At 66.6% G+C, this 55,762-nt stretch carries 58 protein-coding genes (2 of these 58 only partly in view); 19 read left to right on the top strand and 39 right to left on the bottom strand.

Translation table 11 applies throughout. From position 1 onward, the window contains the following. From QO033_RS16650 to QO033_RS16620, 7 genes are all read right to left on the bottom strand, one after another. Window positions 1-2,344: the 5' portion of an acetyl-CoA carboxylase family protein gene (locus QO033_RS16650; protein WP_284482107.1), read on the bottom strand. Its footprint begins 989 nt before the window's first position; the window shows 2,344 of its 3,333 coding nt (coding positions 1-2,344); the start codon lies at window positions 2,342-2,344; its stop codon lies off the left edge, out of view. A 24-nt stretch (window positions 2,345-2,368) separates the two neighbouring features. Beyond that, window positions 2,369-4,096: an AMP-binding protein gene (locus QO033_RS16645; RefSeq protein WP_284482106.1), complete on the bottom strand. Its 1,728-nt coding sequence runs from the start codon at window positions 4,094-4,096 to the stop codon at window positions 2,369-2,371. Beyond that, window positions 4,093-5,118: an ABC transporter ATP-binding protein gene (locus tag QO033_RS16640; protein WP_284482105.1), complete on the bottom strand. Its 1,026-nt coding sequence runs from the start codon at window positions 5,116-5,118 to the stop codon at window positions 4,093-4,095. The genes QO033_RS16645 and QO033_RS16640 overlap by 4 nt, the downstream gene beginning before the upstream one ends. Continuing rightward, complete coding sequence (locus tag QO033_RS16635; protein WP_284482104.1) at window positions 5,108-6,127, bottom strand: ABC transporter ATP-binding protein; 1,020 nt, start codon at window positions 6,125-6,127, stop codon at window positions 5,108-5,110. Before QO033_RS16635 ends, QO033_RS16640 begins: the two co-directional genes overlap by 11 nt. After that, the gene (locus tag QO033_RS16630; protein WP_284482103.1) at window positions 6,124-7,011 is read right to left on the bottom strand and encodes an ABC transporter permease; all 888 of its coding nucleotides are present in this window, start codon (window positions 7,009-7,011) and stop codon (window positions 6,124-6,126) included. The genes QO033_RS16635 and QO033_RS16630 overlap by 4 nt, the downstream gene beginning before the upstream one ends. Then, window positions 7,001-7,921: an ABC transporter permease gene (locus tag QO033_RS16625; RefSeq protein WP_284482102.1), complete on the bottom strand. Its 921-nt coding sequence runs from the start codon at window positions 7,919-7,921 to the stop codon at window positions 7,001-7,003. Before QO033_RS16625 ends, QO033_RS16630 begins: the two co-directional genes overlap by 11 nt. Before the next feature lie 109 nt (window positions 7,922-8,030). Next, a complete protein-coding gene (locus QO033_RS16620) occupies window positions 8,031-9,617 on the bottom strand; it encodes an ABC transporter substrate-binding protein (protein ID WP_284482101.1) in 1,587 nt (528 codons plus the stop codon). A gap of 172 nt (window positions 9,618-9,789) precedes the next feature. On the opposite strand from QO033_RS16620, the gene QO033_RS16615 reads away from it, so the two are divergent. Together QO033_RS16615 and QO033_RS16610 are read left to right on the top strand one after the other, a co-directional pair. Further along, entirely contained in the window at window positions 9,790-10,602 is an 813-nt protein-coding gene (locus tag QO033_RS16615) for a GntR family transcriptional regulator (RefSeq protein WP_284482100.1), read from the top strand. A gap of 47 nt (window positions 10,603-10,649) precedes the next feature. Next, entirely contained in the window at window positions 10,650-10,991 is a 342-nt protein-coding gene (locus QO033_RS16610; protein WP_284482099.1) for a TfoX/Sxy family protein, read from the top strand. A 90-nt stretch (window positions 10,992-11,081) separates the two neighbouring features. Here the strand turns inward: QO033_RS16610 and ndk are convergent, their stop codons facing one another. Further along, complete coding sequence (gene ndk, locus QO033_RS16605; protein ID WP_028092089.1) at window positions 11,082-11,504, bottom strand: nucleoside-diphosphate kinase; 423 nt, start codon at window positions 11,502-11,504, stop codon at window positions 11,082-11,084. 107 nt (window positions 11,505-11,611) lie between these two features. Continuing rightward, window positions 11,612-12,817: a multidrug effflux MFS transporter gene (locus QO033_RS16600; protein WP_284482098.1), complete on the bottom strand. Its 1,206-nt coding sequence runs from the start codon at window positions 12,815-12,817 to the stop codon at window positions 11,612-11,614. 118 nt (window positions 12,818-12,935) lie between these two features. Between QO033_RS16600 and QO033_RS16595 the strand changes: the two genes are divergently transcribed. Beyond that, entirely contained in the window at window positions 12,936-14,792 is a 1,857-nt protein-coding gene (locus tag QO033_RS16595; RefSeq protein WP_284482097.1) for an ABC-F family ATP-binding cassette domain-containing protein, read from the top strand. 51 nt (window positions 14,793-14,843) lie between these two features. Here the strand turns inward: QO033_RS16595 and QO033_RS16590 are convergent, their stop codons facing one another. Beyond that, on the bottom strand, window positions 14,844-15,329 hold the full coding sequence (locus QO033_RS16590; RefSeq protein WP_284482096.1) for a bacterioferritin: 486 nt from the start codon (window positions 15,327-15,329) through the stop codon (window positions 14,844-14,846). Between the two features lie 342 nt (window positions 15,330-15,671). On the opposite strand from QO033_RS16590, the gene QO033_RS16585 reads away from it, so the two are divergent. From QO033_RS16585 to QO033_RS16560, 6 genes are all read left to right on the top strand, one after another. Beyond that, complete coding sequence (locus QO033_RS16585; RefSeq protein WP_284482095.1) at window positions 15,672-15,971, top strand: FtsB family cell division protein; 300 nt, start codon at window positions 15,672-15,674, stop codon at window positions 15,969-15,971. A 174-nt stretch (window positions 15,972-16,145) separates the two neighbouring features. Continuing rightward, window positions 16,146-17,135 carry a pyruvate dehydrogenase (acetyl-transferring) E1 component subunit alpha gene (gene pdhA, locus QO033_RS16580; RefSeq protein WP_284482094.1) on the top strand — a complete coding sequence of 330 codons (990 nt, stop codon included), beginning with the start codon at window positions 16,146-16,148 and terminating at the stop codon, window positions 17,133-17,135. A 15-nt stretch (window positions 17,136-17,150) separates the two neighbouring features. Beyond that, window positions 17,151-18,521, top strand: a complete 1,371-nt coding sequence (locus QO033_RS16575) for a pyruvate dehydrogenase complex E1 component subunit beta (protein WP_284482093.1) — start codon at window positions 17,151-17,153, stop codon at window positions 18,519-18,521. An 11-nt stretch (window positions 18,522-18,532) separates the two neighbouring features. Beyond that, window positions 18,533-19,843, top strand: coding sequence for a pyruvate dehydrogenase complex dihydrolipoamide acetyltransferase (locus QO033_RS16570; protein WP_284482092.1), 1,311 nt, complete (start codon window positions 18,533-18,535; stop codon window positions 19,841-19,843). 307 nt (window positions 19,844-20,150) lie between these two features. Continuing rightward, window positions 20,151-21,350 (top strand): MFS transporter, encoded by a 1,200-nt coding sequence (locus QO033_RS16565; protein ID WP_284482091.1) that lies wholly within the window; start codon window positions 20,151-20,153, stop codon window positions 21,348-21,350. Window positions 21,351-21,443: 93 nt separating this feature from the next. Next, window positions 21,444-21,779, top strand: coding sequence for a carboxymuconolactone decarboxylase family protein (locus QO033_RS16560; RefSeq protein ID WP_284482090.1), 336 nt, complete (start codon window positions 21,444-21,446; stop codon window positions 21,777-21,779). A gap of 91 nt (window positions 21,780-21,870) precedes the next feature. Here QO033_RS16560 and cysE read toward each other — a convergent pair whose 3' ends face one another. From cysE to fabD, 24 genes are all read right to left on the bottom strand, one after another. Beyond that, window positions 21,871-22,689: a serine O-acetyltransferase gene (gene cysE, locus QO033_RS16555; protein WP_284482089.1), complete on the bottom strand. Its 819-nt coding sequence runs from the start codon at window positions 22,687-22,689 to the stop codon at window positions 21,871-21,873. Between the two features lie 315 nt (window positions 22,690-23,004). Beyond that, complete coding sequence (locus QO033_RS16550; protein WP_284482088.1) at window positions 23,005-26,925, bottom strand: baseplate multidomain protein megatron; 3,921 nt, start codon at window positions 26,923-26,925, stop codon at window positions 23,005-23,007. Continuing rightward, window positions 26,925-27,371 (bottom strand): NlpC/P60 family protein, encoded by a 447-nt coding sequence (locus QO033_RS16545; RefSeq protein ID WP_284482132.1) that lies wholly within the window; start codon window positions 27,369-27,371, stop codon window positions 26,925-26,927. Before QO033_RS16545 ends, QO033_RS16550 begins: the two co-directional genes overlap by 1 nt. 2 nt (window positions 27,372-27,373) lie before the next feature. Next, window positions 27,374-28,252, bottom strand: coding sequence for a DUF2163 domain-containing protein (locus QO033_RS16540; RefSeq protein ID WP_407682125.1), 879 nt, complete (start codon window positions 28,250-28,252; stop codon window positions 27,374-27,376). 2 nt (window positions 28,253-28,254) lie between these two features. Then, window positions 28,255-28,887: a DUF2460 domain-containing protein gene (locus tag QO033_RS16535; protein WP_284482086.1), complete on the bottom strand. Its 633-nt coding sequence runs from the start codon at window positions 28,885-28,887 to the stop codon at window positions 28,255-28,257. 9 nt (window positions 28,888-28,896) lie between these two features. Further along, window positions 28,897-29,556, bottom strand: a complete 660-nt coding sequence (locus QO033_RS16530; RefSeq protein WP_284482085.1) for a phage tail tape measure protein — start codon at window positions 29,554-29,556, stop codon at window positions 28,897-28,899. Further along, entirely contained in the window at window positions 29,549-29,761 is a 213-nt protein-coding gene (locus QO033_RS16525; protein WP_284482084.1) for a rcc01693 family protein, read from the bottom strand. The genes QO033_RS16530 and QO033_RS16525 overlap by 8 nt, the downstream gene beginning before the upstream one ends. Further along, window positions 29,758-30,081, bottom strand: a complete 324-nt coding sequence (locus tag QO033_RS16520; RefSeq protein WP_284482083.1) for a gene transfer agent family protein — start codon at window positions 30,079-30,081, stop codon at window positions 29,758-29,760. Before QO033_RS16520 ends, QO033_RS16525 begins: the two co-directional genes overlap by 4 nt. Before the next feature lie 14 nt (window positions 30,082-30,095). Then, window positions 30,096-30,509: a phage major tail protein, TP901-1 family gene (locus QO033_RS16515; RefSeq protein ID WP_284482082.1), complete on the bottom strand. Its 414-nt coding sequence runs from the start codon at window positions 30,507-30,509 to the stop codon at window positions 30,096-30,098. Between the two features lie 24 nt (window positions 30,510-30,533). Beyond that, entirely contained in the window at window positions 30,534-30,947 is a 414-nt protein-coding gene (locus tag QO033_RS16510; RefSeq protein ID WP_284482081.1) for a DUF3168 domain-containing protein, read from the bottom strand. Continuing rightward, window positions 30,944-31,282 (bottom strand): phage head closure protein, encoded by a 339-nt coding sequence (locus tag QO033_RS16505; protein ID WP_284482080.1) that lies wholly within the window; start codon window positions 31,280-31,282, stop codon window positions 30,944-30,946. The genes QO033_RS16510 and QO033_RS16505 overlap by 4 nt, the downstream gene beginning before the upstream one ends. Beyond that, a complete protein-coding gene (locus QO033_RS16500; RefSeq protein WP_284482131.1) occupies window positions 31,279-31,872 on the bottom strand; it encodes a head-tail connector protein in 594 nt (197 codons plus the stop codon). The genes QO033_RS16505 and QO033_RS16500 overlap by 4 nt, the downstream gene beginning before the upstream one ends. Before the next feature lie 161 nt (window positions 31,873-32,033). Then, window positions 32,034-33,146 carry a phage major capsid protein gene (locus tag QO033_RS16495; RefSeq protein WP_284482130.1) on the bottom strand — a complete coding sequence of 371 codons (1,113 nt, stop codon included), beginning with the start codon at window positions 33,144-33,146 and terminating at the stop codon, window positions 32,034-32,036. 65 nt (window positions 33,147-33,211) lie between these two features. Next, window positions 33,212-33,814 (bottom strand): HK97 family phage prohead protease, encoded by a 603-nt coding sequence (locus QO033_RS16490; RefSeq protein ID WP_284482129.1) that lies wholly within the window; start codon window positions 33,812-33,814, stop codon window positions 33,212-33,214. Between the two features lie 36 nt (window positions 33,815-33,850). Next, window positions 33,851-34,078 carry a GTA head formation protein, RCAP_rcc01685 family gene (locus QO033_RS16485; RefSeq protein WP_284482079.1) on the bottom strand — a complete coding sequence of 76 codons (228 nt, stop codon included), beginning with the start codon at window positions 34,076-34,078 and terminating at the stop codon, window positions 33,851-33,853. Then, window positions 34,071-35,273, bottom strand: a complete 1,203-nt coding sequence (locus QO033_RS16480) for a phage portal protein (RefSeq protein WP_284482078.1) — start codon at window positions 35,271-35,273, stop codon at window positions 34,071-34,073. Before QO033_RS16480 ends, QO033_RS16485 begins: the two co-directional genes overlap by 8 nt. A gap of 117 nt (window positions 35,274-35,390) precedes the next feature. Further along, on the bottom strand, window positions 35,391-36,761 hold the full coding sequence (locus QO033_RS16475; protein ID WP_284482077.1) for a DNA-packaging protein: 1,371 nt from the start codon (window positions 36,759-36,761) through the stop codon (window positions 35,391-35,393). Beyond that, complete coding sequence (locus tag QO033_RS16470; RefSeq protein ID WP_284482076.1) at window positions 36,685-37,014, bottom strand: hypothetical protein; 330 nt, start codon at window positions 37,012-37,014, stop codon at window positions 36,685-36,687. The genes QO033_RS16475 and QO033_RS16470 overlap by 77 nt, the downstream gene beginning before the upstream one ends. 218 nt (window positions 37,015-37,232) lie before the next feature. Then, window positions 37,233-38,393 (bottom strand): endolytic transglycosylase MltG, encoded by a 1,161-nt coding sequence (gene mltG, locus QO033_RS16465; protein WP_284482075.1) that lies wholly within the window; start codon window positions 38,391-38,393, stop codon window positions 37,233-37,235. Then, entirely contained in the window at window positions 38,394-39,659 is a 1,266-nt protein-coding gene (fabF, locus tag QO033_RS16460) for a beta-ketoacyl-ACP synthase II (RefSeq protein WP_284482074.1), read from the bottom strand. 79 nt (window positions 39,660-39,738) lie between these two features. Then, window positions 39,739-40,680, bottom strand: coding sequence for an arginase family protein (locus QO033_RS16455; RefSeq protein WP_284482073.1), 942 nt, complete (start codon window positions 40,678-40,680; stop codon window positions 39,739-39,741). A 166-nt stretch (window positions 40,681-40,846) separates the two neighbouring features. Beyond that, a complete protein-coding gene (locus QO033_RS16450; protein ID WP_028091986.1) occupies window positions 40,847-41,080 on the bottom strand; it encodes an acyl carrier protein in 234 nt (77 codons plus the stop codon). 217 nt (window positions 41,081-41,297) lie between these two features. Beyond that, window positions 41,298-42,035, bottom strand: coding sequence for a 3-oxoacyl-[acyl-carrier-protein] reductase (gene fabG / locus QO033_RS16445; protein ID WP_284482072.1), 738 nt, complete (start codon window positions 42,033-42,035; stop codon window positions 41,298-41,300). 93 nt (window positions 42,036-42,128) lie between these two features. After that, entirely contained in the window at window positions 42,129-43,067 is a 939-nt protein-coding gene (fabD, locus tag QO033_RS16440; protein ID WP_284482071.1) for an ACP S-malonyltransferase, read from the bottom strand. A 141-nt stretch (window positions 43,068-43,208) separates the two neighbouring features. Here fabD and QO033_RS16435 point away from each other — a divergent pair, with 141 nt between their 5' ends. After that, on the top strand, window positions 43,209-44,435 hold the full coding sequence (locus QO033_RS16435; RefSeq protein WP_284482070.1) for a cytochrome b/b6 domain-containing protein: 1,227 nt from the start codon (window positions 43,209-43,211) through the stop codon (window positions 44,433-44,435). 430 nt (window positions 44,436-44,865) lie between these two features. Here QO033_RS16435 and QO033_RS16430 read toward each other — a convergent pair whose 3' ends face one another. Then, the gene (locus QO033_RS16430; protein ID WP_284482069.1) at window positions 44,866-45,444 is read right to left on the bottom strand and encodes a YceI family protein; all 579 of its coding nucleotides are present in this window, start codon (window positions 45,442-45,444) and stop codon (window positions 44,866-44,868) included. A 129-nt stretch (window positions 45,445-45,573) separates the two neighbouring features. After that, window positions 45,574-46,110 carry a hypothetical protein gene (locus tag QO033_RS16425; RefSeq protein WP_284482068.1) on the bottom strand — a complete coding sequence of 179 codons (537 nt, stop codon included), beginning with the start codon at window positions 46,108-46,110 and terminating at the stop codon, window positions 45,574-45,576. 393 nt (window positions 46,111-46,503) lie between these two features. Between QO033_RS16425 and rpsF the strand changes: the two genes are divergently transcribed. The 7 genes from rpsF (at window position 46,504) to QO033_RS16390 (ending at window position 50,986) form a co-directional block, all read left to right on the top strand. Next, on the top strand, window positions 46,504-46,857 hold the full coding sequence (gene rpsF / locus QO033_RS16420; protein ID WP_284482067.1) for a 30S ribosomal protein S6: 354 nt from the start codon (window positions 46,504-46,506) through the stop codon (window positions 46,855-46,857). A 28-nt stretch (window positions 46,858-46,885) separates the two neighbouring features. Next, on the top strand, window positions 46,886-47,113 hold the full coding sequence (rpsR, locus tag QO033_RS16415; RefSeq protein WP_008328567.1) for a 30S ribosomal protein S18: 228 nt from the start codon (window positions 46,886-46,888) through the stop codon (window positions 47,111-47,113). Between the two features lie 12 nt (window positions 47,114-47,125). Continuing rightward, window positions 47,126-47,740, top strand: a complete 615-nt coding sequence (gene rplI / locus QO033_RS16410) for a 50S ribosomal protein L9 (protein ID WP_284482066.1) — start codon at window positions 47,126-47,128, stop codon at window positions 47,738-47,740. Between the two features lie 193 nt (window positions 47,741-47,933). Then, window positions 47,934-48,443, top strand: coding sequence for a transglycosylase SLT domain-containing protein (locus QO033_RS16405; RefSeq protein WP_407682124.1), 510 nt, complete (start codon window positions 47,934-47,936; stop codon window positions 48,441-48,443). A 231-nt stretch (window positions 48,444-48,674) separates the two neighbouring features. After that, window positions 48,675-49,076 carry a helix-turn-helix domain-containing protein gene (locus QO033_RS16400; protein ID WP_284482065.1) on the top strand — a complete coding sequence of 134 codons (402 nt, stop codon included), beginning with the start codon at window positions 48,675-48,677 and terminating at the stop codon, window positions 49,074-49,076. Between the two features lie 28 nt (window positions 49,077-49,104). Then, entirely contained in the window at window positions 49,105-49,806 is a 702-nt protein-coding gene (locus tag QO033_RS16395) for an autoinducer binding domain-containing protein (protein WP_284482064.1), read from the top strand. Between the two features lie 226 nt (window positions 49,807-50,032). Beyond that, window positions 50,033-50,986: an acyl-homoserine-lactone synthase gene (locus QO033_RS16390; protein WP_284482063.1), complete on the top strand. Its 954-nt coding sequence runs from the start codon at window positions 50,033-50,035 to the stop codon at window positions 50,984-50,986. Between the two features lie 145 nt (window positions 50,987-51,131). Here the strand turns inward: QO033_RS16390 and tig are convergent, their stop codons facing one another. Beyond that, the gene (gene tig / locus QO033_RS16385) at window positions 51,132-52,466 is read right to left on the bottom strand and encodes a trigger factor (RefSeq protein ID WP_284482062.1); all 1,335 of its coding nucleotides are present in this window, start codon (window positions 52,464-52,466) and stop codon (window positions 51,132-51,134) included. Window positions 52,467-52,655: 189 nt separating this feature from the next. Further along, window positions 52,656-53,765: a porin gene (locus QO033_RS16380; protein ID WP_284482061.1), complete on the bottom strand. Its 1,110-nt coding sequence runs from the start codon at window positions 53,763-53,765 to the stop codon at window positions 52,656-52,658. Between the two features lie 364 nt (window positions 53,766-54,129). Here QO033_RS16380 and QO033_RS16375 point away from each other — a divergent pair, with 364 nt between their 5' ends. After that, window positions 54,130-54,741: an exonuclease domain-containing protein gene (locus QO033_RS16375; RefSeq protein WP_284482060.1), complete on the top strand. Its 612-nt coding sequence runs from the start codon at window positions 54,130-54,132 to the stop codon at window positions 54,739-54,741. A 4-nt stretch (window positions 54,742-54,745) separates the two neighbouring features. Here QO033_RS16375 and QO033_RS16370 read toward each other — a convergent pair whose 3' ends face one another. Further along, on the bottom strand, window positions 54,746-55,345 hold the full coding sequence (locus QO033_RS16370) for a TetR/AcrR family transcriptional regulator (protein WP_284482059.1): 600 nt from the start codon (window positions 55,343-55,345) through the stop codon (window positions 54,746-54,748). 54 nt (window positions 55,346-55,399) lie between these two features. Here QO033_RS16370 and QO033_RS16365 point away from each other — a divergent pair, with 54 nt between their 5' ends. After that, window positions 55,400-55,762 carry the 5' end (the start) of an efflux RND transporter periplasmic adaptor subunit gene (locus QO033_RS16365; protein ID WP_284482058.1) on the top strand. Its footprint extends 831 nt past the window's final position, so 363 of the gene's 1,194 nt are visible here — the first part of the coding sequence; the start codon lies at window positions 55,400-55,402; its stop codon lies off the right edge, out of view.

Below are 55,762 nucleotides of genomic sequence, written 5' to 3'. Positions count from 1 at the left end.
AGCAGCCCAGCAGCGCCGCATTGCCGGCAAAACAACGACCGGAGCCGATGCCGACCATCGGCACCAACCCGGACAGCCGCGCCTGCATATTGAAGGTCATCACATGCAGCCCCGAGATCGACTGCACGTCGACATCCCCCGGCCGGCCGCCGCCGCCCTCGCAGAAGAAGATCAGCGGCCGGCGGTTGCGCTCGATCACATGCAGCATGCGGTCGGTCTTTTCGTGGTTCATCTTGCCCTGGGTGCCGGCCAGAACCGTGTAATCGTAGTGCAGCACCCCGCAACGCGCGACCTCCGCATCGAAGAGATCGCCATTCACCGTCCCCATGCCGGTGATCAGCCCGTCGGCGGGGGTATTGCGCATCAGGTCGTCCAGGCTGCGGCGGGAGCGCTGCGCCGCGATCACCAGATCGCCGTATTCGGTGAAGCTGTCGTCGTCGCAGAGATCGGCGATATTCTCCCGCGCGCTGCGCTTACCCTTGGCATGGCGCTTCGCCACCGCCTCGGGGCGGGCGGCATCCCGCGTCAGAGCACGTCGCGCGATCAGCTCCTCCAGATCGGGACGGATGTGATCGGGGTCGAGCGCCTCGGCCTCGACCGTCTCGCCCTCGACACTGTCGTCGGGCTCCAGCGCGAAGAGCGGATCGCCGAGCGCCACCATATCGCCCGGCGCGACGAACACATCGCGCAGCCGCCCGGCGGTTTCCGCCGCAATGGTATGCTGCATCTTCATCGCCTCCATCACCAGAATGGCGCCACCACTGCTCAGCGTGTCTCCCGGCGCGGCCTTGACCGCCAGGATGGTGCCCTGCATCGGCGCCCCGGTCACGCCGGAGCCGAGATCCGCCGGCGCCCGGCCCGGTGCCGCGTCCCCCCCGGTACCCCGGCCATAGGCCAGCACCGCCAGGGGATCGTCGCTCTTGCCGGAGGTGGCGCAGTGGGTGGCCGGTTTCGGCACCCGCTGGGCCGCCTCGAACAGCGCGCCGGCGCGCGCCTCCACCAGCCGGGTGTGGGCCTTGCCGCTGGCCAATTCCGGAAGATCGAGCAGCGCCATCAGATAGGGGATATTGGTCTCCACCCCCTCGATCCGGAAGGCGCCCAGCGCCCGACGCGCCCGCGCCAGCGTGTCGGTCAGGCTGCCCGGCGCATGCACGATCAGCTTGGCCAGCAGGCTATCGAAGGCCGGCGAGGGCCGGAGGCCGGCAAAGCCGGCCCCGTCGACCCGCACGCCGGGACCGCCCGGCGCCTCATAAACGCTCAGCCGGCCGCCGGTGGGCAGGGCACTGCCGTCTGCCGCCATCTTCTCCATGTTGACGCGCAACTGCACCGCATGGCCGCGTGGCGCCGGCACCTGGTCCTGGGTCAGCCCCAGTTCGAACAGGCTCGCCCCCAGCACCACCCGGATCTGCGCCTGCACCAGATCGACGCCGGTGATCTCCTCGGTGATGGTATGTTCCACCTGCAGCCTGGGGTTGGCCTCGATGAAGGCCAGGGTGCCATCGGCCCCGACCAGATATTCGAAGGTGCCGAGCCCGCAGTATCCGACCGCCCGGGCCATCTCCACCGCGCTGTCCAGCAGCCGCTGGCGCATATCCGGGGCCAGCGCCGGCGCCGGGGCGATTTCGATCAGCTTCTGGTGGCGGCGCTGCAGGGTGCAGTCGCGCTCCCACAGATGCACCGCATGGGTGCCGTCGGCCAGCACCTGCACCTCGATATGGCGGGCGTTTTCCAGAAACCGCTCCGCATAGATCGCCGGGTTGCCGAAGGCGGCGGCCGCCTCGGCGCTGGCTGCCTCGAAGGCATCGGCAAGCTCCGCCGCCTCGCGCACAATGCGCATGCCGCGACCGCCGCCACCGGCCACCGCCTTCAGCACGATCGGATCGCCCCCGAGTTCCTGCATGAAGGCGCGGAAGGCTTCCGGATCGGCGGCCTGATCGAGCCCGGGGTTCACCGGCGCACCAACCCGCTGCGCCAACTGCCGGGCGCGGGTCTTGTCGCCGAGCTCTTCCAGCGCCTCGGGGCTCGGGCCGATGAAGACCATGCCCGCCGCCGCCACCGCCCGGGCGAATTCGGCGCTCTCGCTGAGGAACCCATAGCCCGGGTGGATCGCCTGGGCGCCGGCCTGTTCCGCCGCCGCAATCATCCCGGCGATATCCAGATAGGCGCGGGCGCCCTGCCCGTTCAGCGCGATCGCCTCTTGCGCGCGGCGCACATGCAGCGCGCCCTTGTCGTCCTCGGAATAGACCGCCACCGGCACCATTCCCAGTTCCACCACCGCCTCTGCCAGCCGCAGCGCGATCTCTCCCCGGTTGGCGATCAGGATCTTTGTCACATCTTGTCTCATGTCGTTTTCCGCTCGCGGCCGGCCTCAGAGAAGCTGGGCCAGCTCCTCTTTCTTCACCTTGCCCGTCGCCGTCATCGGCAGCGCGTCGACGATGCGCACCTCGGGACGTTTGTAGATCGCCATTTCATCGGCGCACCAGGCCTCGATCTCTGCGGCGGTGGCCTGCTTGCCCTCGCCCAGGGTGACGAAGGCCACCGGCACCTGGCCCTTGTCCGGATCGGGCCGCCCGATCACGCCGGAGCCGATGATCGCCGGGTGACGCCCCAGCATCGCCTCCAGCTCGGCCGGGAAGACCGACATCCCCTTGACCTTCAGCATCTCCTTGCGACGGCCGAGGAAGTGCAACAGCCCCATCTGGTCCAGCACACCGATATCGCCGGTATGCAGCCAGCCGTCGCGGATGGCCTCTGCGGTTGCCTCAGGCTTGTTCCAGTAGGAAGTCAGCAGCGAGGGCGAACGCACGCAGATCTCTCCCTCCTCGCCCAGGGGCTTCAGCGCGCCGCTGTCGAAATCGCAGATCTTGAACTCCGTTCCCGGGCAGGCCATGCCGACAAAGACCGGCTGCTGATCCAGATCCCAGTCGCCCTGCTGATAGCCGGTGGTGAAGGTGTCGCAGGTATGAGTCTCGGTCATGCCCCAGGCGGCCTCCGCCATCACCGAGCCGGTCAGCTCCCGCCAGCGGGTGCGATAATCGTGGTTCAGCTTCTTGACGAAGGAGGACACCCGGGTCTTCTGCAGCGCGGTCAGATCGTATTTGCCCACCTCCGGGTGATCCATCACCTCGACCGCGTTATCGACCAGCATGCCGGCCTGATTGGGCCGCAGCCGGTCCACCGCCGACAGGAAGCTCAGCACATCCCAGCGACCCAGCAGGATGCAGGAGCAGCCGGAGAATACCGGGAACAGCAGCCCCATGTCCTCCCCCGCGATCCAGAACAGCGGGTGAAAGCAGATCGACACATCCTCCGGGCTCAGCTGGGTGCCGATGCCGCAGGTGGTGGCGGCGGTGTAGATCATGTGCCGCTGGGTATGGACGCAGCCCTTGGGCATGCCGGTGGTGCCGCCGGTGTAGTTCAGCGCCGCCATGGCGTCGAGATCGGTGGCGATCTGCGGCACCGGGGCATCGCAGGCCTCCAGCGCGGCGATGAAATCCTCGGTGCCTGTGGCCTGATCGGGCTGCGACACGATCGAGGGCGGGCAATGGAACGCCGGCGTCTTCGGCACCCAGTCGGCCATGCCGGTGGCATAGAGCTTGCGCAGCCGCACCCGGTCGCGCACCGACTGGACCAGCGGCACCAGAACGTCGGCAGCCACCATCACCTCCGCATCGGCATCGTTGAGCTCGTAGATCAGCTCATGTTCGCGGAACATCGGGTTAACTGGGACATGCACCGCGCCGGCCTTGAGAATGCCGAAGAAGGCGATGGCGAATTGCGGGCAATTGCCCATGAAAACCGCCACCCGGTCGCCCGGCGCCACCCCGTCCGCGGCGAGCCGCGCAGCGAAGCGATCCGACAGCCGGTCCATCTCTCCATAAGTGATGGTGCCGCCATAGAAGTTATAGAGCACCTTGTCCGGCTGCACCGCCGCCCAGGCGCGCAGGTAATCGCTGATCCCGGCTTCGCCATGCGGATAGATCGGCTCGCTCGGCACACCGGCAGGCCAGTTGGCCGCCTGCGCCGCCCGCACCCGGGCCAGATACTCGGCCTCGCTCAGCGGTTGGGTCTCGGGGGAAATCGTCGTCTCGGTCATTGTGCAGTCCTTTCGAGAGGGTCGGCGCCCGCCGCGCCGGGGGTCCGGGAGGTCCGGGTCACCGGCGTGGCAGAGGCGGTTTGTGCGGTCAGAAGGTGGCAGCGCGCCCAGGCCCCGGGCGCGGTGACATGGCGTTCGGGCGGATCGCTGTCGCAGGGCGCGAAACGTTTCGGGCAGCGCGGATGGAATGGGCAGCCCGCCGGCACCTTCAGCGCCGATCCGATTTCACCGATGATCACATCGGTGGGCAGCCGGTGATCCGGGTCCGGCCGCGGCGCCGAGGCCAGCAGCGCCTGGGTATAGGGATGCGAGGGCGCGCCGAAGACGGCGCCGGTGGGACCCTGTTCGACCATATTGCCCAGATACATCACGCCGGTGGCATGGCTGAAATGCTCCACCAGGGCGAGATCGTGGGCAATGATCAGATAGGACAGGCCGAACTCCTCCTGAATGTCGGAGAGAAGGTTCAGGATCTGCGCCCGGATCGACACGTCGAGCGCCGAGGTCGGCTCGTCCAGGATCACCACCTCCGGGCGCACCGCCAGGGCACGGGCGACCGCGATCCGCTGCCGCTGTCCGCCGGAGAACTCATGCGGGAAGAGCTTTGCCGCGGTGGCGTGCAGGCCGACGACCTCCAGCGCCTCCTCGACCCGTTTGGCGATCTCCGCCCGACTCAGGTCGCCCTGCGCCAGCATCGGTTCGGCCACGATCTTGCCGACCCGAAGCCGCGGGTTCAGCGAGGCGTAGGGGTCTTGGAACACCGCCTGCACCTCGCGGCGAAACTGGCGCAGCGCCCGGCCGCCGAGGCCGGAGACCTCCTGCCCGCGATAGCGCACCGCGCCGGAGGTCGGCTTTTCCAGCAGCAGCATCAGCTTGGCCAGCGTGCTCTTGCCGCAGCCGCTCTCCCCGACGAGGGCAAAGGTCTTGCCCGGTTCCAGCGCGAAGCTGACCCCGTCGACCGCCTTCACCACGCCATTGCGGGTGTCGTAGTGTTTCTTCAGCTCGTGCGCTTCAAGCAGCATCGGGCGCGCCTCCTTCGCTCAGCCGCCAGCAGGCGGCGCGGTGATCCGATCCCAGATCGCTGTCGCCGGGATAAGCGGCCTGGCACTTCGCGTCGGCCAACGCGCAGCGTGGCGCGAAACGGCAGCCTTTCGGCATCGCCAGCAGCGACGGCGGCTGCCCCGCCAGCGCATAGAGCCGCTTGCGTTTCTCCCCCAGCCGCGGGATCGCGCTCAGCAACGACCGGGTGTAGGGATGCGCCGGGTTCTCGAAGACCGCGCGCGCCGGCCCCTGTTCGACGATGCGACCGGCGTACATCACCGCGATCCGGTCGCAGATCGAGGCCGCGACCCCCATGTCATGGGTGATCAGCACGATGGCGACGCCGGTTTCCTCCTGAATCTGGCGATAGAGATCCATCATCTTGACCTGGATCGTCACATCCAGGCTGGAGGTCGGCTCATCCGCGATCATCACCTCGGGCGCGCAGGCGATGGCCATGGCCGAAACCACCCGCTGCCGCATGCCACCGGAGAACTGATAGGGGAAATCGTCGAGCCGCGCCTCCGGCGACGGGATACGCACCCGTCCCAGCGCATCGGCGGCCCGCGCCCGCGCCTCGGCCCGGGAATGCGCCAGCCCGTGATAGCGCAACGGCGCCCCGACCTGATCGCCGACGGTATAGACCGGGTTCAGCGATGACATCGGGTCCTGCGTCACCATGGAGATCCGGCGACCGCGCCAGTCGCGGGCCAATTCCGTCTCGCTGAGCTTGGTCAGATCGGTGCCGCCGACGATCACCTCTCCGGCGGCGATCCGCCCGCCCGGACGTGGCAGCAGCCTGAGCAGCGACAGGCAGGTCATCGATTTGCCCGAGCCGCTCTCGCCGACGATGCCCAGCGTCTGCCCCGGCGCAACGGAGAAGCTGACCCCGTCCACCGGCCGCAGCGCGCCGCGGCGCAGTTTCAGTTCGGTCACCAGATGGCGCACCTCGAGCGCCGGGGTCGGGTCGACCCGGTCCATCACGGTCATAGCTGTTTCCTTTTCGGGTCGAGCACATCGCGCAGCCAGTCGCCGAACAGGTTGGAGGCCAGACAGGTCAGCATGATGGCGACGCCCGGCATGGTGATCGCCCACCAGGCGTTGGTGATATAGCCGCGCGCATCGGCCAGCATGACGCCCCACGAGATGTCCGGGGTCTGGATGCCGAGGCCGAGAAAGCTGAGCGAGGCTTCGAAGATGATCACCTGGCCCACCTGCAGCGTTGCCAGGACCAGCAGGGTGTTGACGATATTGGGGGCCAGATGGCGGGCGAAGATGATCAGCGGGCCGCAGCCGGCGATCCGTGCCAGCGCCACATATTCGCGTTCGCGCAGCGAAAGGATCTCGCCCCGCACGATGCGGGCGTACCAGCTCCAGTAGGTGACGACGATGACGATCACCACCGCCTCAAGCCCCGGGTCCAGCACCGCGGCAAGGATCAGCGCCAATGCCAGCGGCGGGATCGACAGCTGCATGTCGACCAGCCGCATGATCACCGCATCGGTCCAGCCGCCGAAATAGCCCGCGATCATGCCGATCACCGTGCCCAGCAGCCCCGACAGCACAATTGCCCAAAAGGCGACGATGGCGGAGATCCGGGTGCCGGCGATGATCCGGCTGAGGATGTCGCGACCGAGGTTGTCGGTGCCCAGCGGATGCGACCAGCTGCCGCCCGCCGCCCAGGCCGGCGGCTGGAAGGCGGACCGCAGATCGAGCGCGTCGGGCCGCCAGGGCGAAACCATCGGGCCGAAGATCGCCAGCAGGATCACCGCCAGCAGGATCCCGCCCGAGACCCAGGGAAAGCCGGTGCCGAAGAGATTGAGCGCCAGCGCGCGCAGCCCGCGCGCGGGCATCGGAGTCAGCTCAGCGGTCATGGCGGATCCTCGGGTCGATGAGCCCGTAGGACAGATCCACGAGCAGGTTGGCGATGACGAACATGACGGCGGCGAACAGCACGCCCGCCTGCACCACCGGGAAGTCACGGGCAAACAGCGCCTCGACCACGGTGCGGCCCAGGCCGGGCCAGGCGAAGACCACCTCGACCACGAAGGCGCCGCCCAGCATCGAGGCGAAATAAACCCCCATCATGGTGACCAGCGGCACCGCGGCATTGCGAAAGGCGTATTTCCAGATCAGCAGCCCCTCGGGCACGCCGACGGAACGGCCCATGCGGATGTAATCGCTGTCGAGCACATCCAGCATGGCGGAGCGGACGATGCGGGTCTGCGCCGCCACCGGATACCAGCCCAGCGCGATGGCCGGCAGGATCACGTGTTTCGGGGTATCGGCGCCATAGGCCGGCAGCCATTCCAGCCCGATGGCGAACACGATGATCAGCAGCAGGCCGACCCAGAAGTTCGGCATCGCCTGCCCCAGCATCGCCACGCCCTTGGCGAAGCGGTCGAACCAGGAACCGCGGCGCACCGCGCTGATCACCCCGAAGGGGATCGACAGCATCAGCGAGAAGATCAGCGCCGCCGAGGCCAGGTAGACGGTCGCCGGCAACCGGTCCAGGATCAGCTCGCGCACCGGCATTTCCCAACGGTAGGAGGTGCCGAAATCGCCGGTCGCGGCGTCGCGCAGGAACATCAGATATTGCTGCCAGACCGGCAGGTCGAGACCGAGCCGCTCGCGGGTCTGAGTGACCAGCGCCTCGGGCGCCTCGGGCGGCAGCATCAGCACGACGGGATCGCCGCTGAGCCGGGTGATGATGAAGATGATGACGGAGGCGCCGAGGATGCTGAACACCCCCTGGGCCACCCGCCGCAATACGAACCGGGTCATCGGAAACGGTCCTCGTCGTCGGAGAGATAGGGGCCGCCCGCGACGGTCACGGACCAGCGGGCGGCAGGACAAGCGCGGTGCCGGAGCGACACCGGATCGGGGCACCCGATCAGTCGGAGACCTTCAGGCCGATTTCCTGGAAATTCCGCCAGAACCCGGGATAGGGCCAGGGGGTGTAGCTGACCTTGTCGTCGCGCCAGGCCATGGTGACCAGCGGCTGATAGGTGGTCAGTCCGCCCAGAACCAGCTCATGCTTGCGCTTGGCGATGGCGCGCAGCTTCTCGGCCCGCGCATCGGGGTCCATGGTGGCATTCACATCCTCGATCATCCGGTCGAACTCAGGATCGTCGACGTGGGAATAGCTGCCCCAGCCATGGCCCGGCTGGTAGCTGTGCAGATGCCCGCCCCAGGCGATGGCCGGGTCTGAGGGCACACCCTGCCCCCACATCCAGGAAATCAGCCCGCCCTCCAGCTGGTCGGTCTTCTCGTCCCTGCGGCCGAGGTTGATCCAGGCGCCATATTCCAGGTTCACCACCTTGCAGCGCACCCCGATGGTGCCGAGATAGGCGAACATCGCCTCGCCCATCTCCTTCATGTTGGGCTCGCGCGGGGTGATGAGGTTGTAACAGTTGACTTCGAAGCCCTTGGGATAGCCCGCCTCCGCCAGCAGTTTCATCGCCAGCGCCGGATCATAGTCGAAGGGTTTCAGATCGGGCGCATAGCCAGTGCCGCCTTCGGGCACCTCGGCATAGCGTTCACCCTGGCCGAACAGTACCGAGTCGATGATCGCATCCATGTCGATGCCATGGGCGATCGCCTGGCGCACCTTCACCTTCTGCAAGGGGCCCTCGGGGATGGTGTCCATATCCAGAAACAGGTGGTTGCCCGCCGGCATGGTGGCGGTGGCCACCCCGTCCAGCCCCTTCACATCCGCCAGCATCGCCGGCGGCACATTGTCGATCCAGTCGACCTCTCCGGTCTGCAGCGCCGCGACGCGGGTCAGATCCTCGGGGATGATCTTGACGGTCAGGTCCTTGACCCCGGGGCGGTGGTCCTTGTTCCAGTAGCCGTCGTAGGCCTGCAGCTTGAGCTCTTCCTTGACCTTGCGCGACACGAACTTCCACGGCCCGGTGCCGACAGGATGCTTGCCGAACCCTTCGTCGCCCACCTCTTCGAAGTAGGCCTTCGGCAGCGCCCAGAGCTGCAGGTAGTTGGCGACATAGCTGGAGTCGGGTTTCTTGAAATGCAGCCGGAAGTGCAGATCGTCGACGATCTCGAACCGCTCCACATTGGCCTGGAAATGCGACCAGCGCGACACCGACGGATCGGACTGGCGCTGATAGGCGAATTCGTAATCCGCCGCCGTCAGCGGGTCACCGTTGTGAAAGGTCACCCCGGGGCGGATATGGACGTCCAGAACCGGTTTCTCGGGATTGCTGTCGTCGATCGACCAGCTTTCGGCCAGCCAGTTGGCGATGGTGCCGTCCGGCATCGGCTTGACCAGCGTCTCGAACATGGTGCCGATGAAATACTGATCGACGCCGGCGGAATATTTCGCCGGATCCATTGTCGTGGATTCAGCGGCCAGAGCGACGGTGAGCGCGCCCGAGGTCTCGGCGAAGAGCGGCGCCGCCAGCCCTCCGGCCAGGACGCAAGACAAAGCGATTGCGCTCACGCCCTTGCGGATACGTGTCATGATTTTCTCCTCCCATTTCGCGGCGATGGCCCTCGCCCTCCTCGACATCGGGCCGGCCGCGGGCTCAGAGTACGGCGAAGTCGCCGCTTTCGTCAATTGTCTTCAATTTAGTTCTTTTATTTTTACTTTCAGTATGTTAGACTTTTCAAAACTTGGGATGAATGAGGTTCAGATGCGTCGCGCCGCGCCCTTCCAACGCTCTGCCATGGACGATTCGACCGGCGATCCGCTGACTTGGCGGGGCCACCGCGATCTGCCTGAGCGGATCTCGGACGACCTGACGCGGCGGATCATGGCCGGGGAGTTTCAGAGCGGCGAGCGCCTGGTCGAGGCCGAGCTGGCCGCCTATTACGAGGTCAGTCGTGGCCCGATCCGCGATGCGCTGCGCATCCTGACCAACCGCGGCCTGGCCGATCTGTTCCCCCGTCGCGGCGCAGTGGTCGGAAACTTCGATCACGACACCCTCGCCGACGCGCTGAATGTCCACGCCTCTCTGTCGGGGCTGAACGCACGCTACGCCGCATTGATGTGGCGCCCCGACACGCTGGCCGAATTGCGCCGGCGGGTCGAGGCGCTGGAGGTGCTGGCCCGCGACGACAACTGCAAGCCGCTGCGCTTCGCCCTCGCCTCCGGCCGGATCGGCACCGCGCTGACCCGTTGTTCCGACAGTAAGCTGCTGCAGCGGACCATGCACAGCAGCGCCAACGATATCGTCTGGTCGCTGCTCTGGCGCGAGTTCCACGTCGATTTCCGTACCCCGGAGCGGCGCCGGGAGAACGCCGAGATCTGGCGCGAGGTGCTGACCTGCGTCGAGACCCGCGATGCCGATGCCGCCGAGCGCTGCATGCAGGAGCTGATCTTTCAGTGCCGCGACGAGGCGCTGAAGGTCATGGCCCTGACCGAGCGGGATGGCGCCGCCGACTCGCGCCGGTTGCTGCACAACCGACCGTCCGACGCGGGTTCGGGGCCTTCCGGCGGGGAATGAGGCAGACCGCGATTGGCCCCGGCCGCCGGCCACGCTAGGATCGCCGCATGTCCGATCCCGTCTCAACCATCCGCAATCTCGGCCCGGCCTCTGTCGCGCTCTATGCCCGGGCGGGAATCCATTCGGCCGAGGAACTGCGCGCGCTGGGCCCTGACGAGGCTTACCGGCGGTTGCGGGCCTCAGGCCGGCGGCCGCATTTCATCGGCTATTACGCCATGGTGATGGGGTTGCAGGGACGGCCCTGGAACGATTGCCGGGGCGAGGAGAAGGCCGCGCTCAGGGCCCGGTTCGACGCGATCTGCGCCGAGACCCGCGGCAGCACCGATCCGGCACTGGGCGCGCTGGAGGCGGTGCTGAACGAGATCGGGGTGATCGAGCGGCGGCGATAAGGTCCTGCCACCCCGGATCGGACGCGGCCCTCTTCGGCCAAAACAAAAGGGGGCCCGAAGACCCCCTTTCGCAACGGATATGATCCCGTCTCAGCCGACGATCTCGGTGCCGGCGAAGAAATAGGCGATTTCCACAGCCGCGGTTTCCGGAGCGTCGGAACCGTGGACTGAGTTTTCACCGACGGATTCGGCGAATTCGGCGCGGATGGTGCCGGCAGCCGCATCTGCGGGGTTGGTGGCGCCCATCACTTCACGGTTCTTGGCGATGGCGTTCTCGCCTTCCAGAACCTGCACCACGACCGGGCCGGACGACATGAATTCGCACAGCTCGTCGTAGAAGGGGCGTTCTTTGTGCACGCCATAGAACTCACCGGCCTGCGCCTTGGTCATCAGGATGCGTTTCTGGGCGACGATGCGCAGACCTGCTTCCTCGAATTTGGCGTTGATCTTGCCGGTCAGGTTGCGGCGGGTTGCATCGGGTTTGATGATCGAGAACGTGCGTTCCAGTGCCATGGCGATAGCTCCTAAACTGGCCGCCCATCGGGGGATGCGGGCGGGGCTGACATTGCGCGCCGCGTAACACGGGCGGGCGGGTTTGAAAAGCCTTGAGCCGCGCCGGATCAGCCCAGATCGGGCAAAGGGTCGCGCGCGTCCACCCAGCGCACATAAAGCGCCGCCACCAGCCCCAGAACGCCGGTCACCAGCATGATCCAGAGCACGGTGAACGGCGCGGTCTCGGGCGCCACCAGCGCGCCGGTCAGGCTGGTCATCACCGCCCCCAGCGCCACCGTCATCGACCCCATCAGCCCGGAGGCGGAGCCGGCCAGCTGCGGCCGCACCATCATAGCCCCGGCATTGGCATTGGCGTTGGTAAAGCCGTTGCCCACCCCCACCACGATGGCCGATCCGAAGAACACCCACATGTTGCCCTGCCCGAGGTAGAACAGCAGCAGCCCGCCCACCGGCCCGACGGTAGCGAAGACCCGCCCGATCAGCACCATGGTGATCAGGGGCGTGCGCGACCGCACCAGGCCAGAGACGAAATTGCCCAGCATGAACCCCACGGTGATGATGCCGATGCCCAGCCCCAGTGCCGCCGGGCTCAGGTCGAACCAGGCGGCGGCGACCAGCGGCGCCCCGGTGATGAAGGCGAAGAACCCCGCCACCGCGAAGGCGCCGCAGAGGCTGTAGCCCCAGAAGCGGCGCGAGCGGAACAGCTCCGGGTAATCGCGCAACTGCCGCCCGAAGCTCGCAGTGGCGGCGGCGGCGTTGGTCTCGCCCAGATCGACCCAGAGCAGCGCCAGCATCATCCAGCCCAGCACCGCATAGAGCACGAAGGAAGACCGCCAGCCGAACGCCATGTCGAGCGCGCCGCCCAGCGTCGGCCCCAGCATCGGCGCCAACGCCATGGCGGTGGCGACATGGCCCAGCATCCGCGCCGCATCGCGGGGCTGGTGCAGATCGCGGATCACCGCCCGCGACAGCACCTGCCCGCCGATCACCCCGGTCTGCAGCATGCGAAAGCCCAGGAACACCCAGATATCCTGCGCCAGCGCGCAGCCGACCGAAGCGGCGGCGAAGATGGCGGTAGAGACCAGCATCACCGGGCGCCGGCCATAGCGGTCGGACAGGGGCCCGATCACCAGCTGCAACGCCGCCGAAATCGCCAGATAGCCGGCGATCGACAGGTTGGCCAGGGCGTAATCGGCCTGCAGCGTCTCGGCGATCCGCGCCAGCGACGGCAGGAACATGTTCAGCGACAGCACGGAGAGCGCCGTGGCCAGGATCAGGGTCAGCAGGCGCGGCGGAGTCTTGGCAGGAGCCATGGGGGTTCTTCCAGTCCAGGGGAGAAGTGGGACACCCGGTCGCGGCTAGCACAGGGTCTCGGGGATGACCATCCTGACAGCGCTGGTGAGCCCCGATCAGCTCTGTTAAGAGCCGGATATGCTCAGGATTGAAGACATTACCTACGCTGTCGCCGGCCGCCCCCTGTTCGAGGGCGCCTCTGCCGTGATTCCCGATGGCCACAAGGTGGGGCTTGTCGGCCGCAACGGCGCCGGCAAGACGACGCTGTTTCGCCTGCTCCGGGGGGAGCTGGCGCTGGAATCGGGATCGATCAGCCTGCCCGCACGGGCCCGCATCGGCGGTGTCGCACAGGAGGTGCCTTCCTCCTCGACCTCGCTGATCGACACGGTGCTGGCGGCCGATACCGAACGCGCCGCCCTGATGGCCGAGGCGGAGACCGCGACCGACCCGGCGCGGATCGCCGATATCCAGACCCGGCTGGCCGATATCGATGCCTGGTCGGCCGAGGGCCGCGCCTCCGCCATCCTGAAGGGGCTCGGCTTCGACGACGAGGATCAGAAGCGCCTGTGTTCGGATTACTCCGGCGGCTGGCGGATGCGGGTGGCGCTGGCCGGCGTGCTCTTCGCCCAGCCCGATCTTCTGCTGCTGGACGAACCGACCAACTATCTCGACCTCGAAGGCGCGCTCTGGCTGGAGAATTACCTCAGCAAATATCCCCACACGGTGATCGTGATCAGCCACGACCGCGGCCTGCTGAACCGGGCGGTGGGTGCCATCCTGCACCTGGAGGGCAAGAAGCTGACGCTCTACAGCGGGCCCTATGACCAATTCGCCCGCCAGCGCGCCGAACAGCGTGCCCTGCTGGCGGCGGCGGCCAAGAAACAGGACGCCCGCCGGGCGCATCTGCAAAGCTTCGTCGACCGGTTCAAGGCCAAGGCCAGCAAGGCGAAACAGGCGCAGTCCCGGGTCAAGATGCTGGAGAAGATGGAGAAGATCACCGCGCCCGAGGACGAGGCGCGCACAGTCTTCTCCTTCCCCGAACCCGAAGAGCTGTCGCCGCCGATCATCTCGCTCGAGGGCGCCTCGACCGGCTATGGCGACACGGTGATCCTGCGCGGCATGACGCTCCGGATCGACCAGGACGACAGGATCGCCCTGCTGGGGCGCAACGGCGAGGGTAAGTCGACCCTGTCGAAGATGCTTTCGGACCGACTGCCGCTGATCGACGGCAAGATGACCCGGTCGAGCAAGCTGCGCATCGGATTCTTCGCCCAGCACCAGGTCGATGAGCTCTACGTCGACGAGACCCCGCTGCAGCACCTGCAGCGCGCCCGCCCCGGCGAGCATCAGTCCAAGCTCAGGGCACGGCTGGCGGGCTTCGGCCTCGGCGCCGATCAGGCGGAAACCGTGGTCGGGCAGCTCTCGGGCGGGCAGAAGGCACGGCTGTCGCTGCTGCTGGCGACGCTCGACGCGCCGCATCTGCTGATCCTCGATGAGCCGACCAACCACCTCGACATCGAGAGCCGCGAGGCGCTGATCGAGGCGCTGACCGCCTATTCCGGCGCGGTGATCCTAGTCAGCCACGACATGCATCTACTGAGCCTGGTGGCCGACCGGCTGTGGCTGGTCAAGGATGGCCGCGTCGCCCCCTATGAGGGCGATCTGGAAGCCTATCGCGCCCAGCTGCTGACCCGCGACACCCCGTCCAAACCCGCCAAGGCGGCCGCGGTGGAGGCCAAACCCAAACGGGCATCGCGCGAAACCCTGCTGGCGCTGCGCTCAGAGGTGCGCAAATGCGAGGCGCGGGTGCAGAAACTGGCGGAGATGCAGGAAAAGCTCTCGGCCAAGCTGGCCGACCGGGCGCTCTATGAACCCGAGCGCGCCGGCGACCTGGCGGTCTGGAACCGCAAGTACGCCGAGGTGATGGATGCCGTCGAAAAGGCCGAAACCCTGTGGATGACGGCACAGGAACGGTTGGAAGCGGCCGAAGGCTGAGCCGGAAACGCGAAACGCCCGGGGAGCTGTCCCCGGGCGCTCTGCCGGCACTCAGCTGTCGGCGTCTTCGACGCTCATGTATTTGGCGGTAAAGGCCGGCTCCCCCATCCGCTGCAGCAGATCAAGCTGCAGGTCGAGCCAGGCCCAGTGGCCCTCCTCGTCCAGGACGATTTCCTCGAACAGCGCCCGGGTACCGATATCGTCGCTGTCGAAGGCGGCACGGGCGCCCTTGGTGTAGAAATCGATCGCGTCCCGTTCGTCCGATTTGTCGAGTTCGAACATCTCCTTCAGCGATTTTGCCCGCACCGGGGTCTTCTCCGGCGTCAGCACCGGGTCGCCGCCCAGGAACAGGATGCGATCGATGAAGCGGCCGGCATGGCCCAGTTCTTCCTGCATCTCCTCGCGCATCTTGTCGGCCAGTTTGTTCAGGCCCCAGTCGTCCAGAACATGGGCGTGCAGCAGATACTGGGTCGCGGCCGACAGCTCCATCGTCAGGGCGGTCTGCAGGTTCTCAAGACTGGTGCTGGTGTTCGACATGGACTTCTCCTTCAATCCGATTGATCCGAACGCCCCGGAGCCTGTGCCGCGGGGCTGTCGTGGCGCCGGGCGCCATGCAGACGATCACGAAGGCGGGCTTCTGCCCGGGCTGGTGCGGTCGGATCCGCACGGGCGGCGACAGCGGCTGTCGCGCCTTCCGATTGCGTCTGTTGCCGCCAATCTGGAGGTTATTGCGCAGCGCTGCAATGCGACTGGCAATGTTTCGCCAATCACATTGAAAGAAAGGCATAAGATTTGGGATTCACACGGCGAATCGCCTGTGGCATACTCCGAAGACAGACGCTCGCCAAGGGCGCATTCAAGGCAGAAAGCAGCAGCATCGTGACCCGTACCAGCCGGCCCGGATTCGGCCCTTTGATCTTCTTTGCCACCGCCTTCGCGGTCGGTGCCTATTTCACCTTTGCCGCGGTCCAGGGCGATTACGGCCTGTTCCGCCGGGTGGAGATCAGCGCCGAGGCCACCGCCCTGCAGGGGGATCTCGACCGGCTCAACGACGAAATCGCCCGGATGGAGAATCTGACCCACCGGCTGTCGGACGATTATCTTGATCTCGACCTGCTCGACCAGCAGGCGCGCTCGGTTCTGGGGCTGCTGCGCGCCGATGAGATCGTGATCCGCTGAGCGCCGCCGCGCGACACCAAGAACCGACCTCTCCGATCTGACGCGATCCCCCGGGCCCGCCGCCCGCAGGGGTGGTTTCTGCCGTCACGTCAGAAAGCCCTCGCCCCCGGGGCGGAAATCCTGTAATAGATAGTTTAACGTTGAACTATCCTTTTCCGGAGGAGGGCCATCTTCATGGCGACGCGAAAAAGCGCTGCAAAACCAAACGTTTCTGCAGAAGAGCTTCTGACCTATTATCGAGAAATGCTGCTGATCCGGCGATTCGAGGAAAAGGCCGGCCAGCTTTACGGCATGGGTCTGATCGGCGGTTTCTGCCACCTCTACATCGGTCAGGAAGCCGTCGTGGTCGGTCTGGAGGCCGCCGCCGAAGAGGGTGACAAACGGGTCACCTCCTATCGCGACCACGGCCATATGCTGGCCTGCGGCATGGACCCCAAGGGGGTGATGGCCGAGCTCACCGGCCGCGAGGGCGGCTATTCCAAGGGCAAGGGCGGCTCCATGCATATGTTCAGCAAGGAGAAGCATTTCTACGGCGGTCACGGCATCGTCGGTGCCCAGGTGCCGATCGGCGCAGGCCTCGCCTTCTCCGACAAATACAAGGGCAACGGCCGTGTCACCTTCGTCTATTTCGGCGATGGCGCCGCCAACCAGGGCCAGGTCGCCGAGACCTATAACATGGCACAGCTCTGGGAGCTGCCGGTGGTCTTCGTGATCGAGAACAACCAATACGCCATGGGCACCTCGGTGCAGCGCGCCACCAAGTCGCCCGACTTCTGGGAACGCGGCGCCGCCTACGGCATCGCCGGCGAGATGGTCGACGGCATGGATGTGCTGGCGGTGAAGGCCGCAGGCGAAAAGGCGGTGGCCCACTGCCGCGCCGGCAAGGGCCCCTACATCCTGGAAGTGAAGACCTATCGCTATCGCGGCCACTCGATGTCCGACCCGGCGAAATACCGCACCCGCGAAGAGGTGCAGAAGATGCGCGAGGAACGCGACGCCATCGAACACGTGCGCCAGCTTCTTCTGACCGGCAAGCACGCCAGCGAAGACGACCTGAAAGCCATCGACAAGGAGATCAAGGACATCGTCAACGCGGCGGCCGAATTCTCCAAAGAAAGCCCGGAGCCCGATGTCTCGGAACTCTGGACCGATATCTACGCCTGAGGGGGATGAACTGAGATGGCAACCGAAATTCTGATGCCCGCCCTGTCGCCGACCATGGAGGAAGGCACGCTGGCCAAATGGCTGGTGAAAGAGGGCGATACCGTCTCTTCCGGCGATATCCTGGCGGAGATCGAAACCGACAAGGCCACGATGGAATTCGAGGCCGTAGATGAAGGCGTGGTCGGCAAGATCCTGATCGCCGAGGGCACCGAGGGGGTCAAGGTGAACACCCCCATCGCCGTGCTGCTGGAAGAGGGCGAGAGCGCCGATGACATCGCCAGCGCGGCATCGGCCCCGGCTCCGGCGGCGGAAGCGCCCGCGCCTGCCCCCGCCGCGGCCCCGGCCGCCGCCGCGCCCAGGGCACCCGAGGTGGACCTGAGCCCGGACTGGCCCGAGGGCACGCCGATGAAGACCCAGACCGTGCGCGAGGCGCTGCGCGACGCCATGGCCGAAGAGATGCGCGCCGATGACCGCGTCTATCTGATGGGCGAGGAAGTCGCCGAATATCAGGGGGCCTATAAGGTGTCGCAGGGGCTGCTGGACGAATTCGGCTCGAAACGGGTGATCGACACGCCGATCACCGAACATGGCTTTGCCGGCATCGCCGTCGGTGCCGCCTTCGGCGGACTGAAACCGATCGTCGAGTTCATGACCTTCAACTTCGCCATGCAGGCGATCGACCAGATCATCAACTCCGCCGCCAAGACCCGCTACATGTCCGGCGGTCAGATGGATTCGCCGATGGTGTTCCGTGGCCCCAACGGGGCCGCCGCCCGCGTCGGCGCCCAGCACAGCCAGGACTACGCCGCCTGGTACATGCAGATCCCCGGGCTGAAGGTGGCGATGCCCTATTCGGCCTCCGATGCCAAAGGCCTGCTGAAAACCGCGATCCGCGATCCCAACCCGGTGATCTTCCTGGAAAACGAGCTGCTCTACGGGCACAGCTTCGAGGTGCCGGCGATGGAGGATTTCACCGTCCCCTTCGGCAAGGCGCGGATCTGGCGCGAGGGCAAGGATGTGACGCTGGTCAGCTTCGGCGCCGGCATGCAATACACGCTACAGGCAGCCGAGAAGCTGGCCGAAGAGGGCATCGATGCCGAGGTGATCGACCTGCGCACCCTGCGCCCGATGGACACCGACAGCATCGTCCGCTCGGTGATGAAGACCAACCGCTGCGTCACGGTCGAGGAAGGCTGGCCGCAGGGGTCGGTCGGCAGCTACATCTCCTCGGTGCTGATGCAGCAGGCCTTCGACTATCTGGATGCGCCGGTGATCAACTGCACCGGTAAGGATGTGCCGATGCCCTATGCCGCCAATCTGGAAAAACTGGCGCTGGTGACCACCGACGAGGTGATCGCCGCCGTCAAGCAAGTGACCTACCGGTAAGGAGCGGAGCGATGCCCACTGAAATCCTGATGCCCGCCCTCTCCCCCACGATGGAGGAAGGCACGCTGGCGAAATGGCTGGTCAAGGAGGGCGACACCGTCGCCTCCGGCGACCTGCTGGCCGAGATCGAGACCGACAAGGCGACGATGGAATTCGAGGCTGTCGACGAAGGTATCGTCGGCAAGCTTCTGATCGCCGAGGGCACCGAGGGGGTGAAGGTCAACACCCCCATCGCCGTGCTGCTGGAGGAAGGTGAAAGCGCCGACGATATCGCCGCACCCTCCTCTGCCGCCGCTGCCCCCGCGTCCGAGGCCCCGGCCGAACCAGCCGCGCCCGCGGTGTCCGAGGCCTCCGCGCCGGCCGCAGCCCCCGCCGCCCCGGTTGCCGCCGATGGCGGGCGCATCTTCGCCTCGCCGCTGGCGCGCCGGATCGCCGCCGACAAGGGGCTGGACCTGAGCGGGATCACCGGCTCCGGCCCGCATGGCCGCATCGTCAAGGCCGATGTCGAAGGCGCCAGCGCGGCGCCGAAACCCGCCGCTGCCCCGGCCGCAGCCGCGGCCCCGGCGGCGGCAGCCCCGGCCATGGCCACCGGTCCGGCGACCGAAACCGTGCTGAAGATGTACGAGGGGCGCGCGTTCGAAGAGGTCAAGCTGGATGGGATGCGCAAGACCATCGCCGCCCGCCTGACCGAGGCGAAACAGTCGATCCCGCATTTCTACCTGCGCCGCGACATCCGGATCGACGCGCTGCTGAAATTCCGCGGCGAACTGAACAAGCAGCTCGGGGGCCGGGGCGTGAAGCTGAGCGTCAACGACTTCATCATCAAGGCCTGCGCCCTGGCGCTGCAGACCGTGCCCGACGCCAATGCAGTCTGGGCCGGCGACCGGATGCTGAAGCTGAAACCCTCGGATGTGGCAGTGGCGGTGGCCATCGACGGCGGGTTGTTCACCCCGGTGCTGAAGGATGCGGAGATGAAATCGCTGTCCGCCCTGTCGGCAGAGATGAAGGACCTCGCCGCCCGGGCGCGGGACCGCAAGCTCGCACCGCATGAATATCAGGGCGGCAGCTTCGCGATCTCCAACCTCGGCATGTTCGGCATCGACAACTTCGACGCGGTGATCAACCCGCCCCACGGGGCGATCCTGGCGGTCGGTGCCGGCGTCAAGAAGCCGGTGGTCGATGCCGAAGGGCAGATCGGCGTCGCCACCGTGATGTCGGTGACCCTGAGCGTCGATCACCGGGTGATCGACGGCGCGCTCGGCGCCCAGCTGCTGCAGGCGATTGTCGAGAACCTGGAAAACCCGATGCTGATGCTGGCCTGAGCGGCCAGCCCTCTTCGGGCCGACATCCTTTGAGAAGACCCGAACGGGCCGCCCTGTGCGGCCCGTTTTTCTTGGCCCCCGCCGCACGGCCTGACCCGCGGCGCCGAGCTGCGCGGATGTAACGAAGGCATAACGAAAACCATGCCGGTTCCGCATGCCTCCCTTGCGATACCGGCAATTGTGTTAGCGCCCACAATCCTGCATTTCCGCGACAGTTCCGGTCGCTTTTCCGCGGTCCGAGCAACTGACTCCCGACAACCTGTTTTCCTCCGGCTGAAGCCCAGCCCCCAGACTTTCGGAGACCGCTATGGCCCGTTCCGACCGTCAGGCGTCGCTGACGATTCTTTCCCTTGCCATCGGTGCCTTCGGCATCGGGGTGACCGAATATGCCACCATGGGGCTGCTGCCCTTCTTCGCGCAGGATCTGCAGGTGAGCGAACCGCAGGCCGGTCATGCGGTCAGCGCCTATGCGCTTGGCGTGGTGATCGGCGCGCCGGTGCTGTCGATCCTCGGCGCCCGGCTGGAGCGCAAGCGGCTGCTGATGCTGCTGATCGGTTTCTTCGGGCTGGCCAACCTGCTGGGCGCGCTGGCGCCCAATCTGGAGCTGCTGGTCGCCGCCCGTTTCGCTGCCGGCCTGCCGCATGGCGCCTACCTCGGGGTGGCCATGCTGTTCGCCGCCGAGCTGGCGCCGCGCGGGCGCGCCGCCGCCGCCGTGGCGCAGGTGCTGATGGGGCTGACCATCGCCAATGTGGTGGGGGTGCCGCTGGCCGGGGCCGTCGGCCAGGGGTTCGGCTGGCGCTGGAGCTTCGTCATCGTGACCGGACTTGCCGCCGCCTGCGTGCTGGCGATTGCCCGCACCGCGCCGGCAGTGCATGCCGATCTCAGCCGCAGCCCGCTGAGCGAACTGCGCGCGCTGGCCAATCCGGCGGTCTGGCTGACGCTGGGCATCGGCGCGGTCGGTTCGGGGGCGATCTTTGCGGTCTACGCCTATCTTTCGGCGGCCATGCTGGATGCGGCACAGGCCCCGAGCTGGAGCATTCCGTTGGTCCTGTCGCTCTATGGGGTGGGCGCGACCGCCGGCAGTTTCCTCGCCGGGCGGCTGACCGCCTGGTCGCAGTTCGGCGCCTCGGCGCTGCTGCTGGCCGGGCTGGCGGGGTCCGCCCTGCTCTATGCCGCCGTGATGGGCAACTGGCCGCTGATGGCGCTGGCCGTGATGGTCATGGGGCTGATGTCCGGCCTGGTGATCCCCTTGCAGATGCGGCTGATGGAGGTCGCGGGCGAGGCGCAGACGCTGGCCGCCGCGCTGAACCATGCCGCCTTCAACGCCGCCAACGCGATGGGGCCGCTGGCCGCCGGTGCCGCCCTGTCGGCCGGCTATGGCTGGGCCTCCTCCGGGATCGTCGGGGCTGCCCTCGCGCTCGGCGGGATGGGGGTTCTGGGGCTTGCCTGCCTGCAGGCGCGGCAGCCGCGCCCGATCGTCCCGCTCGCACCGCCGGCAACCCTGTGATTGCTGTACGATCCGTCCTAGGATTCGGCTCAGGCTGCGGGGTTGGATCCCGCGCCTGAGCCAGGGGCCATGGCCCGAACCAGGAGGATCACAATGAGCTGGACGACCACTTTGGCCGACGCGCAGGCCGGGATGGAAGATTTCACCGCCACACAGGGCCCGACCGCAGAGGGCTTTGGCGCGCTGCATGGCGCCTCGATGGAGGCGGGCAGCCTCGGGGTGAAGCAAAAGGAACTGATGGCGCTGGCCATCGGGATTTCCAAGCAATGCATCGATTGCATCGCCTTCCACGTCAAGGCGGCGGTCGAGGCCGGAGCCACGCGCCAGGACATCGAGGAAACCGTCGGCGTCTGCATCCTGATGGGCGGCGGCCCGGCCTATATGTACGGCGTCAAGGCGCTGAAGGCCTTCGACGAATTCACCGCCTGACACGGCGCATGCCGGACCGGCCCGCCGGAAACGCAAACGGGGGCGATGCCGCCCCCGTTATCGACCTGTCAGAGACCACGCCGGGCCGCTCTCAGCCCTCGCAGAGGCAACCGGCCAGGTTCTGATCCATGCTGATCGAGGGCTGGTCGCAACCCGCCTCACCCACGATCCGGGCCGGCACCCCGGCAACGGTCTTGCAGGGCGGCACGTCCTCCAGCACGACGGAGCCCGCAGCGATCCGGCTGCAATGGCCGACGCGGATATTGCCCAGCACCTTGGCGCCAGCGCCGATCAGCACACCGTCCCCGATCTTGGGATGGCGGTCTTCCTCTTCCTTGCCGGTGCCGCCCAGCGTTACCGAATGCAGCATCGAGACATTGTCGCCCACGACGGCGGTTTCCCCGATGACGATGGAATGGGCGTGGTCGATCATGATGCCCTTGCCGAGGCGGGCGGCCGGATGGATGTCGGTGCCGAAAATCTCGGACATCCGCATCTGGAAGAAATAGGACAGATCGTATTCCTTGCGGCGCCACAGCCAGTGGGCGATGCGATAGGCCTGCATCGCCTGGTAGCCCTTGAAATACAGCACCGGCTGCACCAGCCGGTGACAGGCAGGATCGCGTTCAAAGACCGCCACCAGATCGGCGCGCGCGGCATCGACCAGCTCCGGCTCGTCGGCATAGGCCTGATCGACGATCTCCCGCAGGACCATCATCGACATTTCGTTGGAATTCAGCTTGGCAGCGACGCGGTAGGACAGCGCCTTTTCAAGACTGGGGTGATGCAGGATACAGGCATGAACGAAGCCCCCCATCAGCGGGGCGTCGCGGACAATGTCCTGCGCCTCGTTGGTGATCCGGTCCCAGACAGGATCGACCGCAGTGATCTTCTTGCGCGTTTCCAGCATGGCATGTGTTCCTTTCCTGCGCTCAGGATAGCCATCTAGGGCAGTTTTCGCCAAACGCAAACCTGTGATCGCCCCGATCAGCATTGCTGATCATCGCCTTCGGACCATGCCTGCAGCCACCGCAACCGGATCGGCGGCCCCGGAGGCAAGACCGCGCAGGACCAATACCGGATGCGTCGCCCCCCGGTTCCGGTGCTGGCGGATATCGGCGCGGCGACCGACGCCCGACGGCCAGCCGATGCGGATCGCCCTGTCAGTACCTCTCTCAGCAGCCGGTGACGTGGCGCTCCCCCCCGCGCGGGAGCCGCCAATTGCTCAGGCAGTAAGTGTGATCCGCGCCGCCGGTCCCGCCCCGAAACGGGCCGAGATCTGCGCAACCTCCAGCACCGCGGGCAGGCTCAGTCCATCGCCGGCCCGGGTCGCGGCCGGGTAGTGCCACAGAGGGTCCAAGACAGTTTCCTCCCGGATCAGCGCGCCGTCCTTGAGGACGCGGATGCGATAGGCCTCCCGCTCCTCTCCCAGCGGCACCTCCGCCAGCGTCCAGTCACTGCCATCGGTCAGCCGGCTGCGGCGCAGCCAACGGACGATGATATCGCCGGAGCCCTCCCGCGTCGCCTGCAGATGACAGGGCCGATAGGGCCTGAGCCCGACCCCGTCGAACGCCGCCGTCAGATGCACATAGGACGGATCGTCGTAGCCGCGCCGCGCCACCCCGATCCGGTAATGTCGCGCCACCCGCCGCTCTGCCGCGGTCAGCCCGATCTGCCGCGGGGTGCCGTCCAGCAGCACCACCCAGGATCCCACTGGCCAGACCGCGGGCATCACCCCGTCGCTGCCCGCCTGCCCCCGCAACCGCCCCGACAACAGGTAGGTATCCGACGCCACCAGCTCCGCCCTGCGAAACTGAAACAGCTCCCATGCAGTGCCGTCGCCGATCGCCGCCAGATTGGCACCGTTCAGCACCGCCAGCGCCTCGCGCGATTCCAGCGCCCCGCTCAGCAGACGCACCTGCAGCGCGTGGCCCTCGTCCCAGAGCCCTGTGCGCGCCGCTGCCAGCGGCGTCTCGGTCACACCGATCACCGAACGCGCGGCGATGATCCGGTCGAGCGCGTAATTCTCGTCCGAGGCGGAGGAATAGAGCGCGACCGCCCCCGGCCAGGGCGTCGCCGTCACCGCCAGATGCGGCGCCTGCGGCTGCTCGTCGCCGGTGATCAGCGGCAGGTCGAGAAACAGCGGCAACACCGGCACTGGCGCCGCGAAAGCGGCAACGCCTGCGGGGTCTTCCGCCAGAGCCGAAGGTGTATAGACCGCCGGTTCGATCCGCACCGCCTCGATCAGCTGCGCCTCCGCCTGCTCAACCCGGTCGATGCGATAGCGCCGCGCGCTGCCCCCCGTCTCCGCCAACGCGATGGTGTCGCCCGCCCCGAGCGCCATCTGCGACGGCGGCAGCAACAACCGCGCGCTGTCACGGGCGACCCGCGCCTCGCTCAGCCAGCGTTCCGTCACCGCTCGCGCCTCGCCCCGGGTCATTGCCAGCGGCAGATCGGTAATCGAGAGCGCATGGGTCGCCTCATCCGGCAACACCGCCTCCTCGGCCGCGATCTCGTGATCGCCGCCCCATTCGACGAATTGCAGCTGCACCCGGCCCGCCAGTTCGCCGTCCGCCTCGCGGCTGAGTTCCAGCAGGCCGTCCAGTTCCTCGCTCACCGCCAGGTTTTCCCGGTCGAGCGTCACGGCGCCCGCGCCGCTGCGCGGCCGGAACAGCAACCGGCCGTCGCGCTCGATGGCATCGAAACCATAGCGCAGCATCAGCAGCTGCAGCGCCGCACGGATGTCGCCGATGCTGTCGACGGCGAAGCCGCGCACCACGTCGTGCAGCTCGGACACGTCAATCTCAGCCACACCGCCGCGCCGGCACAGCTCTGTCACCACCGAGGCCAGCGACCGCGCGCCGACCCGCCCGTTCAGCCAGTGACCGCGCGCATAATTGTCGCCATCGTTCCACAGGTCGGTCCGCGCCGGAAAGGCGGGAAACGGCCGCGCGTCCCAGGCCCAGACATAGGCGTTGTCCAAATCCAGCATCGGTCCGCCATACACCTCCGAGACCGGATTGGCCGCCGGATCGTCCCAATGCCCCAGCTGCGCCTGCAAATAGCAGAGCTGGATCAGATCGTCCCGCGCGCCGGTGCTGAAATACGGCAGGGCGGATTCCGAGGATTTCGGATCGAGGAACTTGTTCGGCTGGTTGGTGCCCCGGTCGATGGCCGCACAGCCCAGTTCGGTGAACCAGATCGGCTTCATCTGCGGCTCCCACGCCGTGCTTGCCGCCTGCCGCACCCCACCGATCCGCTCGTGATGCGCATTCTCCCACCAGCCGCGCAGATCCTTGTAGCGCCAGAGCCAAGGTTCGGCATGGTCCGCATCCGCGATCGGCGTCCGGATCTGCGCCGCGCGCGCCGCGTCGGAATGGTAATACCAGTCGAACCCCTCGCCCCCCTCGACATTGGCGTCGAGATAGTCGGGATCGTAGATGCTCTCCCACCCCGCCTGCGCATCCAGATGCCCACGCCCGTCGCGCCAGTCGGACAGCGGCATGTAATTGTCGATGCCGACGAAATCGATCTCCGCATCGGCCCAGAGCGGATCGAGGTGGAAATACCGATCGCCGCTGCCGTCCCCGGGTTGATAGCCAAAGTATTCCGACCAGTCGGCGGCATAGCCCAGCTGAATCTCCGGCCCCAGCAGCTGCCGCACCTCCGCCGCCAGATCGCGCAGCGCCGCGACGGCGGGAAACCCGCCCACCCCGCGGATCTGGGTCAACCCGCGCAGTTCCGATCCGATGCAAAAGGCCTCGACCCCGCCGGCGGCGGCACAAAGCGCCGCGTAATGCAGGATGAAGCGGCGCAGCCCCCACTCCTCCGGTCCGGAGTAGATGATCGTGCCATCGCCCACCGCGAAATCGCTGGCGGCGGCCGTTCCGAAAAAGGCCGCCACCTCCGCCTCTGCCCCCGCCGTCCCGTCGGGACTACCGGCCACGCCCGGCGCCCGCGACAGGGTGATCCGCCCGCGCCAAGGCAGCGCCGGCTGCCCCTCTTCCCCGCTCCAGGGGTCGATCAGCCCGTTATCCGCCAGCTGATCCATCAGGATGAAGGGATAGAACATCACCCGGGTGCCGGCGGCGCGCATGTGTCGGATCGCCTCGACCACCGCCGCATCGGCCGGCGTGCCGCCATAGACCGGGCTCTCCCCGACCCGGGTGACCGGCGCGGCCGCGGCACGGCTCACCCCGCTGACCTGCCACGCCATATTGCTGCCCTCGACCGCCGTCTGTTCGACCTTGGGCACGATCCGGCAGGCGCCGCAGCGCAGATCGTCCCCGAACCAGGAGACCACCAGCGACACCGCGCTACAGGCCGGCAGCTCCTCCTGCAACAGCTCGAAGCTGCGGGGAAAATCCGCCATCCCCGCCGGCGTGTTCTGGTTGATGGCAGATTGCGCCCCGGCCGCGCCGGCATAGACCGTGGTGGTCGCCAGCGCATATTCCCCGGTGCCCGGCATCAACGCCACCCCGCGCACCAGCCGGCCCAGGTCCCGGTCATCGCCGCCGGCCCCCGGCTGTTCGGCCCGCAACACTTCGAACGACAGCTGCGGCACCCGGTTGCCGAAGGGGCCGAGGTCGAGATCCTCGATCACAACATAGGCGGTGCCGCGATAGGCCGGCACCGCCCCTTCGCCCTCCACCGCTTCGATCAGCGGATCGGGCAGCTGATCGGCACTGCCAGGATAAACCCGCATGTTCAGGTCACCACGCGCCATCTCCTCGCCATCGGCCCAGACCCGGCCAATGCTGCGCACCTCGCCCTCGCAGACTGCCACCGCCAGCGAAACGGAATAGCTGTATTCCGTCACCCGGGCGCTCGGGGCGCTGCCCTTGCCGCCGCCGCTCTGGCTTACGCTTTCCTGAAAATCGGTGGCCCAGATCACCTGGCCGCCCACCCGCATCCGGCCATAGACCTGCGCGGTCGCGCCGCCCTCTCCCGCCTGCAGCAGGCGGAACCGGTCGACCTTGCCGCTTTCCACCGGCTCCGCCCCCAGCCCCAGCAGGCGCTGATCGACCAGCCGGCCCAGCGTGGCCCCCACGGCACGGCCGATCACCACCGAAGACAGCCCCGCCAGCGTGCCGCCGACCGAGCCACCGACCGCCACCCCCGCGGCAGAAAGAACAATCGTCGCCATCAGTCCCCCCTCATTGGTTCGGGCAGGGCGAAATACCCCACCACCCGCCGCGCCCAGGGCGCGCTCAGCGGGCTTTCGACCACGCCACGCCGGCAATAGGCATGTATGAATCGCGCCTCGGCTCCGGCCTCGGTCAGAATGCCGAGATGTTTGGCCACCGCGCCCGCCCGCATCCGAAACAGGATCACATCCCCTGATCGGCCCGGCCCGGCACGCGAAGGCAGATACCGCCGGGCCGCTGCCCACAGTCGCTCGTCGCCCTGCGGTTCGGACCAGTCCATGGTATAGGCCGGCACCGCCACGGGCTCCGCCCCCAGAACCTCGCGCCAGACGCCACGCACCAGCCCCAGACAGTCGCAGCCCGCGCCGCGACAGGCTGCCTGATGGCGATAGGGGGTGCCAATCCAGCCCCGTGCTGCCGCCACCACATCGGCGCGCCCCGCCATCGTCATCGCCGACTGCCGCCGCTGTTGGTCTGGGTCGATTTCGGCACCGCCACCACCCAATCCTCGCCCGGGATATCCGGAAAGCCCTGGAAGTTCAGGATATTGCCGAATTTCAGCCGACAGGTTTCCAGCCGCTTGTCACAACCGGCCTCAAGCCGAAGACTGTCGCCCGCCGCCGCCCCCTCAGGCAGCGGCTCCCACAGCTCGATCACCCGGGCTCCCGCCTCGCTGCGATCCGCCTTGATCAGCCCCCAAACGCCGTCGAGCGCCCCGGAGGTGACCAGCAGCCGACCACGGGTGAACCACCCCGCCTCGAAGCCCTCGATCCCGGCCCAGCGAAACACACGATTGTCCTCCAGAACCTCGATGCCCAGCTCGGTCCCATAGCCCGGCGCCTGCAGATCGAAGCCGCAGCGTGCGTCCCCCAGAACCGCGGTGCAGGGCTTCTGATAAATCCGCCCCAGCGGCCGGTTCAGCCCCTGCGTCAACCCCCGCAGATCGGCGCGAAAGGCGCCCCCGGCCCGTTGGATTTCCCCGATGGAGCCGCGAAACTGCAACCAGCGCACCGTCACATCGGCCCAGTTGACCAGCCAGGCCCGCACCTCGGCGCCATCGAACCGGCCAGCCTCGATCTCCGCCTCGCGCAGGCCTGCATCGGTCAGGGCGCCCAGGGCCTCGGTATTGTCGACCGAAAGCCCGGTGGCCTGCTGCAGCGCCGCCACGGTCAGCCCGGTCTCGGCCCGAAAGGACACCCCCTCAAAGCTCAAATCCCGGTCGTGATCGGTGAAGCCATATGTCGCGCCATCGCGCCGCACCACCGCCCAGCAGCGGCACAGCGTGGTGATCCCGCCCGCGACATGGGCGCGAAATGCCTCTGCCATGCTCATACCCTGACCTCCACCACCGGCACGTTCGGCACGTCGCCGGCCTGGAAATTCGCCACGCTGGTCAGGATGCTGTCGGTGTCGAACCTCACCGGCACGTCGAATTCGAACCCTGCGGTCACCGCCAGGCCGCCGCCCGGCGGATAGGCGAAGGTGACCAGGCCGGTGGTGGTATCGACACTGTAGTCCACCGTCTCGGTCAGCTCATCCTGCGCCAGCCCCACCCGCACCGTCGCCGCCACCGGCTTGGCAATCGGGCGCTGATAGGTGTAGCTGCCCGACCGATAGGTCTTGGCCAGCTGAAACGTCACCCTTTCCCCGTCGCCCTGCGCGATCACCTGATCGTCAAAGCGCACCTCGGCCCGGGCGCGGCCGGATTTGTAATCCGACCAGTCCTTCCACCGAAACCCATGGAGCTGGCCCCGCCGCGCCTCGAAAAACGCGATCAACACCTCGATATCGTCGAGCGACCGCAGCCCGAGCCCGGCATCGTAGCGCCGCCGCGCATGCGCCCAGGGGCTGTTACGCTCCTCGTAACCGTTGGCGAGCGTGACGATATCGGTCCGCCGCTCCGGCCCCCCGGCCGAGCCGAAGCTCAGCGAGGCGGGAAACCGCACCTCGTGAAAACTCATGCCCATCCCTCACAGATTGCGTCTGCCGCGCCCCAGTGCCCGGCTCATCTGCGCCGCGATCTGACCGCGACTGCGCCGGAACCCGGCCACATCGGGCGTGGTCACATTCATCACCAGATTGACCGCCCCAGCGCTGCCCGACCGCACCCCCAGCTTGCCATCGGCGCCTCGCGCCAGCGGCAGGATCGCCTCGGGCCCCGCCTCTCCCATCAGCCCCGTGGCGCCGCGCATCGCAAAGGCGGTGGCCGCCCGCACCACCCCGCCGGAAGCAAAGGGCACCACCCGTCCCTCAGAGAACGCGGCACCGCTGGCAAAGGGCAGAAGCCCGGACAGAAGGCTCTCGACACCGCTGCCCAGTAGCCCGCCCAGATGATCGGTCACCGGCTTGACCGCCGCCGAATAGGTGGTCCGGATCATCGTCTGCGCCAGCCCGTCCAGCGCATCCGACAGGCTCGCCCCATCCAAGACCAGATCGTCGAAGGCCCGCCTCAGCCCGCGGGAGAACCCGCGTTCCAGCGTGGCGATGTCCTGCCCGGTCGCCGACAGTGCCGCGCGCATGCGGGCGAGCTCCGCATCGAAAACCGCCGCCATGCCCGCTGCCGCCTCCAGGCTCAGCTCCAGCCCCTCCGTCGCCTCCGTCAGCACTCCGGCTGCCTCGTCTTCAGCCATTCCCGCTCTCCTCCGTCTCGTCCGGCCAGCGCCTCAGCAGCGTCTTCAGCCCCGCCTGCGTCATCGGCCGCCGCCCCGATCCCTGCCCCAGAAACAGCGCCAGTTCCGCCGGCGTCAGTCGCCAGAAGACCTCCGGGCTCAGCCGCAGCCCCTGCAGCCCCGCCCGCAGCAGGACCGGCCAGTCGATCCGGCCCGCCCTGCTCATCCCGACTCCCCCGGAACGGTGAAAGCCCGCGCCAGCAGCGCCGCCGCCGCCCGCGCCGCCGCTAGCGGCCCGCCCTCGATCTCAGCCCGCAGCAGATCGGCGCCAGTCCAGTCACCACCGCCGCCGCGCAGCCCCGCCAGGATCAGCGCCATCAGATCGCGGCTGGAAAACCGCCCCCCCTCGAAGCGTTCGACCAGCGCCACCAGCGTCTCCTCCCCCAGCGCCTCCTCCAACTCCGCCAGCGCGCCGAGGGTCAGCTTCAACACCCGCTGCTCGCCGCCGACGACCAGCGCCACCTCTCCGGCCCAGGGGTTCACCATCTCCGACGCCCCGGTCACAGCGCCGAGAAGGTCAGCGCCCCGGCGCTGGCCATCGCCAACTCATAGGTCGCCTCGCCATCGTGATTGCCCGAATACTCGATGGCAGTGATCTGGAACGGCCCCTCGACCACCCCGAAATCGGGGATGATCACCTGGAAATCCGGCGTTTCCCCATCGAAGAAGATCTGCCGCGCGCGCTCGTCGGTATCGGCATCCTTGAACACGCCCGAGCCAGAGATCGAGGCTGATTTCACCCCCGCCCCCGACAAGAGCTCCCGCCAGCCGCCAGCGCTCTCCAGACTGGTCACATCGACGCTCTCGGCGTTGAAACTCACCCGCGTGGCGCGCAATCCCGCTACGGTCCCGAACAGGCCATCACCGCTCATGTCCACCTTGATCAACAGATCCCTGCCGTTCTGGGCTCCCATCTGCCACCTCTCTCGCTTGAAGAATTACGCATCCTCGACCCTGGCACGAAACGTCAGGTCGATCCGCCTGAGCTGCCCGGAGCTGCCGCTCCGCTTCGCCGTCGCACGTTCGAACCAGATCGCCACCACCCGCCCCCGGCTCAGCCCCGGTCGGGCATCCGCCAGCGCATCGCTCACCGCCGCGGCCACCGCCTTCGCCGCGGCGAAACCGGGCGCAGAGGAGATCACCGATACGGTGACCCGATGCAGCGCCCCTGCGCCGTCGGCATCGGAACGGTCACGCACCATTTCCGCCCCGAGCGAGACATAGGTCAGCGGCAGTTCGCCCGGCGGCACCCCGTCAAAGATCGCCCCCGCGATCAGCCCGTTCAGCGCCGCATCCGCCGCGAGATGCGCATAGATGCCCGCCTGCAGGGGGCCCGCCAGCGCATAGCTCATGCCGCTACCTCCTCATCGGCGAAACAGACCAGATAACGCCCGGCCGCATCGGCCTCGGTTACCGCCCGGATCAGATACAGCCGGGCGCCGTCGCGGAACCGCTGATCCGGGAGCGGACGCTGCAACGCGCCCGCCGGCGCCCCGCGCACCACGATGCGATAGCTGACGCGCGATACCGGTTCCCCCGCCCGGGCCCGTTCCCGGCCGCTGCGCGCCCGCACCTCGGCCCAGAGCTCCCCCAGCGAGACCCAGCTCTGGATCGCCCCCCCGGCACCATCGGGGACACGCTCCGCCGCCTCCAGCACCAACCGGCGGTTCAGCACCGGCAGGCTCATCCCAGCCTCCCGAACCGCAGCCGGCGATAGCGCTCGATCAGACTGTTCACCCCGAAGGGCATGCAGCCGGCCGACAGCGTCGTTTCCGCCCGGTATTCGTAATAATGCGCCGCCAGCAACAACACCGCCTGTCCCAGGTCCGCCGGCAGATCGTCCCAGCCGGCAGCCATTCCGGCGCGCAGGCTCAGCCGCGCCGCGCCCTCGGTCGGGATCACCGGCAACACCATACCACTCGGTCGCAGCAGCGGCAGCTGATCGTCCGGCACCAGCCGGTAAAGCCCTGGATCGACGGGGGTTTCGCCGCCATCACCGTCGATCAGGATCAGCGCATTCACCGCCACGACCGGCACCAGCGGCAAAGGCTCGCCCCGCGCATCGCGCCAGGCCCCGATCCGCCAGGCGAAGTCCCGGATCAGCAGCACCCGCCCGGTCCGGGCCTCGATCGCGGCCAGCGCCGCGCGCAGAAACCCGATCAGAAGATCGCCCTGCAGATCGTCGCCGGCAAACCCGCTGCCCAGCCGCAGATGCGCCCGGAACTCCGCTACCGGCCAGGCCGCATCGGCAATGGCGGTCTCTTCGCTCAACATCATTTGCATTCTCCGGCCCCTCTCCGTCGCCTCTGGCACGGACGCGCACCGCGCTCCCGTGTCGCTCGGACGGAGGGGAGCTGCTAGACAACACGGGGAACGGTCATCCCCGGCACGCGCCCGCCGCAGTCCCCGCCCTGGGCGGGTCCGCGATCCGGCCCGCCTTAGGCGGAGCCGAATTTCAGCAGCTTGATCGCCGCGAAGTCCGTCACGTCGCCGCCGACCCGCTTGGTCGCATAGAACAGCACATGCGGCTTGGCGCTGAACGGATCGCGCAGCACCCGCAGATCGGGCCGCTCGGCGATGGTATAGCCGGCGTGGAAATCGCCGAAGGCCACCGCGCAGGCATCCGTGGCGATATCGGGCATGTCCTCGGCGATCAGCACCGGATAGCCCAGCAGCCGTGCCGGTTCCCCCGCCGCCAGCCCATCCGCCCAGAGGAACCGGCCATCGTTGTCCTTCATCTTGCGCAGCACGCCGGCGGTCTTCGAATTCATCACGAAGCTGGCGTTGGCGCGGTACTGCGCCCCCAGCGCATAGACCAGATCGACGACCGGATCGGTCCCCGGCAGGCTGCCCGTGGCGCCAGTGGCGATATAGCCCAGGCTTGCCCAGGCCCAGCTGTCGTTCGCCACGATGTCGTGGGTCAGAAATCCAGTCGGCTTGTCGATCCCGTCGCCGCTGACAAAGGCCTGCGCCTCGGCGCGGGCGAATTTGTCGGCGATCCGTTCCGCCAGCCAGCTTTCGACATCGAAGGCCGCGTCATCCAGCAGCCGCTGGCTCGCCTTCGGCAGCGCGCTCAGCTCATGCAGCGGGATCGAAATCCTGTCGATCTGCGGCGTCGCCGTCTCGTTCAGGCTGCCGGTTTCCGTGGCCCAGCCGGCGCCCAGCTCAGTCTGGTCGATCAGCACGTCGTAGGAGGTCGCCTCCACCCGCACCACCGTCGCGATCGACCGGATCGAGGCGGTCGCCCGCAGCGCCGACTGCACCGTCTCCGCGGTCAGCGGATCGACCAGATAGCCGCCGTCGCTGTTCACCGCCGTCGACAGCGCCTTGCCCTCCAGCTCCAGCCCGCGCAGCCCATCATCGTCGCCATTGCGCAGATAGGCCCTGAACGCCTTCAGATGCGGGGCGCCGGCCTCCGCCGCCCGTGCCAGGGGCGGACGTGCCGCCGCGTGAGAGTTCCGATCCAGCATGGTCAGTCGCCCTTCCATTTTCTGAAGCTTCAGTTCCATTTCAGACTGAAACTCATTGATATCGCTTACGAAGCGTTCCATTTCGCGCCCCAGTTCCAACAGCCCGGGCGCCACCGGGCCCACTGCATCCGGCCTCTGATCCGCCGTCATTCCATTGCCTCGTTTTCCCTGTCCATCCCACCGGGCGGGCGCTGCCCCGGCGCCCGCCCACCTCGCTGCAACCGCGCATCCCGCAGGATCTCCGCGATATGCAGCCAGCCCGTCTCCTCCGCCGGCGGCACCGCCTTGGCCGCCACCTGCGCCCCCGGCAGCATCGGGAAGGTCACCAGCGACACCTCCCAAAGCTCGACTTCGGTCAGCAGCCGCCCGCCCGCCGCCGTCCGCTCCGACCGTTTGGTGCGATAGCCGATTGACAGCCCGTCGATCGCGCCCGCCGCCACCAGTGCCGCCGCCTCGCGCCCCTTCTGTGTCGCCGTCAGCAATCGGCCTCGAACCCACAGCCCACGGCTGTCCTCGCGCAGCTCTTCCCACAAGCCGATCGGCTGAGCCGGATCGTGCTGCCACAGCAGCTTGACCCGCTGTCCCGCCGCTGCCAGCGCCTGAAGCGAAGCCGCATAGGCGCCTCGGCGGACGATGTCGCCGCCCTGATCGGGATGATCGAACAGGCTGGCATATCCTTCGATCATCGCATCAGAATCGACGCGTAACCCCTCACCAAAATGAGTAAATTTTCTTTCCAGGCCCTCCATCGGACCAGCGATCGCATGCATCGGAGTTCCCCTTTTTCAGCCGGTGCCGGCGGTCAGCACCGATTGCAGCGCCTGCGCCAGGATCATCGCCACCACGCCATAGACGGTCAGCCACAGCCGCCGCTCCAGCCGCTCCATCAACTCCTCCAGCCGGTCGAGCCGGTGGCAGATATTGTCGTGCTGGATCTGGCTCACCCGCTCATGCGCCGCCAGCCGCAGCCCCGGTGCGCATTCGAACAGCGCCGCGTCACGCGGATCAGTCATCGCTCAGGCCCCGGACCCGCGGCGGCAGGCCCAGCAGGGCGCGCTTCTCCGCCTCGCTGAGGAAATCAGCCTTCAGCACCCGGTTCCACTGCGCCTCGCGCTCCGCCGCCAGCGCCGGCACCTGGTCCAGATCCGGCCGCAGCTCCGCCGTCTCGCCGCAATGGCGCATCAGCCAGTCCGACAGCGCCGCCACCACCCGGCCCGCCAACGGCAACACCGTCAGCCGATAAAACGCCCGGTTGGCCTCCTGATAGTTGGCATAGGTGGCATCGCCCGGGATCCCCAACAGCATCGGCGGCACCCCGAAGGCCTGCGCGATCTCCCGCGCGGCCGCCTCCTTGGTCTTCTGGAATTCCATGTCGCTGGGCGAAAATCCCATCGGCTTCCAATCCAGGCCGCCCTCCAGAACCATCGGCCGGCCGGCATTGCGGGCGCCGCGATAATTCTCCTCGATCTCCTCGGACAGCCGGCGGAACTGGTCCTCAGCCATAACGCCCAGCCCATCGCTGCCACGCCAGACCAGCGCGCCCGAGGGCCGCGCTGCATTGTCCAGCAGCGATTTCGACCAGCGCGAGGCGCTGTTATGCACGTCAACCGCCATCGCCGCCGCCTGCAACGGGGCGAAGCCGTAGTGATCGTCCTGGGGGTGAAAGTTCTTCACATGGCAGATCACCGGCACCGGCCCCGCCAAGTCGAACCGATGCCGGCGCGCGCCCAGCACATAATCATAGGCCATCGGCCAGCCATCCGCCCCCGGCACCACCTCGATCCGGTCCGACCGCAGTACATGCAACTCCAGCGGCAGCTCTCCGGGGGCCGCCTCCGCCCGCATCACCGCCTCGACATAGCCATTGCCGCTCAGCAACAGCTGCGCCACCAGCGCCTCAAGGAATTCCGCCCGGCTCTGCCCCGCATTGGGCCGCCGCACCAGCGCCAGCACCGGATGGCTGTCGAACCGACGCTGCCGGTCCTGCAGCACCAGGGGCAGAGCGGCGGCGGCCTCGACGATCATCTTGACCGCGCGATGCGCCACCGGATTGCCCAGATAGCCGGTCCGCGTCAGCGTCACGACATCGCGCGGCGACCAGGCAACGCGCCCGGCGCTCTGCCAGGCCACCATCGGCCCGGCGGCGCTGGCCTTGCGTTCGCCGCTCTCGACCGCCTTGCGCGGCCGCCGCATGAAATCGAATGCCATCGGTTCGTTCCTTCTGCCGTCTCCCCGGGATGGAGCGGTTATGACAGCCAGAACCGAACAGGGCGGAAACGGGGCGTGCGCTCCCTGCGCAACGGCGGGAAACGGGCGCCCCGGTGGCTAGAGCACCCTGAGCCGCGGCCGCCGCCAATGGGACGACGGTGCCACGATCAGCTCATGCAGCGCCCAGACCAGCGCATCGACCCGGTCGGGAGATCCCGGCCCGTCGTATCCGCGCTGGGTCATCCGGCACATCTGTTCCTCCAGCGCCACCAGCCCGCGCAGATGCTTCACCCGCCCCTGTTCATAAAGCGCCGCCACCGGTTCCGCCCGCGCCACCTTGCCCCGGCTGGCGCGCACCGCGCGGAACGGCACCAGGGGATCGACCTGGCGCAGCACCTCCTCGACCAGCTGACCGCCCTGGTTGACCTCGGCCACCAGCCGTTCAGCGCCGAACTCCTCCATCGCCCGGATCGCGGCCCGTGCCCAATCCGTCGGCCCGGCGCCGCAGACCGTGCGATCCGCCAGCACCCAGGCCCGCCAGTCCTGCGGCGGCCCCTGCAATTGCGCGCCGGCCACGACGATGCCGCAGGCATCCGCCCTGGCCCCGCCGGTCACCGCCGGGTCCAGGGCCACCACCACCCGGTCGAGCGGCGGCACCTTGTCGACCCGCGCCGTCTCCAGCATCCCCGAGGTCCAGAGCGCGCCTTCCGCATCCTCCAGCAGCACCCCGTCCAGTTCCTGCCGCCCCAGCCGGGTGCCCGCATAGCGCGCCCGCACCTCGGCCAGGAAGGAGGCCGCCAGATTGGCCCGGTTCGCCTCGGTCGGCGCCTGGGTCACCACCGTCGAGGGCGCTGCGAGCAGCGCCTTCAGCGCCGCCGCGTTCCGCGGCGTGGTGGTGACACAGACCCGCGGATCGTCCCCCAGCCGCAGCGCGAACTGCAGCATGTCCCAAGGCGCCTCCGCCTTCGGCCATTTCCCCAGTTCATCGGCCCAGGCGGCATCGAACTGCGGGCCGCGCAGCGCCTCGGGGTCCTGCGCCGAAAATGCCTGCGCCTCGGCCCCGTTGGGCCAGATCAGCCGCCGCTCCGATGCCTTCCAGACCGGTCGCCGGTCCGGCGGCGAACAGGCCAGAATGCCGCTGTCGCCCTTGATCATCACATCACGCACCTGATCATAGGTCTCGCCCACCAGCGCCACACGACGGCACTTCCCCTTGTCCAGCGGCCGCGCCCCTTCGACCTGCGCGCGCACCCATTCGGCACCGGCCCGGGTCTTGCCGGCACCACGCCCGCCCATGATCACCCATGCCCGCCAGGCGCCCTCCGGCGACAGCTGATGCGGCAGTGCCCAGAACTCGAACAGATAAGGAAGGGCACACAGCCCTCCCTCTCCGATCTCCTCCAGAAACTGTTCACGGATCGCCGCAGGTGCGCAGGCGAGCCAGGCGGCACCCGACCTCAAGTCTGGCGGCATCGAGGTCGAGCGCATATCCGCCCCTTGCGATGCCTGCTTTACGCTGTTGCTGTTCGACAAAACATTCCTCCACTTTCTGGCAGGAGCGGATCAGGCGCCCGGCCTGCTCCAGCTCCCGGCTGCGCGCGGCGATATCCGCCGCCCCCCCGGCCTCGATTTCCGCCTTCAGTCCCTCGGTCAGCTGCCGCAGCTCCTGCACCGATTGTTCCAGCGATCGCAGCAGATCAGCCGTTTTCGAAACCCGCTCCTCCGGGGTGATCAAGATCATCTCTGCCCATTGACCTCATGCCTGCGTGATCTCCACACGAAAGAACGAAAAAACGGCCTGCGGGATATCCCGCGGCCGTTCGCCCAGTTCTTCTAGCATGACACAACCTATAGGTGAAATCGGCCGCAAAGTCAATCCGGAACGGTATAAGGGCCGGGGGATAACCGCCCGGCCCTCTTAATGAAATTCATCCGTTCCGTACGCCGGCAACGGCCGGATCAATCCCCGCTCTTGGCGCGCTCCGCCTCGATCTCGCGCCATTTCGCGACATTGCGGTTATGCTCTTCCAGCGTTGCGGAGAACAGATGACCACCGGTGCCATCGGCCACGAAGAAGATGAAATCGGTCTCCGCCGGATTGACCGCCGCCTCCAGGCTGGCCAGCCCGGGGTTGGCGATGGGCGTCGGTGGCAGACCCTCGATCACATAGGTATTCCAGGGGGTTACACGCCGCAGCTCGCTCTGCCGCAGGCCCCGCCCCAGGATACCCTGGCCCTTGGTGATGCCATAGATCACCGTCGGGTCTGTCTGCAGCCGCATGCCTTTGTCCAGCCGGTTGACGAAAACGCTCGCCACCGTGCGCCGTTCGTCGGGGACACCGGTTTCCTTCTCGATGATCGAGGCCAGAACCAGCATCTCTTCCGGCGTGTCGAAGGGCAGCCCCTCCTGACGCTCGGCCCAGGCCTGATCGATGCGCTGCTGCTGCAGGCTCTCCATCTGGCGGATCAGGGCGGCACGTTCGGTGCCGCGGGTGAACTCATAGCTGTGCGGCGCCAGCATGCCCTCGGCCGGCACCTCGGCGATATCGCCGCTCAGCGCACCGATCGCCTTCAGGGCGTCGACCACCTGCCAGCTGGTCACCCCTTCGGCAACGGCGATGCGGAAACTGGTATCGTTTTCGGCCGCCTTCTCGGCGAACACCGCCGGCACATCCTCGGCCCCCAGATCGAATTTGGCCAGTTCGACCTCTTCCATCAGGTTGGGGTCGAGCTCGCGCAGTTCCACCCGGTTCCGGGTCACGCCGATCCGATAGACCACCTCGGCGCCGCAGGTACTGGCTCCGCCGCGGGTGACCGCATCGACGATCTCCTGCATCGAGGCATTGGCCGGCACCAGAAAGTTGCCGGCTTTCAGCTGGCCGCTCTTCTCGGTGTATTGTGCCCCCAGACGAAAGATCGTGCCGCTGGTGATCGCGCCCTGGTCCTCAAGGTTGCGGCTGACCCGGCTCATGGTCGCGCCGCCGGGCACCCGCACGCAGACCGCGTGATCCAGCGGCCCCTCGGCGACATATTCCCGCTGCCCCCACAGGATCAGGCCGGCCAGCAGGAACAGCAGCACTACCAGGACGGTCAGCATGTTCGAAGCGAGGCTGCGCCACATTTAATCGAGCTTCCCGAACAGCACGCTCGCATTGGTACCGCCGAAGCCGAAGCTGTTCGACAGGGCCACGTTGATCTCCCGTTCGCGCTTCTGGTTCGGCGCCAGATCCACCGGCGTGTCCACCGCCGGATTGTCCAGGTTGATGGTCGGCGGCGCCACCTGATCGCGGATCGCCAGAATCGAGAAGATCGCCTCGATCGCACCGGCCGCGCCCAGCAGGTGCCCGGTCATCGACTTGGTCGAGGACATGGTGACCCGCGCCGCCGCATTGCCCATCAGCCGCTCCACCGCGCCCAGCTCGATGGTGTCGGCCATGGTCGAGGTACCATGCGCGTTGATGTAATCGATATCGCCCGGCTCCAGCCCGGCGTGTTTCAGCGCCGCGCGCATCGACCGTTCGGCACCGTCGCCATCCTCCGCCGGGGCGGTGATGTGATAGGCATCGCCCGACAGGCCATAGCCCAGCACCTCGGCATAAATCTTGGCGCCGCGCGCCTTGGCGTGTTCATATTCCTCCAGCACCACGATGCCGGAGCCCTCGCCCATCACGAAACCGTCGCGGTCGGTGTCATAGGGACGGCTCGCCGCCTGCGGGTCGTCGCCGTATTTGGTGCTCAGCGCCTTACAGGCGTTGAAACCGGCAATCCCGATCTCGCTGATCGCCGCCTCCGCACCGCCGGCGATCATCACATCGGCATCGCCGTATTTGATCAGCCGGGTGGCGTCTCCGATCGCATGGGCACCGGTGGAACAGGCGGTGACCACCGCGTGGTTCGGACCCTTGAAGCCGAAGCGGATCGACACCTGCCCCGAAATCAGGTTGATCAGCGCTCCCGGGATGAAGAAGGGCGACACCCGCCGCGGCCCGCGTTCCTTGATCAGAACAGCGGTTTCCGCGATAGAGTTCAGCCCGCCGATGCCGGAGCCGATCATCACACCGGTACGCTCTCGGCTTTCCTCGTCCTCGGGCATCCAGCCGGAATCGCGCACCGCCATCTCGGCCGCCGCAATTCCATAGAGGATGAAATCGTCGACCTTGCGCCGTTCCTTCGGCAGCATCCAGTCGTCGGCATTGAAGGTGCCGTCGGTTCCGTCGCCCAGCGGCACTTCGCAGGCATAGGTCGTCGTCACGCCGCTGGCCTTGGCATCGAAGCGTGTGATCGGACCGGCGCCGGATTGTCCGGCCAGCAGCCGCGACCAGCTTTCCTCGACCCCGCAGGCCAAAGGCGTCACCAATCCCAGCCCGGTTACAACGACTCTGCGCATCTAAAGCCCTCTTGCCTCAATTCGTTCGAGAACCGCTCTTACCCTGCGGCGGGCCTTGGGGGCAAGAGAAAGGGCACGATCAGCGCCGCGCGGCCTTCTGCCCGCCGATCAGCCCGATGACCGAGGCCAGCAACTGCGCCGCGGTCCGCGCGCCGAGGCCGTCGCGATCCTGCGGCGGCATGAACTCCACCATGTCGAAAGACGCGATCCGCGCCCGGGCCGCCACCGCCCGGATCAGCTCCAGCACCTGGGCATAGCTCAGGCCGCCCGCCGTCGGCGCGATCACCGCCGGCATGATCGCCGGATCCAGCGCGTCGCAGTCGAAACAGATCGCCACCCGCGCCCCCTCCGGGACCAGAGCGGCGACCGCCAGCGGATCGGTGAACTGATGCGCCGGGATCAGGTGCACGCCCCAGTCGCGCGCCGCCTGCAGCTCCGTCATCCCGGCCGAGCCGACGCCGCGGGCGCCCACCTGGATGATCCGCTCCACATGCGCCATCTCGCTGGCACGCCGCATCGTCGAGCTCAGCCCCAGCGGTTCGCCCTCCACCGACTCGCGCCAGTCGATATGGGCGTCGATCTGCAGGATCGTCAGCGGCTCGCCGCTGTCGCCCAAGGCCTCGATCAGCGGGATCGGCAGGGAATCATCGCCCCCCAGCAGCACCGGCACCGCCCCCGCCGCCAGAATCTGCCGCGTCGCGCCGGCAATGGCGGCGCGGTTGCCGGCGGCATCGGCTGGTTCGACCGGCAGATCGCCCGCATCCACTGCCCGCACCGTTGCGGGCAGGACCGGGCCCAGCAGATCGAAGTTCACCTTGGTCAGATCCCCGCTATAGGCCGCCCCGCCGGCGCGGATCGCCGCCGGACCGCCAGCGCAATAGGCCCCGACCGAGGGATAGGGCGTGGCGCAATCGGCGCCATAGATCACGAGGTCCGCTTCCAGCGCCGTCAGCTCCGCCGCCGGCAGCCCGAGAAACCGCGCGGTTTCGCCGCCACCGAACATATCCGCCAGATCCGCCATGCCGCTGTCCTTTCCTGCCGCGAGTCACTGCGGCGCAGGATGCCAGCCCGCCAGCCCGGGCGAAAGGCATCGGCGGCCAAAGACCCGCCGGCCGCTCCCCGAACACGAAAAAGGCGCTCTCCCTGCCCGGGAAAGCGCCCTTGAAAACTCGGTGATCCGGTTGGGATCAGGAAGCTTCGGTGATGAATTTCACCGCGTCGCCGAAGGTCTGGATGGTTTCGGCTGCGTCGTCCGGGATTTCGATGCCGAACTCTTCTTCGAAGGCCATCACCAGCTCGACGGTGTCGAGGCTGTCAGCGCCCAGATCGTCGATGAACGACGCGTTCTCGGTCACTTTGTCCTCTTCAACACCCAGATGCTCAACAACGATCTTTTTCACGCGATCTGCGACGTCGCTCATGTCTCTTCCTCATTCCATCGGGGCCAGAGACCCCAGTTGCGCCCTTACCCGGTCGGGATGGCTGTCGATATATGCCCGGTCCGGGCGGCTCGATCCCGGTGGGCCGGGATATGGACAGACGGCCCCAACCTGCATGTGGCGCCGCCCCGAATGTTCGCCGCCTATAGCATAGTCCGGCGCAGAGGCAAACGCTTTCGCGTGTGGGGCCACCCACCCGTTAAAGCATGGCCATCCCACCGTTCACATGCAAGGTGGCACCGGTCACATAAGCCGCTTCGGGGCTGGCCAGATACAGAACCGCAGCGGCGATTTCCTCCGGCTGGCCCATGCGGCCGGCCGGGATCTGGGCATTGATCTTGGCCTTCTGCTCGTCGTTGAGCTTGTCGGTCATCGCCGTGGCGATGAAGCCCGGCGCCACCGCGTTTACGGTGATTCCCCGGCTCGCCACCTCATAGGCCAGCGATTTCGACATGCCGACCAGCCCGGCCTTGGCGGCGGCATAATTGCCCTGCCCCGGGTTGCCCGTGGCACCCACCACCGAGGTGATGTTGACGATACGACCCCAGCGCGCCTTCATCATGCCACGCAGAACGCCCTTGCTCAGCTTCATCGCCGCAGTCAGGTTGACGTCCAGCACCGATTGCCATTCGTCGTCCGACATCCGCATGAACAGGTTGTCGCGGGTGATCCCGGCGTTGTTCACCAGGATATCGACGCCGCCCATCGCTTCGGCCGCCTGTTTCGGCAGCGCCTCGACCGCGGCCGGATCGCTCAGGTTGCAGGGCAGCACCACGGCGCGCTCCCCCAGCTCCGCCGCCAGCTCCTGCAGCGGCGCCTCGCGCGTTCCCGAAAGCCCCACGGTCGCCCCCGCCCCATGCAGCGCCTTGGCGATCTCGCCACCGATACCACCCGACGCGCCGGTGATCAGCGCGGTCTTCCCCGTCAAATCGAACATCTCGTCTCTCCCAGCCGCCCAGGGCGGCACAAAAGTTTTCAAAAACTTTTGCCAAGATTTTTTTGAAAAATCTTGGCGCTCAAGGGCCAGCCTTCAGCCTTGGCTCTCCACCACGGCCTTCACGTCGTCCGGAGTGCCCACCGCCTTGCAAGCGATCTCCCGGTCGATCTTGCGGATCATGCCCGACAGCGCCTTGCCGGCGCCGATCTCCCAGGCCTCGGTCACGCCCTGGGCGGCCATGTACTGAACGCTCTCGCGCCAGCGAACCGAACCGGTCACCTGCTCCACCAGCAGCTTGCGGATCAGATCGGGATCGCTCACCGCCTCGGCCCGCACATTGGCGATCAGCGGCACCGCCGGGGCGGTGATCTCGACCGCCGCCAGCGCCTCGGCCATCACATCGGCGGCCGGCTGCATCAGCGCACAATGGAACGGCGCGCTCACCGGCAGCATGATCGCCCGCTTGGCGCCCTTCTCCTTGGCGATGACGGCGGCGCGTTCCACCGCCGCCTTGGTGCCGGAGACCACAACCTGGGTCGGATCGTTGTCGTTGGCGGCCTGGCAGACCTCGCCTCCCGCCGCCTCCGCCGCGACCGCGCGCACCGCCTCCAGATCAAGCCCGAGGATCGCCGCCATCGCGCCCTCGCCGACCGGCACCGCGCTTTGCATCGCCTGACCACGGGTCCGCAGCAGCCGCGCGGTATCGGCGACGCTGATCGCCCCGGCGGCGCAGAGCGCCGAGTATTCGCCCAACGAATGACCCGCCACGAAGGCCGCTGACGCGATCGTGATCCCTTCGGCCTCCAGCGCCCGCATCGCCGCCAGAGAGGTCGCCATCAGCGCCGGCTGCGCATTGCGGGTCAGCGTCAGGGTCTCGATGTCGCCGTCCCAGATCAGCCCGCTCAGGCTTTCGCCAAGAGCCTCATCCACCTCTTCGAAAACGGCTTTTGCGGCCGGATAGGCCCCGGCGAGCGCCTGCCCCATCCCGATGGTCTGCGCCCCCTGACCGGGGAAAACGAATGCGCGGCTCATGCCGGTCCTCCTGTCTAAGTCTGCGCCGGGAATAGACCGCCCCGCCGCTCTGTGCAATGGCGCGCCCTTGCTGTGCCCCTGAGCGCGTTGCCGAAACCCTGCCGACACGTAACCTGCCGCCATATTGCAAGGAGAGCCTCCATGACCCTCGCCAACACCGTCCGCAGCTACGGCGCCGTGACCAAGAGCTTTCACTGGTTGACCGCGCTGCTGATCCTGACCGTCCTGCCGCTGGGCTGGTTCGCCACCGATCTGGCGCATCAGGTCCGCGATCCCGCCTCTGGCGCCAGCGATGCCGATGTCGCCCGCGCCGCCCTTCTCTTCACGCTGCACAAGACGATCGGCGTGACCATCTTCTTCGTCGCCCTGCTGCGCATCCTCTGGGCGCTGACCCAGATCAAACCCGGCCTGCTGAACGCCGAACACAAGGTCGAGGCCTGGGCCGCAGAACTGGTCCACTGGCTGCTCTACGGCTCGCTGGTGGCGGTGCCGCTGTCCGGCTGGATCGACCACGCCGCCTCCACCGGCTTTGCGCCGATCTACTGGCCGTTCGGCCAATCGCTGCCCTTCGTGCCGAAAAGCCCCGCGGTCTCCGCCGTGGCAGGCGGGCTGCACGTCATCTTCATGTGGCTGCTGGTCGGCGCCCTCGCGGCGCATATCGCCGGCGCGCTCAAGCATTTCGTGATCGACCGCGACTTCACCCTGCAGCGCATGCTGCCGGGCTTCCGCGAGGGCCCGCAGCCGCCGGCCCAGCATCACAGCCTGCTGCCCCCGACCCTGGCCGTTGCGGTCTGGGCCGCCGCCATCGGCGTCGGTGGCGCGACCAAGATGCTGACACCGCCGCCCGCCGCCCCGCAGGCCGCCGCGCTGGAACAGGTCGCCTCAGACTGGCGGGTGGAGGACGGCACCCTGGGCATCACCGTGCAGCAGATGGGCAAACCGGTGGAGGGCAGCTTCGCCGACTGGACCGCCGCCATCACCTTCGACGCGCCCGCCGCCCCCGGCCCGGCCGGGTCGGTCGATGTGACGATCGCCATCGGATCGCTGACCCTGGGCTCGGTCACGCCGCAGGCGATGGGGGCGGATTTCTTCAACGCCGAAGGTTTCCCCACCGCCGAATTCCACGGCCAGATCGAAAAGACCGCCGATGGCTATGTCGCGCGCGGGCCGCTGACGCTCAAGGGCGCGACGGTGGAAATCGAGTTGCCCTTTAGCCTGACACTCGACGGCAGCACCGCGGTGATGGAGGGCAGCACCAGCCTGAACCGGATGGATTTCGGCATCGGCAGCAATATGGCCAACGAAAGCTCTCTCGCCTTCGCGGTGGAGGTGCACGTTCGCCTGACCGCCACCCGCGGCGGGACCTGAGCGCTCTGCCCGGAGATTCGACCGGGCCCACAAGACCGGGCCGTCGCGGGGTTCTGCGGCGGCCCTTTGCATGCCCTTCCCGTATGCATCACCTCCCGGTCCGGCACCGCCCGCGCCGCTGCCCGTGCGGAGCGCTGCATCGCCCCCCACCGACGACCACGCCTCACGCGCCGCCGTCCCCCCAGGGTGCTTTTTCCGGCCCCAAATATCCCCGCCGGATATCCCCGCCGGAGGCGCGCGCCGCCAGGCGCGCTCTCCGCCCGGCGCCACAGGCACGTCCTCGGTCCTCTCCGCACCGGTCAGCCACAGCGCCACTCCCCGCCGCCACCCGGCGCAGCCCCAACACCGTTCCCGTGCCTGCGCACGCAGAAAGGCCGCCGACCCTTCGCAGGGGCCGGCGGCCTGACGTTTCCCGAGGGGACAGGAAAGATTATTCCGCGTCGGCTTTCATCGCCTCGACGGAGATTTCGACCACCACTTCGTCGCTGACGTAGGGGGCGAACATGCCAAGGTTATAGTCGCTGCGGATCAGCGTGGTGGTGGCGCTGAAACCGGCCCAGGGCTTGTTCGCCATCGGGTGTTCGCCGGCCTGGTTCAGCACCGCATCCAGAACGACCGATTTGGTCACGCCGTTCAGGGTCAGATCGCCGGTGATAAGCGCTTCTTTCTCGCCGGTCACTTCGATACCGGTCGATTTGAACGACACGGTCTTGTCTTCGACGGCGCCGAAGAAGTCGGGCGACATGAAGTGCTCGTAGCGCGCTTCCCAGCCGGTCAGCATGGAGGTCACGGGCATCGAAACCGACACGCTGGAATTCGCAGGATCTTCCTGATCGAACATGATTTCGCCGGCGAAGCCCGAGAACATGCCGTAGCCGGTGGAAAAGCCCAGGTGGTTGTAATGGAAGACGATCTGGCTGTGGCTCGAGTCCAGAACGTATTTTTCCGGTGCAGCATAGGCGGCGGCGGCGGCAGTCGCGAAGGCAGCGGCCAGAAGGGCGGTTTTCATGATCAACACTCCGTTGGGTTGTGCGTTTGCTTGTCCCCCCAATCTGACTTCGTCCGGCGGGGAAACAAGGCCGCAAATTCCAACAGGATCTGTGAGCAGACGAACAGCTCCCCCTGCGAAAGCGCGAGGTCAGGCGCAGAGATTCACATGTTGCGCCAACTGGTCACTCAGCTGTGCCCGCTGCGCCGCCTCGCGGACGGTGAGCCCGAGCAGAAGCGTCCCGTCCATCTCGTAGATCCGCACCCGGTGACCGCGCCACTCGACCCGGCCGAAACTGTCGTAGCCGCGGCGCAGCGTGGTCTCCACCCGGCCATCGGCCGCCATGCGCAGCACCCGCAGCTCGCGCCGCAGCGGATCGAAACAGGCCTCGGGACGGCGCAGCAGATCGTCATAGGCCATCAGCGCCACGCCGACGAGCAGGAAGAACAGCGACGCGCCCAGCTTCATCACCACCAGATCGGCATCGGCCTGCGCGTCGGGCAGCATCCACATGGCGCCGGAGGCGATCACCAGGACACTGCCGACAAAGCGCGCCAGCGCCCCATCGACCGAGAACCGCGGCGCCAGAACGATGGAAAGCGCCCCGTTGCGGCGCGGCGAGGTCACCGCGGCGGCGGTGGTCACGGCCTCGGCCGGGGAAAAACCTGCAAAATCCATCTTCGACATCTCGGGCCTCTTCGCTCTGTCTCCGGGGCCCGGTATCTGGGGCTCTCTCCCGAAGGGCGGCTTTCTCCGCGCTGCCCTCAAACTCGCGGTCAAAAGCGGCAGCATTGGGGCGGGCGACAGGCAATCGCCGGGCAATCCGCCGGCATTTCCCGGGCATCACACTGGCGTCTCGGGGGCATATCCCAGGCCGTTTCCCGACCCCGACCCACTGCGCCCGATGCGCCGCCGGGGCCTGCCGGACAAAGCGCCGCTCAGGGGTTGCCCGCCCGATGATTTGCTGTATACGGGGCCATCCTTTCGCACGACGTGATAACCGCGCAGTCTCTCGTGGCGGGGCCGCGAAAGGATCAGGCCCCACCTATGAAATGCGCCTCGACAGAAACAGGAGTCTACATGCCCCTTTATGAGCATGTCATGATCGCGCGTCAGGATCTTTCCAACGCGCAGGCCGAAGGCCTCATCGAACATTTCGGCGCCATTCTGGCTGACAACGGCGGTAAAATCGTCGACAGCGAGTACTGGGGCGTCAAGACGATGGCCTACAAGATCAACAAGAACCGGAAGGGCCACTATGCCTTCCTGAAGTCCGATGCACCGGCACCGGCCATTCAGGAGATGGAACGCCTGATGCGCCTGCATGACGACGTGATGCGCGTTCTGACCATCAAGGTCGACGGCCACGACGAAGGCCCCTCGGTTCAGATGCAAAAGCGCGACGAGCGGGACAACCGCCGCGAGCGCCGCTGATCAACGCCTGCTGAAAGGACGCTAAGACATGGCTGCAAAACCGTTTTTCCGCCGTCGCAAGGTCTGCCCCTTCTCGGGCGACAATGCGCCGAAGATCGACTACAAAGACACCAAGCTGCTGCAACGCTACATCAGCGAACGCGGCAAGATCGTGCCGTCGCGCATCACCGCCGTCTCGGCCAAGAAGCAGCGTGAACTGGCCCGCGCCATCAAGCGCGCCCGCTTCCTCGCCCTGCTGCCCTACGCCGTGAAGTAAGGAGAAAGCCGCATGCAAGTTATCCTTCTGGAACGCGTGGCCAAGCTGGGCCAGATGGGCGATGTCGTCGACGTCAAGCCCGGCTATGCCCGCAACTACCTGCTGCCGCAGAGCAAGGCGCTGACCGCGTCGAAAACGAACATCGCCGCTTTCGAAGCACAAAAAGCCCAGCTCGAGGCCCGCAACCTCGAAACCAAGCAAGAAGCCGAAGCGCTGGCCGAACGTCTCGACGGTCAGCAGTTCGTGGTGATTCGCTCCGCCTCCGACGGCGGCAACCTCTACGGCTCGGTCACCCCGCGTGACGCCGCAGACGTCGCCACCGAGGCCGGCTTCACCATCGATCGCAAACAGATCGTCATCCCGACCCCGATCAAGGAACTGGGCCTGCATGCCGTGCATGTGACCCTGCACCCCGAGGTCGACGTGGTGATCTCCGTGAACGTCGCACGCTCGCCCGAAGAGGCCGAGCTGCAGGCTTCCGGCAAATCGATCCAGGAACTGGCCGCTGAAGAAGAGGCGCAGGCCGAATTCGAGATCGCCGAGCTGTTCGACGACATCGGTGGCGCCGCCTCCGACGACGACGAAGCTCCCGCCGCGCCCGCCGCGGATGAGGAAAGCGCCTCCTGATCCCGAACGGATCGATCCAGAATATGAACGGGCCGCGCGAGACACTCGCGCGGCCCGTTTCCGTTCCGGCCCCGCGCACTGGTAAATTTCATATCAATGCCTCGGCAATGTGCCGCCCATGTCATAGACGTGCCTTCTTGCTGCCCCGGTTCCGCAGTAGCTTTTATTCAAATCCACCATATCAGGTGCTCCCATGACAGACTCACTGCGGACAGACACGACAGGCACCGCCCCGACCCGGCGCCGGGCGCTGGCCCTGCTGTCGATGCCCCTGCTGGCCGCTGCCTGCGGTCCGAAGCTGCATCGCTCCAGCCGCAACGCGCCCTACGATCCGCCGCTCTATCCGAACGAGACACCGGAGCTGCGGCGGCTGATCAACAAATGGTCCGATCACTACGAGGTGCCCCGCGCGCTGGTGCACCGCGTCGTCATCCGCGAGAGCACCCATCGCCCCTGGGTCCGCAACGGCCCCTACTACGGGCTGATGCAGATCCATCCGCGTACCGCCCGGGGCATGGGGTTCCACGGTCGCGACAAGAAACTGCTCGATGCCGATACCAACCTGAAATACGCCGTCAAATATCTGCGCGGCGCCTGGCTGGTTTCGGACGGAAGCTATGACAAGGCGGTCAGCTGGTACGCCCGCGGCTACTACTACGAAGCCAAGCGGCGCGGCCTTCTGAAGGAGACCGGTTTGATCTAGCCGGACCGCCCAGACGGCACCTCCCCGGGATGAGAACAACCTTAGGGAGATAGTCGTTGTAATGAAGCTTCCCTTACGGCAACAATTTGCAATCTGCTTTCTGTGCAGGCCTGTCCGGCCTGCTGCAGACGGGGAAGGATTGACTGTTTGGTATCTGGTTCTGGTATCCTTTGGGCGCTGTTTTGCATTGGGCGCCGCCGTGTATGGCCTCTGACACTGCAGGTGTAAGCTATGAACAAGATCGATCTCCTCGTTGGACAACGCATCCGGGCCCGGCGCCATGCCCTGGGCATCAGCCAGACCGAGCTGGGGGAAGCCATCGGCGTCAAGTTCCAGCAGATCCAGAAATACGAAACCGGGGCCAACCGCGTCAGTGCCTCCCGCCTCTGGGCCGTGGCCGAGAAACTCGGGGTCGACATCGTCTATTTCTTCGAGGGCATCCGGCCCGCCACCCCCACCGACAAGGGGCTGAAAACCCCGGTCGACCATATGGATTTTCTTTCCGATCAGGACGCCATCCTGATGATGGAACTGTTCCGCAAGCTGCCCGGCCCGCAACGCAGTGCCGTGCTCAGCTTCGTGCAATCGCTCACCACGCCCCCGAAACCGAAGAAAGTCGGGCTGGCCACCTGAGCCGCCTGTCCCCAAGGAGCCTTGGACAATGGACCTGATTGACCTCAGCGAAGCCCCCGACGCGGAAGACAACTTCACCTGCTTCCTCGATGACCTCTGCGACAAGCTGGAATTCGACTACGCCTCTTACGCGACGACGCATCCGATCACCGGCGACGTGCAGGGCTATGCCAACTATCCCGAGCAGTGGAAATTCCACTACATGAAGCAGGGGATGCATCGCTACGATCCGACGATCTATCAGTCGCTGCGCAGCATCGCCCCGGTGGACTGGCACCGGTTCAACGATGACGACAAGTTCCGCGCCGTGTTCTACGACGCACGCGACTTCGGCATCACCACCTGCGGCCTGACCGTGCCGGTGCGTGGCCCCTATGGCGAATGCGGTCTGCTCAGCGTCACCCGCGACTGCGGCGAGGACGACTGGCACAAGCTGAAACGCGCGGTCATCGGCGAGCTGCAGTTCGCCGCCGTCCACATGCATGACAACGTGATGCGCTCGGGTGTGCTGCACACCGCCCTGCAGCGGCCAGCGCTTTCGACCCGGGAACTGCAGATCCTGCAATGGGCCGCCGCCGGGAAAAGCCAGCAGGACATCGGCGATATCCTGTCGATCTCTCATCGTACGGTTGAAGTTCACCTGCGATCGGGGCGTGAAAAACTCAGCGCGTTAACCACGGCACAAGCGGTCGGTCGCGCCATCGGGCTGGGCCTGATTTACCCCGCCTGACGCCTCCCCCTCAGAACCACTCTGACTGAGTCGCCTCCTCCGGGAAATCCCGGGGGAGTTTGTCGTTTTTGCTCAAAACGATAGGAAATATGTTGCCTTTCAGCAACAGGCTGGACTCAATTTCATAAACATTTAGTATTGTTTGACACATACGGGAAACCCCTAATGGAGAAATTGCATAACATGGCTAACGTCCGGTAAACACGTATAGCGGTAGGGGAAAACCATGATTATCGTAATCGATGGTCTCAACAGGCATAAGTTCGGCGAGTTGCTGGACGAAATGTACCGCCTCAGAGCGAGAGTGTTCGAAGGGCGACTGGGTTGGGACGTCAAAGTCAAGGACGGCAAGGAGATCGACGAGTTCGACTCGCTCGATCCTGCGCATGTCGTCTGCCTGGATGAGGACGGGGATGTTGTCGGCTGCATGCGTCTGCTGCAGACCACCGGCCCGCACATGCTGGCGGACGTGTTCTATGAACTTCTCGACGGCGAACCGCCGCTGCGCAGCTCCCGGATCTGGGAAGCCACCCGGTTCTGTGTCGACACCCGGAAGCTGACCGGCACGAAAAAACGCAATTCGATCTCTTATGTGACGAGCGAGGTGATGGTAGGTGCCTTCGAATACGCACAAGAGGCCGGCGTTCTGGATGCCGTCGCGGTGATCGATCCGGTGATGAACCGGGTGATGAAGCGGTCGCGCAATGCACCCTACGATTACATCGGCTCGCCGAAACCGATGGGTGTGGTCACCGCCATGGCTGCGCTGATGGATTGCTCCGACGAGCGGATCGAGGGGATCCGAGAGTTCGCCGGCATCCGCCACGATGTCTTCCTCTCCGACGAGGACGCGCTGAAGCTGTTCTACAAGAACCGCACCCCGGCGATGGCGAGCAAAAGCATGGCCGAGCTGTTCCCCGACATGGACGGCGAGGACATCACCGCCGACAAGCAGAAATACGCCGAAGCGCTCAAGCAATATTGCTATGAGCAGGTGATGAACGCCACCACGCCGAAAGAAGTCGACGCCGCCATGGCGTTGATGGAAGCCCTGCGCGACCGTTTCGAAGCGGCCGCTGGCGAGGCGGAGGAAGAGGAGGAGACCACGATCGATCTTCCCGCCACCGCCTCTTCGGGAAAACCGGACGGGATGCAGCGCGCGATGACCTCTTTCGACTGAAGGACAGTGCGCCACAGCTGAAAAAGGGCCGCTCGCTTGAGCGGCCCTTTTTCGTCAGGGTCATCGCTGCGCCCTGCCCGCCTCCGGACATGAAAAGGGCCGCCCCAGAGGGCGGCCCGATCCGAAAAATCCGATCGACCGAGGCTTACGCGTCGTCGTCCAGCGCTTCGACGGCCTTTTCCAGCTCGTCCTTGCTGACTTCCTTTTCCTCGACCTTGGCGAGTTCGCAGACATAGTCGATGACTTTGTCTTCGAAGATCGGCGCGCGCAGCTGCTGCTGCATCTGGGCGTTCTGCTGCACGAATTCGAAGAACTGGCGCTCCTGACCCGGATACTGACGGGCCTGGTTCATGATCGCCTGAGTCATCTCGGCGTCGGTGACCTCGACCTCGGCCTTCTGGCCCAGTTCGGCCAGCAGCAGGCCCAGACGCACGCGGCGCTCTGCCAGCTTGGTGTGCTCTTCGGTGGGCTCGATGCCTTCGTGGTTGTGGTCGTGCACCTCGGGGTGCTCGTCATGCCACAGCTGATGCGCGATCTGCTTGGCTTCGGCGTCCACCAGGCTCGGCGGCAGGTCGAAGCTCACCAGCTCGTCCAGCTTGTCCAGCAGGCCGCGCTTCAGAACCGCACGGGCGGCGCCGGCATATTCGGCTTCCAGACGCTCCCGGATCTGACCTTTCAGGGATTCCAGGTCTTCCGAGCCGAATTTCTTCGCCAGCTCATCGTCCAGTTCGGCAGCGACCGGTTGTTTCACCTCTTTGACGGTGCAGGTGAAGACAGCTTCCTTGCCGGCCAGATGTTCGGCCTGATACTCTTCGGGGAAGGTGACGGTGACGTCTTTTTCTTCACCGGCCTTCGCGCCCACCAGCTGCTCTTCGAAGCCAGGGATGAACTGACCGGACCCCAGAACCAGCGGGTAATCTTCGGCGGACCCGCCGTCGAAGGCTTCGCCATCGACCTTGCCGACGAAGTCGAACACCACCTGATCGCCATCCTCGGCGGCGGCGCCTTCTTCGCGGGCTTTGAAGTCCTTGGCGTTTTCGGCCAGGCTCGTCAGGGCTTCGTCGACGGAGGCGTCGTCCGCCTTGACGACCATGCGCTCCAGGCTGATCGAGGCCAGATCGACTTCGGGGATGTCGGGCAGACGCTCATAGCTCATCTCGACATTGACGTCGTCGCCTTCTTTCCAGTCCTCGTTGGTCATCTTGACCTCGGGCTGCATGGCCGGACGATCGCCGCTCTCTTCGAAATGCGAGTTCATCGCCGCGTCGATGGTTTCCTGCATGGCTTCGCCGAGCAGACGCTGGCCGAACTGCTTCTTCAGCAGCGCCATCGGCACCTTGCCCTTGCGGAAGCCCTTCATCTCGATTTCCGGCTGGGCCTCGAGCAGCTTCTCGTTCACCTTATCGTCCAGCTCCTGCGCCGTGACCATCAGTTCATAAGCGCGCTTGAGCCCTTCGTTCAGCGTTTCGGTGACCTGCATCCGTATTCCCCATAGAGTCGAAAGCGCGCGATACCCGCGCGCACAGCAAATTTGTCGCCTTCTATGTGTCTCAGCCCCGCTGTGCAAGGGCGATTGCAGGCACGGCGTGCAAAACCGGCACCGGAAAGCCGAAACAAAGAGACCCGCCGCGCGATGCGGCGGGTCCGGTAAGACCGAAGGCGTCCGGTCTCAGAATTTCCAGCGGGCACCGACCAGAACGGCGCTCAGATCGTTGTAATCCGTGCCGCTGTTGTCGTCCAAGCTGTAGTTGCGATAGCTGGCGTAGAGTTCGACGTTATAGGCGTCGACCTTCTGCACCACGCCGACGCCCCAGGCTTCGGACTCGGAGCCGGTCGAAACCAGATCGTTGCCGCTGTAATAGTCCAGCGACATCGCGGTGGAGCCGATGGCGAAGACCTTCATCTTGTAGCCGACTTTACCGTAGATGTAGTCGCCCGAGGTGTCGCGGTCGCCATAGGACAGGGTCCCGTTCAGGCCCGAGCTGTGCTCCAGCGAGACGGAGGCCACGGTGTCGCGGGTGTCGGTGCCGGTCTGCTTATCGGTCCAGGCCACGCCCAGCCCGCCGTTGACGGTGTACTCGCCGAATTCCTTCTCGTACCGCACGGTGATGTCGTAATATTCGTCATCATTGCCGGAGGCCAGGATTTCGGTGCCGTAGGAGGCCGAGAGCACGAACCCGTTCAGCGACGGCGTATCGTAGCGGATACGACCCTTGCGGCCGCCGTCATAGCTTGCGAAGGCGTCGCTCAGCTTGATGCCCGACAGCGCACCGCCGCTGGTGGTGAACTGATAGGCGCCGGCGGCGTCCGTCACCGACTGGCCCATGACCAGCGTGGTACCCGACAGGTCCATGGTGGCGATATTGTCGCTGGCCATGCTGCCCTGACCGGCCGAAACCGTACCGAAGGCGCCGGACAGGCTGAAGTCGACGTGCCGCAGATTGGTGCGATCCCAGTCGAGGTTGCTGGGGTCGCTGGTCTGACCGACCTTGTTCGACGCTTTCAGCCCCAGCGCGGTTTCAAACCGGAACTGGAAGGTGTTGGCGCCGAAGGGCTGGCGCAGATAAAAACCCACCCGGCTGTTGGAATGGACGTTGTCCACCAGGTCGCCCTGGGTGTCGACGCCGTCGTCAACCGACAGGTAGGACGGGCTGAGCTGCCCGTAATAGGTGAAGGTGCCGCCGGAAGCGGAGGTGTAGGTCGGGCCAGCCAGTGCGGGGCCTGCGGCGCAGGCAGCCAGAGCAACGGCAGACAGACCGGAGCGGAAGGAAACGCTCATCTGCTAAATCTCCTGTTCGTTTTCAGGACCTGAATCATGACGTCATGTCCCCAACGCCCTGCTGAACTAGTTCGTTCAGTTTAGCAACCTCGAAACCGCATAGCCGCCAGTGACATCGCGACACAATTGCACTCAAAAGGTGATTTTCGAAAATCATATTCACCTAAAGATTGCCTCATCCGGGCCCCTCAGGCAGAGTTTTGAAACGCGTCTTTTCTTAGGTTCTTATGGTAATAGTATGAAATTTATCAGTTTCCCGAGGAGTCGCCAGGACACCCCAGGGCAAAATCATCGCGGGCCACTACTTGACGTTGCGACACCGGAAGTTCAAGCGCCGCCCCTGCGATCCAGGGATCACATCAATGTGAAATCACCCGCTCCGGAGGCACCGCCGGCGGCCTCCCCCGACCTTCTCGCGCGGCTCGCGCCCGTCCTCTCCGGGGACTACAGGTTCATCGCCGTCGACGTGGAAACCGCCAATGCCGACACCTCCTCGATCTGTCAGTTCGGGTTGGCATTCGTCCGGCCGGACGGGGCCATCGACACACTGGATCTGCTGATCGACCCGGAGATGTATTTCGACAGTTTCAACACCGCGCTGCACGGGATCTCCGCCGCCACGGTCGAGGATTGCCCGGGCTTCGCCTTGGTCCTGCCGCCGCTGCGGCCGCTGCTGGCGCGTCATTCGCTGATCCAGCACAGCGGTTTCGATCAGCGGGCAATCGCCGCCGCCTGCCGCCGCTATGGCCTGCCGACGCCGCATTTCGCCTGGCACGACAGCCTCGCCATCGCCCGCCGCGCCTGGCCGGAGCTGCGGAACCGGGGCGGCCATGGACTCGCCAATCTGAAAACCCATCTGGGGCTGGAGTTCACCCATCACCACGCCGGAGAGGACGCCCGCGCCGCCGCGCTCGTGGTGCTGCGCGCCGAAGCGGTCACCGGCCTGCCCTTCGACAAGCTCTCGCGCCGCGGCTGAGGGATCAGCCGGCGCTGATCAGCGCCCCGGCCGCGCTCAACCCGTCCCACACCCGCGCCACCGCGGCGGGAAGGCTGTCGCACTGCCCTTCGGCCCAGAGATCGACCGCCCGGCGCCCGCCGACCAGCGCGATATCGACCAGCAGCCCGATGGTCTCGGGCGAGGCCGAGACCCGCTCCTCGACCAGCGCCACCAGATCGGCGCGCAGCTCCGCCATGGCGGCATCGAACAACAGATGCACCTTCAGATACTCCCGCGCCAGCTGCGCCACCGCCAGCACCACCTCAGGGTCCTGCTCGATCAGCTCCGCATGGCTGCAAAACAACTGGCACAGATCGGCCATCAGCGGCCCGGTGCCGGTGCGAAAGGCCGCCACCGCCGCCGCCGGCAATTCCGGCGCCTCGCCGATGATCGCCGCCTCCTTGTTGGGAAAGAAGTTGAAGAAGGTGCGCGGGCTCACCCCGGCGGCGCGCGCGATCATCTCGGTGGTGACCCGATCGAGCCCCTGATCCAGCGCCAGACCGATCGCCGCGCGCTGGATATCGCGCGCGGTTTCCCGCCGACGGCGCTCTCGCAGGGATAAAGTGACTTCTGGATATTGCATAGTCCGCATTTATTGCATACTACGCAATTTATGCAAGTGACAAATGGCAGACAGATGATGATTTCCCAGCGGTTCAAGCGGTTCGGTCAGGGCCGCTGGCCCCTTGCCCTGACACTCCTCCTGGGCCTGACCGGCCCGGATCTCGCCAGCGCCCAGACGATGCCCGGGGCCGCCGGCCCGACCGCGGTGGGCGTGGTGACGATGCAAAAGCAGGCGGTTCCCCGCAGCTACACCCTGCCCGGCCGCGCCGTCGCCTATGAGCAGGTCGATATCCGCCCCCGCGTCGACGGTGTGGTCCAAGAGATCCTTTATACGCCCGGCGCCACGCTTTCCGTCGGCGACCCGCTGTTCAAACTGGATGACGCCAGCTACCGCGCCACCGTCGCCGGCGATGAGGCCGAGCTGGCCTCCGCCCAG

Origin of the sequence: Pseudodonghicola flavimaris, from assembly GCF_030164425.1 — a bacterium.
Lineage (GTDB): Bacteria > Pseudomonadota > Alphaproteobacteria > Rhodobacterales > Rhodobacteraceae > Pseudodonghicola > Pseudodonghicola flavimaris.
Note: the sequence above shows the minus strand (reverse complement) of the source record. Positions and strands in the feature narration are given on the sequence as shown.

Bases quoted from the DNA above. Each gene is read 5' to 3' on its own strand.
- QO033_RS16645 (WP_284482106.1), bottom strand. From the start codon at position 4,096: ATGACCGAGACGACGATTTCCCCCGAGACCCAACCGCTGAGCGAGGCC.
- QO033_RS16640 (WP_284482105.1), bottom strand. From the start codon at position 5,118: ATGCTGCTTGAAGCGCACGAGCTGAAGAAACACTACGACACCCGCAAT.
- QO033_RS16635 (WP_284482104.1), bottom strand. From the start codon at position 6,127: ATGACCGTGATGGACCGGGTCGACCCGACCCCGGCGCTCGAGGTGCGC.
- QO033_RS16630 (WP_284482103.1), bottom strand. From the start codon at position 7,011: ATGACCGCTGAGCTGACTCCGATGCCCGCGCGCGGGCTGCGCGCGCTG.
- QO033_RS16625 (WP_284482102.1), bottom strand. From the start codon at position 7,921: ATGACCCGGTTCGTATTGCGGCGGGTGGCCCAGGGGGTGTTCAGCATC.
- QO033_RS16620 (WP_284482101.1), bottom strand. From the start codon at position 9,617: ATGACACGTATCCGCAAGGGCGTGAGCGCAATCGCTTTGTCTTGCGTC.
- QO033_RS16615 (WP_284482100.1), top strand. From the start codon at position 9,790: ATGCGTCGCGCCGCGCCCTTCCAACGCTCTGCCATGGACGATTCGACC.
- QO033_RS16610 (WP_284482099.1), top strand. From the start codon at position 10,650: ATGTCCGATCCCGTCTCAACCATCCGCAATCTCGGCCCGGCCTCTGTC.
- ndk (WP_028092089.1), bottom strand. From the start codon at position 11,504: ATGGCACTGGAACGCACGTTCTCGATCATCAAACCCGATGCAACCCGC.
- QO033_RS16600 (WP_284482098.1), bottom strand. From the start codon at position 12,817: ATGGCTCCTGCCAAGACTCCGCCGCGCCTGCTGACCCTGATCCTGGCC.
- QO033_RS16595 (WP_284482097.1), top strand. From the start codon at position 12,936: ATGCTCAGGATTGAAGACATTACCTACGCTGTCGCCGGCCGCCCCCTG.
- QO033_RS16590 (WP_284482096.1), bottom strand. From the start codon at position 15,329: ATGTCGAACACCAGCACCAGTCTTGAGAACCTGCAGACCGCCCTGACG.
- pdhA (WP_284482094.1), top strand. From the start codon at position 16,146: ATGGCGACGCGAAAAAGCGCTGCAAAACCAAACGTTTCTGCAGAAGAG.
- QO033_RS16575 (WP_284482093.1), top strand. From the start codon at position 17,151: ATGGCAACCGAAATTCTGATGCCCGCCCTGTCGCCGACCATGGAGGAA.
- QO033_RS16570 (WP_284482092.1), top strand. From the start codon at position 18,533: ATGCCCACTGAAATCCTGATGCCCGCCCTCTCCCCCACGATGGAGGAA.
- QO033_RS16565 (WP_284482091.1), top strand. From the start codon at position 20,151: ATGGCCCGTTCCGACCGTCAGGCGTCGCTGACGATTCTTTCCCTTGCC.
- QO033_RS16560 (WP_284482090.1), top strand. From the start codon at position 21,444: ATGAGCTGGACGACCACTTTGGCCGACGCGCAGGCCGGGATGGAAGAT.
- cysE (WP_284482089.1), bottom strand. From the start codon at position 22,689: ATGCTGGAAACGCGCAAGAAGATCACTGCGGTCGATCCTGTCTGGGAC.
- QO033_RS16550 (WP_284482088.1), bottom strand. From the start codon at position 26,925: ATGGCGACGATTGTTCTTTCTGCCGCGGGGGTGGCGGTCGGTGGCTCG.
- QO033_RS16545 (WP_284482132.1), bottom strand. From the start codon at position 27,371: ATGGCGGGGCGCGCCGATGTGGTGGCGGCAGCACGGGGCTGGATTGGC.
- QO033_RS16540 (WP_407682125.1), bottom strand. From the start codon at position 28,252: ATGGCAGAGGCATTTCGCGCCCATGTCGCGGGCGGGATCACCACGCTG.
- QO033_RS16535 (WP_284482086.1), bottom strand. From the start codon at position 28,887: ATGAGTTTTCACGAGGTGCGGTTTCCCGCCTCGCTGAGCTTCGGCTCG.
- QO033_RS16530 (WP_284482085.1), bottom strand. From the start codon at position 29,556: ATGGCTGAAGACGAGGCAGCCGGAGTGCTGACGGAGGCGACGGAGGGG.
- QO033_RS16525 (WP_284482084.1), bottom strand. From the start codon at position 29,761: ATGAGCAGGGCGGGCCGGATCGACTGGCCGGTCCTGCTGCGGGCGGGG.
- QO033_RS16520 (WP_284482083.1), bottom strand. From the start codon at position 30,081: ATGGTGAACCCCTGGGCCGGAGAGGTGGCGCTGGTCGTCGGCGGCGAG.
- QO033_RS16515 (WP_284482082.1), bottom strand. From the start codon at position 30,509: ATGGGAGCCCAGAACGGCAGGGATCTGTTGATCAAGGTGGACATGAGC.
- QO033_RS16510 (WP_284482081.1), bottom strand. From the start codon at position 30,947: ATGAGCTATGCGCTGGCGGGCCCCCTGCAGGCGGGCATCTATGCGCAT.
- QO033_RS16505 (WP_284482080.1), bottom strand. From the start codon at position 31,282: ATGAGCCTGCCGGTGCTGAACCGCCGGTTGGTGCTGGAGGCGGCGGAG.
- QO033_RS16500 (WP_284482131.1), bottom strand. From the start codon at position 31,872: ATGATGTTGAGCGAAGAGACCGCCATTGCCGATGCGGCCTGGCCGGTA.
- QO033_RS16495 (WP_284482130.1), bottom strand. From the start codon at position 33,146: ATGGAACGCTTCGTAAGCGATATCAATGAGTTTCAGTCTGAAATGGAA.
- QO033_RS16490 (WP_284482129.1), bottom strand. From the start codon at position 33,814: ATGGAGGGCCTGGAAAGAAAATTTACTCATTTTGGTGAGGGGTTACGC.
- QO033_RS16485 (WP_284482079.1), bottom strand. From the start codon at position 34,078: ATGACTGATCCGCGTGACGCGGCGCTGTTCGAATGCGCACCGGGGCTG.
- QO033_RS16480 (WP_284482078.1), bottom strand. From the start codon at position 35,273: ATGGCATTCGATTTCATGCGGCGGCCGCGCAAGGCGGTCGAGAGCGGC.
- QO033_RS16475 (WP_284482077.1), bottom strand. From the start codon at position 36,761: ATGCGCTCGACCTCGATGCCGCCAGACTTGAGGTCGGGTGCCGCCTGG.
- QO033_RS16470 (WP_284482076.1), bottom strand. From the start codon at position 37,014: ATGATCTTGATCACCCCGGAGGAGCGGGTTTCGAAAACGGCTGATCTG.
- mltG (WP_284482075.1), bottom strand. From the start codon at position 38,393: ATGTGGCGCAGCCTCGCTTCGAACATGCTGACCGTCCTGGTAGTGCTG.
- fabF (WP_284482074.1), bottom strand. From the start codon at position 39,659: ATGCGCAGAGTCGTTGTAACCGGGCTGGGATTGGTGACGCCTTTGGCC.
- QO033_RS16455 (WP_284482073.1), bottom strand. From the start codon at position 40,680: ATGGCGGATCTGGCGGATATGTTCGGTGGCGGCGAAACCGCGCGGTTT.
- QO033_RS16450 (WP_028091986.1), bottom strand. From the start codon at position 41,080: ATGAGCGACGTCGCAGATCGCGTGAAAAAGATCGTTGTTGAGCATCTG.
- fabG (WP_284482072.1), bottom strand. From the start codon at position 42,035: ATGTTCGATTTGACGGGGAAGACCGCGCTGATCACCGGCGCGTCGGGT.
- fabD (WP_284482071.1), bottom strand. From the start codon at position 43,067: ATGAGCCGCGCATTCGTTTTCCCCGGTCAGGGGGCGCAGACCATCGGG.
- QO033_RS16435 (WP_284482070.1), top strand. From the start codon at position 43,209: ATGACCCTCGCCAACACCGTCCGCAGCTACGGCGCCGTGACCAAGAGC.
- QO033_RS16430 (WP_284482069.1), bottom strand. From the start codon at position 45,444: ATGAAAACCGCCCTTCTGGCCGCTGCCTTCGCGACTGCCGCCGCCGCC.
- QO033_RS16425 (WP_284482068.1), bottom strand. From the start codon at position 46,110: ATGTCGAAGATGGATTTTGCAGGTTTTTCCCCGGCCGAGGCCGTGACC.
- rpsF (WP_284482067.1), top strand. From the start codon at position 46,504: ATGCCCCTTTATGAGCATGTCATGATCGCGCGTCAGGATCTTTCCAAC.
- rpsR (WP_008328567.1), top strand. From the start codon at position 46,886: ATGGCTGCAAAACCGTTTTTCCGCCGTCGCAAGGTCTGCCCCTTCTCG.
- rplI (WP_284482066.1), top strand. From the start codon at position 47,126: ATGCAAGTTATCCTTCTGGAACGCGTGGCCAAGCTGGGCCAGATGGGC.
- QO033_RS16405 (WP_407682124.1), top strand. From the start codon at position 47,934: ATGACAGACTCACTGCGGACAGACACGACAGGCACCGCCCCGACCCGG.
- QO033_RS16400 (WP_284482065.1), top strand. From the start codon at position 48,675: ATGAACAAGATCGATCTCCTCGTTGGACAACGCATCCGGGCCCGGCGC.
- QO033_RS16395 (WP_284482064.1), top strand. From the start codon at position 49,105: ATGGACCTGATTGACCTCAGCGAAGCCCCCGACGCGGAAGACAACTTC.
- QO033_RS16390 (WP_284482063.1), top strand. From the start codon at position 50,033: ATGATTATCGTAATCGATGGTCTCAACAGGCATAAGTTCGGCGAGTTG.
- tig (WP_284482062.1), bottom strand. From the start codon at position 52,466: ATGCAGGTCACCGAAACGCTGAACGAAGGGCTCAAGCGCGCTTATGAA.
- QO033_RS16380 (WP_284482061.1), bottom strand. From the start codon at position 53,765: ATGAGCGTTTCCTTCCGCTCCGGTCTGTCTGCCGTTGCTCTGGCTGCC.
- QO033_RS16370 (WP_284482059.1), bottom strand. From the start codon at position 55,345: ATGCAATATCCAGAAGTCACTTTATCCCTGCGAGAGCGCCGTCGGCGG.